Source organism: Bradyrhizobium sp. UNPF46 (assembly GCF_006658625.1).
GTDB lineage: Bacteria > Pseudomonadota > Alphaproteobacteria > Rhizobiales > Xanthobacteraceae > Bradyrhizobium > Bradyrhizobium nitroreducens.
In genome coordinates, this window is record NZ_LFJB01000007.1 from 56449 (window position 1) to 113050 (window position 56602).

Genomic DNA, 56602 nt, shown 5'->3' on the forward strand with positions numbered 1-56602 from the left:
CACGCCCTTGGCGTCCGTGATGCCCCAGCCGCAGGGCAGCGACCCGAGACCGTCGGCCTTGACGTCGTCGCCGGTCAGGACCGCGATGACGCCGGACGAGGCCAGCGCCGCGCTCTTGTCGATGCCGCGCAGCACCGCGTGACCATGCGGCGAGCGCACGAACACGCCCGCCGTCATGCCCGGACGCTTGATGTCGGAGACGTAATTGCCGCGGCCGGTGAGGAAGCGCTGGTCTTCCTTGCGCTTCGGTGCAGCGCCGATTCCGATGACTTCACCCATGGTCACTCTCCCTTGGCGGCGTTCATGGCGGCAGCGCCTGATATCACCGAGATGACGATGTTCTGGTAGCCGGTGCAGCGGCAGATGTTGCCTTCGAGGCCGTGGCGGACGTCCGCCTCGGTCAGATCAGGCTTCTCGGTGGCGAGCGCCACCGCGGTCATCAGCATCCCGGGCGTGCAGAAGCCGCATTGCAGGCCGTGATGCTCGCGAAACGCCTCCTGCATCGGATGCATCCGGTTCGAGCCGGGCGCGCCTTGCAGGCCTTCGATGGTCAAAAGCGTCGCGCCGTCGAGCGCGGGGGCGAGCAGCGTGCAGCTCTTCACGGGAATGCCGTCGAGATGCACGACGCAGGCACCGCACTGGCTGGTGTCGCAGCCGATATGGGTGCCGGTGAGATTGAGTTGCTCGCGCAGGAGGTCAGCCACGAGCGTGGCCGGCTCGACATCGACGGTGGTGGGTCGGCCGTTGAGGGTGAAGGATATCTGCAAGGTCATGCTCCTGCGCGACGGGTCTTTAGGCGAGTGGCAAAGCGCTGCCGGTGGCCCATGTGGCCATCACGACATCGCCGACGGTGAAGGGATCCGCGAAGAAGGTCTTCTCCGGCACGTAGGCGACGAACTCGTCGTCGGGCACGGTGTCGAGCATGACCTTGACGAAATAACCCTGGTATTCGATCGCGAGGACGCGGCTCGGCAGGGACGTGGTGCAGCCCGGCGGCAGCTCCCTGCCCGGCCGGACCAGCGCGACGTCGTCGCGACGCACGGCGATGTCGACCCTGTCGCCGACGCTCACGGTGGAGCGCGCCTGCAAGGGCACCTCGATACCGGAGGGGGCAGCCTGCGCGAGCACGAAGCTTGCGCCGTTGACCTTTTCCACACGGCCCGACAGCACGTTCTGGCCGCCCATGAATTCGGCGACGTAACGATCATGCGGATGGGCGTAGACGTCGCGGGCCGGACCGGCCTGCTTGATCTTGCCCTGCTCCATCACCACGACGAGATCGGCGAGCGCAATCGCCTCGAGCTGGGTGTGAGTGACATGGATGAACGTGATGCCGAGCTCCTGCTGCATCCGCCTGAGCTCCTGGCGCATCTGGACGCGGAGCTGCTCGTCGAGCGCGGACAGCGGCTCATCGAGCAGCAGCACGCGCGGCTCGGTGATCGCGGCGCGCGCCAGCGCCACCCGCTGCTGCTGGCCGCCGGAGAGCTGGGCCGGAAGACGGTCGGCGAACTGCGTCAGCCGCACTTTCTCGATCATGGCGTCTGCAGCGCGCAGGCGATCGGCCTTGGACTGCCCCCGCACGCGCAGGGCAAAGGCGATGTTCTCGCGTACGGTCAAATGCGGAAACAGCGCGTAGGACTGGAACATCATCGCAGTGCGGCGCTGCACCGGCGCGAGCCCGACGACATTCTGGCCGCCGATCACGATCTCGCCTGCCGTGGGGTCCTCGTGCCCCGCGATCATGCGCAGGATCGTGGTCTTGCCGCAGCCGGAGGGGCCGATGAAGCAGCAATAGGCGCCGTCCGCGATCCTAAGGTTGACGCCGTCAACCACATTGGTGACGCCGTCAAAGCTCTTGCAGACGCCTGCCAGCTCGATATCGCCGCGATCTTTCTTCATGCCTGAATCAACCCTTGGCCCGGCTGCCACGCTTCTTCTGAAGCAACACGATGGTGCCGAGGCTCGCACCGATGACGATGAAGGAGACGATGGTGGTCACGGTGCCGAGCGCGTAGAGCGAGGGCGAGGTGACGTTCAGCGTCATGCTCCAGATCTCCAGCGGCAGTGTGTTCAGCGAGCCCGCGGTCTGGAGACTGCGCGCGAACTCGTCGTAGGACAGCGTGAAGCCGAACAGCGCGACCGCGACGAGGCCGGGCGCCAGCACCGGGATCATCACCAGCCGGATCGACTGCCAGCGGCTGGCGCCGAGATCATAGGCGGCCTCCTCCCAGACATGGTTGAAGCGCGACATCACCGCGAACATCACCAGCACGCCGAACGGCAGGGTCCAGGAGAGCTGCGCTCCCAGCGCCGAGGTGTACCAGGCCGCGTCGAGCCCGAGCGCCTGGAACAGCAGACCGGTGCCGAGGCCAAGCACGAGGCCGGGCGCCACGAGACTGCCGATCATCATGTAGAACACGAACGTGTCGCCGCGGAAGCGGCGGCGGAAGCCGAGCCCGGCGAGGAACGAGACCACCACCGTGATGATGGTGACGATGACGGCGAGCTTGATCGAGCGGTCGAACGAGCCCTTGACGTCGCCGGTCCGCGCCTGGGTGAAGAGATCGACGAACCAATGCAGCGAATGGCCCTTCATCGGAAACACGAGGCCGCCGCGGATGTCCTGGAACGACAGGATGTAGATGCAGAACATCGGACCGTAGAGCGCGATCACATAGACAGCGAACAGGGTCGCCAGCACGTAGAACGTCCAGGGCCGACCACCCTTGCTCGGCGCGATCGCCTTGGTGGTCGCGGGCGCGATCGGCTCGGACGTCTCGGTTTCGGGCATGTCGGCAAGCACCGCGCTCATCGCGTGATCTCCTGCCTGATGTCGACGGTGCGCAGGATCAGCGAGATGATAGCGACCAGCACCAGGGTCAGCAGCACGGCGGAGGCCGCAGCCGTTGGATATTGCAGCACGCCGACATCCTCGTAGAACGCGCTGACGACGGAGGCCGAGCCGCCGCCGGACATCACCTTCACCACGAAGAAATCGCCCATCACGATCGACACCACGAAGATGGTGCCGAGCGCGATGCCGCTCTTGGACATCGGCACCACGATCAGGCGCATGATGTCGAAGCGGCTGGCGCCGGCGTCGATCGCGGCCTCGATCAGCTTCTTGTCGATCCGCGCCATGGAATTGAAGATCGGCACGATCATGAAGATCGTGAGCTGGTGGACATAGGCGATGACGACCGCGAGGTCGGAGAACAGCAGCACTTCCAGCGGCTGACGGATCACGCCGGTCGCCAGCAGCGCCTGGTTGATCAGGCCCTCCTTGCCGAGCAGCGGGATCCAGGAAATCATCCGGATGATGTTCGAGGTCCAGAACGGCACCGTGCAGAGCAGGAACAGGCCGATCGCCAGCAGCTGGTTGCGGACGTGAAACACCAGGAAATAGGCGACGAAGAAACCGATGATCAGCGTGAAGGCCCAGGTCAGCACGGTGAACTTGATCGTCGCCAGGTACAGCTTCAACGTCAGCGCCGAATGCAGCACCTCGAAATAGCTTGCGAGCGTGAAGCCCGGCGTCAGCCCACCGAAGCCGTCGGTCGCAAAGAAGCTCGCGGCCAGCACGACCAGGATCGGCGCCACGAAGAACGGCACGAGCACCAGCACCAGCGGCGACACATAGAGCCACCCGGCGAGATTTGCGCGTGACGGATTTTGACTGGGCTGCATATCGGCGAGTGCCTTGAAGTCGGTCTCGTCGCGCCGGCGCGTCGCCGTGCCGGCGCATCGTTCAGGTCAGGGAAGCAGGTTTCAGGCCACCTTGAAGTCGTTCCAGCGCTTGTTCATGTAGGCCGCCTCGTCCATCAGCGTGTTCCAGCACGAGATGTTCTTGACGCGGTCGAGGAACGAGCCGCCGTCACGCTTGGTGCCGGCCTTCTCCATCGGCACGCCGTAGGGATCGTTGATCACCTCCGGCGCCGGCTGGCCCTCGTACCAGAACGCCCATTCGGCCGGCGTGAGGAATTTCTTCGCGGTCGAGGGCACCGGGCTGTAATAGCCGTAGCGCGCGACGAAGCCGCCCTGCCAGCCCGACAGATACCAGTTGAGATATTCATAGGCGGCATCGAGCTTCTTGCCGGAGAGATGCTTCATCAGGCCCATGCCGTTGCACCAGCCGCGATAGCCTTCCTTGCCGTTCTTGACGTTCACAGGCGCGTAGACACAGGGGATCTCCTTGACGCGAACGGCGGCGACCGCCGGCGACCACATCGACTGGATCACCACCTCGCCCGCCGCCATCAGCTGCACCGACTGGTCGAAAGTGGTCCAGGTCGCTCGGAACTGTCCCTGCTTCTTCAGCTCGATCAGCTTGTTGCAGGTGAAGTCGATCTCCTCCTTGGTCATGTTGCCCTTGTTGCCGTACTTGATGAGCCCGGCGCTTTCGAAGCAGAGCGCGGCATCCATGATGCCGATCGCGGGCACGTCGAGGATCGCGGCCTTGCCCTTGAACTTGGGATCGATCAGGTCCTTCCACTCGGTGACTTCGTGGCCGACCAGGTCGGGGCGATAGCCGATGGAGTCGGCGTTGTAGACCTGCGGCAGGAAGGTCGCCCACTCGGTGACGCCGTCGTGCAGATCGGTGGAGTCGGGTTTGGAGATGTACATGGCCTCATAGGGCGAGATGCCCTGGCGCGGGATCTTGTGGCCGTCGATCTCGCCCTTGGTGAAGATCGGCAGGATGTTGTCGAACTCCTTGATCTTCTTGACCTCGATGCCCTGGATCACAGAGCGCTTGGCGGCCAGCTTGGCCTGCCAGCCCTCGAGGTCGGCGATGTCGACCGTATTAGGCTGGCTTATGAAGCGGTTGATGGCGGCTGAGGTGTCGAGGTTCTGCATCGTCACCTTGAAGCCGAGGTCCTTGGCGGCCTGGTCGCCGATCGCCTTCACCACGGAATAGGACACGCCGACATGACGCAGCTCGATGTCCTTGATCTCCTGCGCCCAGATGGTCGGGAATCCGCGGATCGCGTCCGACCCCGCGGCTGCGCCCGCAATTGCGGCCGCCCCCTTCAACAGCGTGCGCCGGCTCAGCTTTTTCGCGCGCCTCGCATTCGCTTCCGCCGGATCGGAAGTGAATGTCCCCTTACCTCTGTCAGACATGGCAACCCTCATTGGTTACGATGAACGCTTGCCGATCGGCATTGACCGGCTGCGGATGTAATCAGTTGCGCGCGAGGCTAGGGGCAGGATTTTGCGAAGTAAAATTGGAAGTAAAAATTTGCGACATAAGCGCCATTAATGGCTCAAATCTCTGCACTTCCGCGCAGCACGCGGCTCAGGAAGGCGGCACGGCATATGGGCCGAACGCGATGGAGAGGAGCTTCTCCGAACTTTCGTTTGGCGAATTGTTCGAGGTCTGCCCCACCTTTCGTCAAAGCTCCTCATACTGCATCGAGCCGAACAGATTGCCCGCGGCGTCCATGATCAAACCGGCAATTGGCGTGGCTCCGTTCGTGCTGTTCAACGACGTCAACACCGTCGGCATGCCGCTATAGATGCTAACGCTCCTGACGATTTCGAAGACAGCGCCGTAACCGTCCGCTCCTCCATTTTCAGTCGCTCTCGCGGATTCGACAGGCGATAGCGACCGGGCATCGATGCAGCGCCGACAAAATGACGTTCGGCAGCCCGAAGTGGCCGCCATTACCCCGGCGCCTAACCAGCACAAGTTGACACCGCAAGGCCGTCGCGAACGCCGGCATCCGTGACCAGGCCGACGATGCCCTTGGCGACGCAAGCCGTCGCCGGCATCTCGCCGGAGCCACCCTGCTCGGGATGATCGCCCCGAGCGACCCAAGGGATGCCCGATCGCGCGCCTGCTCGCATTCTTGCCCATTTGACCCTCGTAGAGTCCTTGGATAGGTTTGGCTGCAACCTCCGATGTCCCCCCGAGAGAGCCACGACCAAGGTGAGCGCATTCGTCTCTGCGAACAGCAAGGCCGCCGATCCCGCATCACCAATCGGTTCCAGCTTTCGACGCTTCACCGTTGGATTCGTTGCATTCCTAGCTGTCCCTCCGCTCGCCCTCTGCGCGCTCGTCGTTTTGGTCGATCCCTACTATTTGTTCGGAACCCCTGACATTGCGGGGATCAATGTGGTGCGGCCGCGCTACGAAAATCACGACCCCGTCGTGAAGCCGTATCAGGTGCGCCGCATCAAGCCGGACGCAGTGGTCTTGGGCAGCTCCCGCGCCGAGGTCGCGCTCGATCCGCAGCATCCCGGATGGAACGGCAAGAATGTCTTCAACTTCGGCCTGCCTTCGGCCACCAGCTACGAGGTCATGCTGGCGTTTCTCCACGCACAATCAGTGGCACCGCTTAAGCAAGCGGTGGTGGGCCTGGATTTCTTTGGATTCAATATCTTCTTTCCGCGCGACCAGGCTTACCTGGAGGGTCGATTCTCCGGCGACGGGGTTCGGGCCTTCGCCGATTTTCTGACAGCCGAGCCTGCAAAGCGCCGGACGGACGGCGCCACCGAACCGCCCGCATCCGTTGCCACGCCTGTCCCCGGGGACGTCGCCCGCGCGGAAGCGGCCGCGGGTCCTGCCGGGATGTTGGAGGGCAGTCCGCCTGCCGACTGGAACGAAGCGCTCTATCTTCGACTCTATCCGGATGTCGCTGCCGAGGTCCGGCGAGGCACCTTCGTCAGCGGCTATCATCACTATCTTGCTGCCGGACGCGCCGAGGGTCGGCAGACCGGAGTGCCGCCGCCCGGCTGGAATGAGGCGCGGTATCTTCGAATCTATCCCGATGTCGCCGCCGAGGTTCGGCGCGGCACTTTTGTCGGCGGCTATCACCACTATCTTGTCGCCGGGCGCGCCGAAGGCCGACAGGATGGCACCCCGCCTCCCGACTGGAACGAAGAACTCTATCTGCGCGTCAATCCCGACGTGAGAGCGGAGGTCGCTCGCGGCACCTTCGTCAACGGTTATCACCACTATCTCGCCGCCGGCAAAGCGGAGCATCGCGAGGGCGGCTTCATACCGAAAGCCTGGAACGACAGGCGATATCTACAGGTCAACCGCGACGTCGAGTATCAGATCTCGCAAGGTTCTTTTCTGAACGGCTATCACCACTATCTGGCGGCCGGGCGTGCGGAAAAGCGGATGGGCGGCTTCCTGCCCGACGGCTGGAACGAAGCCGGCTATCTGTCCAGAAATCCCGATGCACGCGTCCGGTTGGCGCTTGGCGAATACGGCGACGGCTATTCGCACTACGCGGCCGTCGGCCAGAAGCAGGGACTGATGGGGGGACTTCCTGCTGCCGATTATTCGGACGTACTTCTGTCGCGTTGGCCAGCGCTCGGAAAGGCGGCGTTTCAGGTCGGAGAGCTATTCCGCCTGGTTTTTTCGACCACGGCCGTACACGACGCGATCGCAACACTTCGCGGGCAATCGGAGCCGGTGTCGTTCAACAGCCGCGGCATGCGCGTTTGGGACTGGCAAGACGACAAGATTCGCACGAACGGCGGAAACGGCAGGGCCTTCCGCAACAACCTCCTGAGCTGGCGGTGGTACATCTGGCTCATGCCGCCGCGATACATGTATTGCTTCAGCAATCCCGACTGCTGTATTCGGCCTTCACGTACTACACCGGCTTCAAGGTCAATTCGGGCGAATACAAGCTGATGGGCCTTGCCCCCTATGGCGAGCCGAAATACGCGCAGCGCATTCTCGATTCGCTGATCGATCTCAAGGCGGACGGCTCGTTTCGTCTCGACATGTCGTATTTCGATTATTGCACCGGGCTGACGATGACCAACGACCGCTTCGCCAGGCTGTTTGGCCAGCCGGTGCGCAGCCCGGACCAACTGCTCACGCCTTTCCACATGGATATCGCGGCCTCCATCCAGGCTGTCCTCGAGGAGGCGGTGCTTCGTTTGACCCGCAGCCTTGCGGTTCAGACGGGTGCGCGCAATCTGTGCCTTGCGGGCGGCGTCGCGCTCAATTGCGTCGCCAACGGCAAGGTGTTGCAGGACGGCAAATTCAATTCGATCTGGATTCAGCCGGCCGCCGGCGACGCCGGCGGTGCGGTCGGGGCTGCATTCGCGGCCTACCATCAGTTCAGACAGCAACCGCGCCAAGCCGTGGCTGGCGACGGCATGTCCGGCGCGTTTCTGGGACCAGAATTCCCGCAAGAGGCGATCGAGCAGCGACTGTGCGCCGCCGGCGCTCGCTTCGATGTCCTCGACGAAGACGCAATGATCGAGACGACGGCGGCGGCCCTTGCCGACCAGCTCGCGATCGGCTGGTTTCAGGGAAGGATGGAGTTCGGCCCGCGCTCCCTCGGCGCACGTTCGATTCTGGGCGATCCCCGCTCGCCGGCCATGCAGAAGAATCTCAATCTCAAGGTGAAGTTTCGCGAGAGCTTCCGCCCCTTCGCTCCGGCGGTTACGCGGGAGGACGTTGCGGACTGGTTCGAGCTCGATGGCGACAGTCCATACATGCTCCTGGTCGCCGGCGTCAGGAGCGATCGGCGTCACATGATGAGCGCGGACGAGCAGGCCTTGTTCGGCATCGACAAGCTCAACGTCGTGCGCTCGACGATCCCCGCGGTGACGCATATCGACTATTCCGCCCGTGTCCAGACGGTGAGCGCCGACACCAATCCGCGCTTCCATCGTCTGCTGTCGCGTTTCAAGGCGCTCACGGGCTGCCCGGTGCTGGTCAACACCAGCTTCAACGTTCGCGGCGAGCCGATCGTCTGCACGCCGGAGGATGCCTTCCGCTGTTTCATGGGCAACGAGCTCGACGTGCTGGTGGTCGGCAACTGCATCCTGAGAAAAGAGCAGCAGGATCCCGCACTCAAGCGCGACTACAGTTCGGCCTTCACGCTCGACTGAGCTTGCCCCATGCGGCGCTGCGCCAGCGATGCGGCAAGCCGCACGCACGTCCTGGCATCAGGCGGGTTGCCTATGGCAGATTGTCGCGCAGAAAAATGTCGATGCGGATGCGCTCCTGGTCCGGGCTGATGGGCTCGCCCGAGCAATGCGCCAGCAGGACGCGCGCCGCGGAACGCGCTTCATGGCCGGCATCCTGGTTGATGATCGCATCGAGCGTGCCGCGGACCAGGAAACGCCGCGTGTGCTGGGTCAGCTCATGGGTGATCCAGACCACCTCGCGTGCGCGGCCCGACGCCTCGAGCGCATCGGCGATGCCGCGGTTCCCGGCACCGCAACAATAGATGCCGCGGAGATCGGCGTGGCGCGCGAGCAGCGCCGCCGTCAGCTCCCGCGTGCGGTCGCTGTCGTCGCGCCCCTCGAGGACCGGGAGCGTGCGCAGCTTCGGGTACTCGCTGGAGAGGATCTGGTGGAAGCCGTACTGCCGCTCGGTGTGGTCGCGCAGCGACAGCGATCCCGCGATCACGGCGACCGTGCCCTCGCTGCCGGTGAGGAAACGTCCCATCAGCGTCGCCGCAGTCCGGCCCGCGGCCGGATTGTCTATTCCGACGTAATGGAGACGGCGCGCGCTCGGCGCGTCCGAGACCAGGGTGACCACCGCGACCCCGCGCGAGGCGAGCTCGTCGATCGCGGCGCGCACCCTGGGATGATCGAGTGCGATGACGGCGACGCCCTGATAGGCCGGCGACAGAGTCTCCAGCGCGCCGGCGAGCACGTCCGGATCGAACACGTCGACATGAAGAATGTCGATGAAGCCGCGCTGGCCGGCGAGCCACTCCGCGGTGCGCTGGACCTGCTCGGTCAGGTTGGTCATGAAGCTGTTGCTGCCGCTCGGCAGCACGAACGCGAAGCGAAAACTCTGCCCGCGCGCAAGCCGCGCCGCCGCGACGTCAGCACGATAGCCGAGCTTTGCCACCGCGGCTTCGACACGGGCGACGGTCTTGGCGCGCACACCGTCGCGCCGGTTGACGACCCGGTCCACGGTCGCAAGCGACACCCCCGCGGCCCGCGCGACATCCTCGAGCGTGGCGCGAACGACCGGCTGGGCCGCGCCGGCTGTCATTCGCGCGCCGCCCACAGCATGCCGCGGGTCATCAGCGTCCGGATCTCGGGCACATCGAACTCGTAGGCGCGGTGGCCGAGCGAGGAATAGAATACCCTGCCCTCACCGTAACGCTTCTTCCACACCACGGGCATGACCACGCCCTCGATCCAGGACGCGTGCTCGCCGGTGAAGGTCGTCGTCGCCAACACCTCGTTGGCGGGGTCGACATGCATATAGTATTGCTCGGAACGATGCTCGAAACTCTTGAGACCCTTCATGATGGGGTCATCGGGCTTCGTCAAGTCGACCTTGTAATCGATGATGTTGCCGGGATGGGCAACCCACTGCCCGCCGCACAGGAACTGGTAGTCGACCGAATCGCGGAACGCGTCGCACATCCCGCCGTGATGGCCGGCGAGCCCGACCCCGCTGCGGACCGCCGCACAGAGATTGAGCGCCTCTGCCTTCTCGATCTTCGACATGGTGTAGATCGGGATGATCAGCGACAGATCGTGGATCGCCGGATCGGCGAACGCGGCCGTCGTGGTCTCGATCCGGACCTCGAAGCCCTCGGCCTTCAACCAGCCGCGGATCATCGACGCACAGAGATCAGGATCGTGACCCGGCCAGCCGCCCCAAACAATCATTGCCTTGCGCATGGTCCCTCCCTCAGTCGATCTGTCCGGTTTCGCACCCCGTGGGCAGCATTGCCGGCCGCTCGACGCGGCTCTCGATTCTGACGCGCCGCCCTTCGTCGGCCGAGGTCTGGAACGCCTCCATCACCTCCAGGACATGGAACGCCAGCGCGCCGCTGGCGCGATGCGGCCGGTTGGCCAGGATCGCAGAAGCCATGTCGGCAACGCCGATGGAACGGAACTCGCCCTCGACGTGACCGTGCGTGAGCGGCACCGCCTCCCACTCGCCGCCGGTCTTGGCGACCTGCACCTCGCCGCCGAAGCGGTTCGGGTCCGGCACCAGCATGCTGCCCTTGTCGCCATAGATCTCGATCGGCGCGTGCCGGTGCTTCGGCACGTCAAAGCTCATCGTGATCGAGACCACCGCCCCGTTTTCGAATTCGAGGGTGCCCGCGACATGGGTCGAGACTTCGACGGGGATCAGTGAGCCGTTCATCGGCTGGCTGGTCACCAGGCGCTCCGATTTCGGCCGAGCGGTCGAGCCCATCACGCTCGCGACCGGGCCGAGCAGTTGCACGAGATCGGTGATGTAGTACGGCCCCATGTCGAGCATCGGCCCGCCGCCGCGCAAGTAATAGAAGCCCGGCGCCGGGTGCCAGCGCTCGTGGCCGGGGCAGCCGAAGAAGGCGCTGCCCGCCACCGGCGTGCCGATCGCGCCGTCGTCGATCAGCTTGCGGGCAGTCTGGTGCCCGCCGCCGAGGAACGTGTCGGGCGCGCAGCCGACGCGCAGGTTCTTCTGTGCGGCGAGATCGATCACCTTGCGGGCTTCCGCGACGTCGATGCCGAGCGGCTTTTCGGAATGGACATGCTTCCCGGCGTTCAGCACCGCGAGACTGACGTCGGTGTGGGCCAGAGGCACCGTGAGATTGACGACGATCTCCACATCATCGCGCTTGAGCAGCTGATCCACCCGCATCGCCGGCAGCCCGAAAGCCGCGCCCTGGCGCTCGGCGACGTCGCTGCGCATGTCAGCGAGCGCCCTGACCTCCATGACAGGGAAGCGTTGCGCCGCCTTGAGGTAGGCGGTGCTGATGACACCGCAGCCGATGATTCCGATACCCACTTTTCTCATTGTGATCTCCGTAAGGGTCCGCTCATCCCTTGACCGCGCCTGCGGTAAGACCGGCGACGATATGCTTCTGGGCCAGAAGGAAGAGAATGATCGTCGGCAGGATGGTCAGCGTGATGAAAGCCAGGATCAGGTGCCATTCGGACGAGTATTCGCCCTGATACACCATGATGCCGAGCGGCCAGGGATAGAGCGCATCGGTGTTGAGCATCACCAGCGGCAACAGATAGGCGTTCCAGCTGTTGACGAAAGTGATGGTCCCGACGGTCGCCAGGATCGGCCGCGACAGCGGCAGCGTCACGTAGCGGAAGAACTTGATGTAGCTGCAGCCGTCCACGAGGGCCGCCTCGAGCAGTTCATACGGAATGTCCTTGAAGAAGCGCCGCAGCAGCAGCACGCTCATCGCGAGGCTGAAGGCCACCTGCGGCAGCGCCACGCCGAAATAGGTATCCAGCAGCCCGAGATCGCGCACCTTGATGAAGAGCGGCAGCACCGCGGTCGCGGCAGGAAACAGCAGGCCGAGCGTCAAATAGCTGAGCAGCATCGAGCTGCCGTAGAACCTGACATGAGCGAAGGCGAACGCCGCCATCGAGGCCACGATCAGGGTCAACGTCACCGCCAGCGTCGAGATCGCCAGCGAGTTGCGCAACAGCTGCCAGTAGCGCGCGGAGAACAGGATATCCGCGTAATTCTGCCACTCCCAGTGCTGCGGCAGGCCGAACGGGTTGACGCGCAACTCTCCGAGCGATTTGAAGCCGCCGAGCACGGTCGCCAGCAGCGGCACGAGCACGAAGACGGCGACGGCCGCGAGGAACAGCGCCTTGAACAGGGCCGCCGGATCGAACGGAGCGCGGGAGGTCCCGGTGCTACTCATCGCGCATGAACCATCGCTTGTAGGTGAAGGCAAAGGTCACGCAGATCATGAACAGAATGACGCCGATGGCGCTGCCATAGCCGACCCGCATCCGGGAGATGCCGTTGTTGTAGAGGAAGCTCACCATCGTGTTGGAGGAATCCGCAGGTCCTCCGCGCGTCAACGGCATCACCAGGTCGAACAGCTGCAGCGAGCCGACGATGGCGAAGAACACGGAGAGACGGATGGTCGGATAGAGCAAGGGGACGACGACGTGACGCAGGGTCTGTGTCCGCGTCGCACCGTCGATGCGGGCGGCTTCGACCAGGCTCTTGTCGAGGCTCTGCAGGGCCGCGATGAACAGCATCATGTGGAAGCCGAAATATTTCCAGACGATGACGATCAGCACCGCCAGCATCGCCGTGTCGGTCGAGGCCAGCAGATGCGGCGGCTCGGCGCCGAAGGTGCGCCAGATCGAAGCGACCAGACCATAGTCGCCGTCATAGACGAACGAGAAGATCAGCCCGGTCGCGATCTCGGCCAGGATATAAGGCATGAAGAACAGCATCCGCAGCGCCACTGCACCACGAAAGCGTTCCGCGAGCATCAGTGCCAGGGCGAGCGCAAGCGGCAGCTGGATCGCAAGCGAAACTGCGATGATCAGGCCGTTGTTGCGCAAGGCGAGCCAGAATGCGCGCGTTTCCAGCACGAAACGGTAATTGTCCAGGCCGATCCAGTTGGTCGGCTTGCCGAAGCCGTTCCAGTTGAAGGCCGAGTACCAGGCGGCTTCGCCGATCGGCACCACCACGAACAGCGTGAACAACAGCAGTGCCGGCGGCAGGAACAGGATCAGGACCGTGAAGCGTCCGTCCCACCGCGGGCCCCGGACCGCGGCCTGCGAGGGCGTCTCGCCGGCAACGTCGATCGCCGACACCATCGCGATCCGCCGCCCCACCGTCAGTTACCCTGCTTCCACGCCGCTTCAATCGCCTTTGCCGCGTCCTGAGGGTTCATGCTGCCGCCGGCGATCTCGGCGGTCACGTCGTTGACGACGCGGCCGACCGAGGGCCCGAGGCTCTGATCATAGAAGTTCTGGTGATAGTTCGATTTCGCCAGATTGGCCGCGATCAGCTTCATGAAGGAATTGTTGAGGCCGGCATCCGCCCCCTGCACCACCGGGATGATGAAATTGCCGGCGGCAAGGCGCGTCTGCACATCCTTGGAGACGAAGTATTTCAGGAAATCGACGGCCTCCTTCGGCGAGCCCTTGGTGATCAGCCAGCCGGTGATGCCGCCGAGCGTATCCGTCGGCGCGCCCTTGCCGCCCGGCACGACCGGGAAGTCGAACCAGCAGATCTTGTCTTCGCTCAATCCGACCTTGTCGGCGGCGAGCGCGCGCTGCAAATGATAGACGGTGCTGATGGCGAGCGTCATCGCCGCCTTGCCGTCGCCGAAATAGCCGACAGCCTGCGGATTCTTGAAACCGAGGAAGCCGTTCTGGAACGGCTGGAGATCAACGAGCTGCTTGAAGAGCTCGCCGGATTTCTGGAAGGTCTCGCCGGCGAAGCCACCATTCTCGCCGCGCAGCGCCGCGTCGAACGCGCCCTTGCCGCCGATACGCACGGCAAGATGCGTCCAGTAGAAATGCAGCGGCCATTTGTCGGCGCCGCCGACCACGATCGGCGTCACGCCGGCTCCCTTCAGCGTCTTCACTGCGGTGAGCAGATCGTCCCAGCTCTTGATCGCGGCGGGATCGACCTTCGCCTTGGCCATCAGCTCCCTGTTGCAGAGGAAGCCGACCTGAGACAGCGCGGTCGGCAGGCCGTAGACCTTGCCATTGCTGGTGAAGGCCGCGAGTGCCGCCGGCGTCAGGCTGTCGCCATAGCCCTTCACCTGATCGGTGATGTCGTCGAGCACGCCGGCCTCGATCTGCGTCTTCAGAACGCCGCCGGCCCAGCTGTAGATGATGTTCGGCCGATCCTTGGACTGCAGGATGGTCGGCAGCTTGGCCTTGTAGGCCTCGTTCTCGAGGAACTGCATCTCGACCTTCACGCCGGGATGCGACGCCTCATAGCTGCGCGCGACCTCCTCCCAGATCTTCACCTGGGCCGGGTTGGCCTCGATGTGGAGCCATTTCACGGTGGTGTCGGCAGCGGCCCAATTGGCCCCGAGCAGGCATGCGGCAACGGCGAGTCCCAGCTTCCCGAGCAGCCTCATCACATTCCTCCCAACCGGCTTCTATTCTTTGCCTGCAATCCTGCCTTCAATTTTTGAGGTACGCAACTAAAATTCTGATCTATGACCCTCACGTCGGAAATGACTAAGCTTTGCGAAGAAAACGGACGGCGCTTCGCACCGCCCGCAAGCAAATCGAGACAAGCAAGTCGAGAGGTGTCCATGGCTGCCCTTTATTCTGACCTCGCCGGCAAGGTCGTTCTCGTCACCGGTGGCGCATCGGGCATTGGTGCTGCGATCGTGCGGCGCTTCGCGCAGCAGAAGAGCAAGGTCGTGTTCTTCGACATCAAGGCCGACGAAGGCCAGCGCCTTGCACGCGAATTGTCGGATCAGGGGCTCGGCGCACATTTCCAGCGCGTCGACCTCACCGACATCGCAGCCCTGCGCGCCGGCATCGCACTGGCGCGCGAGGCGCACGGCGCGATCAACATCCTCGTCAACAATGCCGCGCATGACGAACGGCACGCGACCGAGGAGATGACGCCGGAATATTGGGACGACCGCATCGCGGTGAACCTGAAGCACCAGTTCTTCGCCGCGCAAGCCGTCTTGCCCGACATGAAGGCGGCCAATGCCGGCGCGATCGTCAATTTCGGCTCCGTGTCGTGGATCGCCGGGCAAGGTGGCATGGCCGCCTACACCGCCAGCAAATCGGGCGTGATCGGCCTCACGCGTTCCCTGGCGCGCGACTACGGCCCCTACAATATCCGCGTGAACGCAATCGCGCCGGGCTGGATCATGACCGAACGCCAGCTCGAGAAATGGATGACGCCGCAGGGCGAGGTGGAGTTGATGCAGCGGCAATGCCTGAAGCGCAAGCTCGTCCCCGACGAGGTCGCGAAATTCACCGTCTTTCTCGCCTCCGACGAAGCCTCGGCCTGCACGGCCCAACACTACATCGTCGATGGCGGCTGGGTGTGACATCTGATCCCGCGCCTGCTGCACCGCGAAACCACTTGCGCCGCAACATTCAAAAATGAGACTGCCCGTCAAGCCGGACGAGGCGTCCACGCGTGCACCGCATCCGACTTCGGCTAGCTTCCCTGCAAAGCCGCAGCCCGTTCGAGAGCCAGCGGCATCGCGCCAGTTTTGGCGCGGCAACAATCGACGACAGAGGGAGGAGCACAATGTCGAAATGCAGTATCGGACTGCTCGCGCTGAGCAGCCTGTTTCTTTCAAGCGCCGCGATCGCCCAGGAAAAGATCAAGGTGGGCGTGACCGCGACGCTCGAAGGCACCTACACCGTTCTCGGCGAGGACGGCATGCGCGGCCACCAGACCGCGCTCAACGTGCTCGGCAAGAAGGTCGGCGACAAGGAGCTCGAATTCATCGTCGCCTCGACCGACGCGACGCCGGATTCGGCGGTGCGCGCGGTACGCAAGCTGATCGAGCAGGACAAGGTGCAGATCCTGCTGTCACCGCTCTCCGGCGACGAAGGCATCGCGGTGAAGAACTTCGCCAAGACCCATCCCGAGCTGACCTTCATCAATGCGGCTTCCGGCGCGCAGGAAACCACCTATGTCGATCCTGCCCCGAACTTCTTCCGCTACAACATGGACGGCGCGCAGTGGCAGGTCGGCCTCGGCAAATACGCCTATGACGAGAAGAAGTATCGCAAGATCGCGACCGTCGGCGAGGACTATTCGTTCATCTACACACAGGTGTTCGGTCTCGTGCTCGAATTCTGCGGCGCCGGCGGACAGGTCACCAACCGGCAATGGGTGCCGCTCGGCACCAAGGATTTCGCCTCGGTGATCGCCGCGCTGCCCGACGACGTCGATGCGATCTATCTCGGCCTCGGCGGCGCGGATGCCGTCAACTTCCTCAACCAGTATCAGCAGGCGGGCGGCAAGGCGCATCTGATGGGCGGTTCCATCATGATCGACCAGACCATCCTGTCGTCCAAGGGCAACGCCAAGAACGCCCTGATCGGCACCATCGCGGCGAGCGGCCAGGCTGACACCTGGGAGGACCCGGGCTGGCAGAAATTCGTGAAGGCCTATCAGGACGCCTTCCCGCCCAACAAGCGCTTTCCGAGCCCGTCACTGCTCGCCACCAACTACTATGATTCAACCATGGCGCTGATCCTCGCACTGCGTGAGGTCAACGGCGATCTCAGCGACAACCAGTCGAAATTCAAGGCCGCGCTGGCGAAGATCGAGCTCGATGCGCCCAACGGCAAGATCAAGCTCGACTCCAACCGCCAGGCGATTGGAACCAACTTCGTCACCGAGGTCGTCGACGACGGCAAGGGCGCGCTGTTCAGCAAGGTCGTGAAGGTGATCCCGAACGTCAACCAGACGCTCGGCTACGATCCGGCGGTTTTCGCGAAGATCGGGCTGCCGAGCCGAACCGTTCCGGAATGTAAGAAGTACTGACGCATCACGGCTGCAAACACGCAACCGGGGAGCGACTTGCTGACGCGGTCGCTCTCCGCTCTTGCAATCTCGCCGGCGTTGTTGAACGCTGGGCGAAAAGACAAGAACATTCGGGAGGGGAAGGCATGAGCCGTGCGCTCGCCGTCTTCCACGGCCGGTTCGGTCGGGCGACGGTTTATCAGTTGAACCGCCCTTTCAATATCCACGCCCATCGTGAAGGTCATCTGATCTTCCATGTCGGCGGCATGCCGGCATGCATCGACGTCTCCGAGGGGCATTACGATCTCACCGGGACGTCCGTCGTCGCGGTCAATCCCTGGGAGCCGCACAATTTCCTGCCTGCCGATCTGGACGGCGGCGCGATCTTCTTCGTGCTCTACGTCAACGCCGAATGGTTCGCACCCGATGCATCGGGCACCCACCGGCTGCGTTTCGGCCGCACCCAGTTCAAGCGCACGCCGGCACTCGACAAGCACATCAGGCGGACCGCCGCGCTCGTGTGCGGCGCACCCTCGCTCTCCAGCCTCGATTCCGAGCTGCGGAGACTGATCGATATCTGTTACGACGAAAGCTGGCAGCAGGCCGAGATCGCGCGCGATCCACGCGCAAACGGCTCCGTCACCGATTTTCGCGTGCGCAAATGCATCAAGATGATGTCGGAAAGTCCCGGTGCCGAGATCGAGCTCGACACCATCGCACGGGAATCCGGCCTGTCGCGGCCGCATTTCTACCGGCTGTTCCGCGTCCAGACCGGCGTTACGCCGAATCTCTATCTGAACACGCTGATCATGGAACAGGCGCTCGAAGCGCTGGTGGCCAGCGAGACGCCGATCGCCGATATCGGCTTCGATCTCGGCTTCTCCTCGCAGAGCGGTTTCACCCGCTTCTTCGCCGCCAATGTGGGGATGGCCCCGACCGATTATCGTCGAGCGGCCAAGATTTTGCGCGCCTGAGCGCGGGCCACGAAAAGATACTCACGATCAAACGTCGCCCCCGCCGCCCGGCTAGGATGCCGGCAACGCGATCCTGAGATGATCGCGACGACGGGAGCGCACGTTCATGGCTAGGCGAGCAGCCGGTACAAGGCTGTCTGACCTGCATTCGATCGACCTTGGGCACGTGGCATGGCCGGGAAGGCGGCGCGCATGAGCCGCTTTGTCGAACGCCATCCGGCCTGGGCGCTGATTGCCATCATTGCCATTGCCGTCGCGCTCTGGCTGATCTTCGCGGTCTGGCCGCCGGGCCTCGAGGAAGCCATCGGCCGCAAGCGCGTGTTCCTCAACGCCGTGTTCAACGGCATCACGCTCGGAGGCCTGTACTTCCTCGTCGCCAGCGGCTTCACGCTGATCTTCGGCCTGATGCGCAACGTCAACCTCGCGCACGGCTCGCTCTATCTGTTCGGCGGCTATGTCGGCTATGCCATCAGCACAGCGACCGGCTCCTGGCTCCTCAGCTTCATCGTCGCCTTCATCCTTACCGCCCTGGTGGGCGTCCTGCTCCAGGTGATCGTGTTCCACCGGATGGAGGGACAGGATCTCAGGCAGACCATGGTGACGATCGGGCTGTCGATCGTGTTCGCCGATCTGATGCTGTGGGCCTGCGGCGGCGATTTCTACCAGGTTCAGACCCCGAACTGGCTGATCGGCCCCGTGGAGCTGCCGCTGATCACGGCGGTGAAATCCTCGGGCGAGCCGGTCTATCTCAGATATCCCATGGTACGGCTGGTGATCTTCGCCGCGTCCGTGGTCATCGGCGTGTCGATGTGGCTCGCGCTCAATCGTACCCGCATCGGCATGATCATTCGCGCCGGCGTCGACGATCGCGATATCCTCGCCGCGACCGGCGTGCGCATCCAGCTCGTCTTCGTCGCCGTGTTCGCATTCGGCGCCGGACTTGCGGGCATCGCCGGCGTCGTCGGCGGCACCTTCCAATCCCTGTCGCCCGGCGAAGACATCCGCTTCCTGCTCGCCTCCCTCGTCGTCGTGATCGTGGGCGGCATGGGCTCGATCCCCGGTGCGGCGCTCGGCGCGCTGATCATCGGCCTCGCCGAGCAGCTCGGCTCGGTCTACATCCCGACCTATGCCATCGTCGTGACCTTCCTGATCATGGTGCTGGTGCTGGCGATCCGGCCGCAAGGCCTGCTGGCGAGGCGCTGACATGTCGCTCGCCCACGATGCCCGCGTCGCCGTTCGTCCCGCCGCTGTGACGCAGCGCCCCGCGCGGACATGGCCGGAGATCAACAACCCCGCCGCCTGGATCGTAGCAGTCATTCTCGTGGTGATGCCGCTGATCGCGAGCGGCTTCTTCCTGATCGAGATCTTCGCGACCACGCTGATCCTCGGCATCATGGCACTGAGCCTGATGTTCCTCGCCGGCTATGGCGGCATGGTCAGCCTGATGCAGCTCACCATCGCGGGCTTCTCGGCCTACATGGTCGCCGTGTTCGGTATCAGCGGCAACGCCAATATCAGCCTGGGCTGGCCATGGTGGCTCGCGGTCCCCATGGCGCTGGCGCTGGCGACCGCGTTCGGCACGCTCGGCGGCGCCCTCGCGGTGCGCACCGAAGGCATCTACACCATCATGATCACGCTCGCGATTGGCGCTGCCTTCTACTATTTCACAAATCAGAACTGGGCGATCTTCAACGGCCATACCGGCATCAACACCGTGGCCACGCCGCACTTCTGGGGCGTGAACTGGCGCGCCGACATCCCCTTCTACTATGTCGTGCTCGCGGTCGCGGCGCTCTGCTATTTCGCAGTCGAGTATATCTCGCGCGCGCCCTTCGGCCTTGCCCTCCAGGGCGTTCGCGACAATCCGCGCCGCATGGCCGCGCTCGGCTTCAACGTCAATGCGCACCGCGTCGCCGCTTATGCCTTTGCGTCCTTCATCGCCGCGCTTGCCGGCGTGCTCCAGGTCTGGAACTACCGCCAGATCTCGCCGGGCTCGGTCAGCGTCGGCGCCTGCATCGACGTGCTGATCATTGCCGTGGTCGGCGGCATCACGCGTCCGATCGGTCCCTTCATCGGCGCGCTGATCTTCGTGCTGCTGCGCACCTTTGCGCTCGATTTCCTGGTCAGGCTCGGCCTCGACGGCAACCGCTTCCGCCTGCTGATCGGGCTCGGCTTCCTCGCCATCGTGTTCTGGTCCTCGGACGGCGTCATCGGCCTGTGGCAGCGCTGGCGTCAGAGCCAGCGTTCCCGCGACGATCGCCAGGGCGGAGGACGCGGCCATGGATAGCGTCGCGCAACGCCTCTCGGCCGTCGGCGCCGGCGCCGCGCTGGAACTGCGCGGCGTGACGAGGCTGTTCGGCGCGCTCGCGGCGCTGACCGACGTCACCATCACCGTGCGCCCCGGCGAGCGCCGCGCCGTGCTCGGCTCCAACGGCGCCGGCAAGACCACGCTGTTCAACTGCATCACCGGAGATTTCGCGCCCTCCTCCGGCACCATCCGCTTCTTCGGCGAGGACGTCACGCACTTCCCGCCCTATGAACGCATCCGCCGCGGGTTGCGCCGGACCTACCAGATCTCGGCGCTGTTCCCCGGCCTCACCGTGCAGGACAACGTCTATCTCGCCTGCCGCGGCGTCTCGCGCGGGCGCTTCTCGTTCCTGCGACCGGGACAGAACGATGCCTTGATGCATGCGGCCGACAACCTCGTCCAGGCCGTGCATCTGTCCGCCGTGAAGGACCAGCGCGTCGCCGAGCTCGCGCACGGCCAGCAGCGCCAGCTCGAGATCGCGCTGGCGCTCGCCGGCGCCCCACGCTTCGTCCTGTTCGACGAGCCGGCCGCGGGCCTGTCGCCGACCGAACGCGCCGAGCTGATCGAGATCCTGACCTCGCTGCCGGCACATATCGGCTACATCATCATCGAGCACGACATGGACGTGGCGCTGCGCGTCGTCGAGAGCGTCACGATGATGCACAACGGACGTGTCTTCAAGGAAGGCCTGCCGCAGGAGATCGAGTCCGATCCTGAAGTGCAGGAACTTTATCTCGGAGGCGGCCATGAATGAGGCCCGCCGCTCCGCCGCCGCGCTCGAGGTCCGCGGCCTCGACGTCTATTACGGCCATTCCCACGCGCTGCAGGGCGTCGATCTCACGCTGGAGAGCGGCGTGTTCTCCGTGGTCGGCCGCAACGGCATGGGCAAGACCACGCTGTGCAAGGCGATCATGGGCCTCGTGACCGTGAGTGGCGGATCGATCCGGGTCCGCGGCGAGGACGTCACGCGGCGGCCGCCGGCCCAGATTGCGCGGCTCGGCGTCGGCTATGTGCCGCAGGGCCGTCGGCTCTGGCGCTCGCTCAGCGTCGACGAGCATTTGCGGCTTGCCGGCGGCATGCGCCCCGGCGCCTGGACGGTCGAGCGCATCTACGACACCTTTCCCCGCCTCGCCGAGCGCAAGGACCATGGCGGCGGCCAGCTCTCCGGCGGCGAGCAGCAGATGCTGGCGATCTCGCGTGCGCTGCTCACCAATCCGCATCTGTTGATCATGGACGAGCCGACCGAGGGACTTGCGCCCGTCATCGTGGCGCAAGTCGAGGAGATGCTGCTGCGGCTCGGCGAGGACGAGGACATGTCCGTGCTCGTGATCGAGCAGAACATCGGTGTCGCCACCGCGATCTCGCGCAACGTCGCGATCATGGTGAACGGCCGCATCAACCGCATCATCGACTCCGCGCGCCTCGCCGCCGACCGCGACCTGCAGCAGCGCCTGCTCGGCGTCGGGCTTCACGCCGAGCTCGAGCCGGATCTCGACGTCGCCGAGGCCGGTGCCGAGGCAAAGCCGGCGCCGGCACCGCGCCGCGACGGGCCGATCCGCATTTACGTCTCCAACCCGACGATCCCGACCCGGTGGTCGCAACCGGTGCCGATCGCCCGCATCGAGGCGGCCGCGCGCACGCTCTCGACCCAAGTCGCACGGCTCGACGAGACGGCCCGGCGCAAGCGCGAGCCGGTGGCGGCGCAGACCGCCGGCCCTCCCGTCGTGCTTGTCGTCGGCACGCTCGACACCAAGGGGGTCGAGCTGCGCTACATCCGCGACATCATCGCGGAAAGCGGCCTGCGTACCCGGCTGGTCGACGTCTCGACCAGCGGTCGACATTCGTCCTGCGACGTCTCGGCGCAGGAGATCGCGCTGAACCACGGCCGCGGCGGTCCTGCCGTGTTCGGCTCCGACCGCGGTGCTGCCGTGACGGCGATGGCCGATGCCTTCGCCAGCTGGCTGCGGCGCCAGGGCAATGTTGCCGGCGTGATCTCGGCGGGCGGCTCGGGCGCCGCGTCGCTGGTTGCCCCCGGCATGCGTGCGCTGCCCGTCGGCGTGCCCAAGCTGATCATTTCCTCCGTCGCCTCCGGTGACGTCGGTCCCTATGTCGGTCCGGCCGACATCACGATGATGTACTCCGTCACCGACGTGCAGGGGCTGAACTCGATCTCGCGCGCGGTGCTGGCCAACGGTGCCAACGCGCTCGCCGGCATGGTCAGGGCGCGGCTCGAAGGACGCGAGGCAAAAGAGCGTGCCGTCGGCGCCGGCCTGCCCTCGGTCGGCATCACCATGTTCGGCGTCACCACGCCCGCCGTGCAGAAGATCGCCGCCGACCTGCGCGACGATTTCGAATGCCTGGTCTTCCACGCCACCGGCGTCGGCGGCCGTTCCATGGAAAAACTCGTCGAGTCCGGCCAGCTCGCCGGTGCCATCGACCTCACCACCACCGAGGTCTGTGATCTTCTGATGGGCGGCGTGTTCCCGGCGACGGAGGACCGCTTCGGTGCGATCATCCGCACGCGCATTCCCTATGTCGGCTCCGTCGGCGCCCTCGACATGGTCAATTTCGGCGCGCCCGAGACCATTCCCGAGCGCTACCGCGGCCGCAAGTTCCACGTCCACAATCCGCAGGTGACGTTGATGCGGACAACCGTGGAAGAGAACGAGCGCATGGGCCGCTGGATTGGCGAGCGGCTCAACCAGATGGATGGCCCGGTGCGCTTCTTCCTGCCCGAGGGCGGCGTCTCCGCACTCGATGCCCGCGGCCAGCCGTTCTGGGATCCGGACGCCGACGCCGCGCTGTTCCGCACGCTGGAGCGCACCGTGCGGCAGACCGGCAACCGTCAGCTCATCCGCACGCCGAAGAACATCAACGATCCCGACTTCGCCGCCGCCATCGTCAGTGCATTCCGAACCCTGTTCGGCCGCACGGCTACGCGGCGGAGACAAGCGAGGTGACCGATGGCCAGGTTTGAACGCGCAGCCCTCCTGAAGAAGTTCCGCGACATGGCGCGGCGTGGCGAGCCGATCGTCGGCGGCGGCGCCGGCACGGGCCTGTCGGCCAAATGCGAGGAGGCCGGCGGCGTCGATCTCATCGTGATCTACAATTCCGGTCGCTATCGGATGGCCGGCCGCGGCTCGCTCGCGGGCCTGATGGCTTACGGCGATGCCAACGCCATCGTGCTCGACATGGCGAATGAGGTGCTGCCTGTGGTCACCAGGACGCCGGTGCTCGCGGGCGTCAACGGCACCGATCCGTTTCGCGACATGGACGTGTTTCTCGACCAGCTGAAGGCGCTTGGTTTCGCGGGCGTGCAGAACTTTCCGACCGTCGGGCTGATCGACGGCACCTTCCGCGCCAATCTCGAAGAGACCGGCATGTCCTATGCGCTCGAGATCGACATGATCGCGAGAGCGCACGACAAGGACATGCTGACGACGCCCTACGTGTTCAGCGAGAAGGAGGCGGCCGCGATGGCGATCGCCGGCGCCGACATCATCGTCTGCCACATGGGGTTGACGACCGGCGGCTCGATTGGCGCGCAGACCGCGCCGAAGCTGAAGGACTGCCCTGCCCGGATCGAGACCTGGGCTTCGGCGGCGCTCAGCGTCAATCCCGACATCCTGGTGCTGGCCCACGGCGGCCCGATCGCCGATCCCGCCGACGCCGATTTCATCATGAAGAATACCCGCCATTGCCACGGCTTCTACGGGGCGTCCTCGATGGAGCGGCTTCCCGTGGAGCGGGCGCTGACGGAGCAGGTACGTCAATTCAAGGCGATCGGCGCGCGCTAACGCCTGATAGGTTCGAGGGAGGGAAAGATGTCAGGGATGCTGGTCGGTGAATTGATCCTCTGGCTGATCGTCGCGATCGTCGTGATCGTCGTCGGCGTCTACATCGTGAACTGGCTCTATCATCGCTCCTCCAAGGAGACCTCGTTCGTCCGGACCGGCTTCCTCGGCGAGCGCGTGGTGATCAATGGCGGCGCCTTCGTGCTGCCGTTCATTCACGATTACACCCCGGTCAACATGAACGTGCAGCCGATGGGAATCGTGCGATCGCGGCAGGACGCGGTGATCACCCGCGACCGCATGCGCGTCGACATCGAGGCCGACTTCTATGTCCGGGTCCAGGCCACCCGCGAAGCCGTTTCCATCGCCGCCGCCACCCTCGGCCGCCGCACCATGGAGCCGGAAAAGCTTCACGCCCTGCTCGCCGGCAAGTTCATATCCGCCATCCGTTCGGTCGCGTCCGAAATGACCCTGGAGGAGATGCATGAGCGGCGCGGCGACTATGTCGCGCGCGTCAAGACCAATGCGGCCGAAGCCCTCGCCCAGAACGGCCTCGAGCTGGAATCGGTCGCCATCACCGATCTCGACCAGACCGACCTCGAGTTCTTCAACCCCTCGAACCGGTTCGACGCCGAGGGCCTGACCAACCTGATGGAGGACATCGAGGCGAGACGCAAGCTGCGCAACGACATCGAGCAGGACTCGATGATCAAGATCCGCACCCGCAACCTGGAGGCCGAGCGGCAGGCGCTCGAGATCGAGCGCGAGAGCGAGACCGCGCGCCTGGAACAGGAACGCGACATCGAGATGCGCCGCGCCCTGCAGCGTACGGAAGTCGCCCGCGAGCGCGCACTGCGCGAGACCGAGGCCGAGCAGGCGCAGATCTCCGCGCGCGAGACCATCGAGCGGGCCCGCATCGCCAATGACCAGGCGATCGCGGAGGCCCGCATCGCCTCCGAGCGCGAGACCCGCCAGAAGGAGATCGAGCGGACCCGCACCATCGAGGAGAAGGAACTGCTGGCGCGCGAGGAGATCGAGAAGACAAGGATCGCCAACCAGCGCTCGATCGACACCACGCGGATCGCGTCCGAACGCGAAGTGCGCCAGCGCGAGATCGAGCGGATGCGTACCGTCGAGGAAGCCGAGATCGCCGCGCGCGAAGCGATCGAGAAAGCGAGGATCCAGCAGGACCGCGCCGTCACCGACGCCCGCATCGCCAACGAGGAGGAGACGCGCCGCCGCGAGATCGAGCGCACCCGCGCCGTCGACGAGGCCGAGATCGCCGCCCGCGAGGCCACCGAAAAGGCCCGCATCGCCCAGACGCTGATCGTCAATGTCGAACGCATCTCCTCCGACGAGCGCACCCGCGCGCTGGAGATCCAGCAGGTCCGCACCATCCAGGAGGCCGAGATCGAGGCCCAGCGCGCGGTCGAGGCCGCCCGCATCGCCCGCGAGCGAACGCTCGCCGCCGAGCGCATCGCCGCCGAGCAGAACACGCGGCAGCTTGAGATCGAGCGCAATCAGGCGCTCGACGTCGCTGGCATCACCGCGCGCGAGGCCACGGAGGCCAGCCGGATCGCCCAGGAGGAGCGCGTGCGCTCGCTGGAGATCGCCCGCAACCGCGCCGTCGAGGAAGCCGACATCGCTTCCCGCGAGGCGATCGAAGCGGCCCGTATCGCCCAGGAGAAGGCGGTTGCGGCCGAGCGTATCCAGGCCGAGCGCGATACGCGTTCGCTCGAAATCGAGCGCACCGGCGTGCTGGAGGCGGCCGAGCTGAAGCGGCGCGACGCCATCGAGCGCCAGCGCATCACGGTCGATCTGGCGCTCGAGGCCGAGCGCATCAATTCCTCCAAGAAGCGCGAAGTGCTCAACATCGAGCAGAAGAAGGCGATCGAGATCGCCGACGAGGACCGCGTCATCGCGCTGTCGACCAAGAAGTCCGAGCGGATCGATGCCGACCGCCAGGTCCGGCAGGCCGAGATCGTCGCGCGCAAGGAGGTCGAGACCACGGACGTCTCGCGCGAGCAGGCGCTGGAAGCCGCCCGGATCGAGCGGCGGCGCGCCATCGAGCAGCTCGAGGTCGCACGCGTACAATCGTTGCAGGAGGCCGAGATCGCCTCCCGCGAGGAGGTCGAGCGCGCCCGCATCGCCTCCGACCGCGGCCTGGACGAGGCCCGCATCGGCCGCGAGCGGGAGCTGCGCAAGCTCGAAGTCAACCGCGAGAAGGAGGTCGAGACCGTCCTGATGGAGAAGGCCATCGCGATCCACACGAAATCCCTGGAAGAGTCCGCCGCCAAGGCGTCGGCCGAGGAAGCGCGGATGCGCGCGACCGAAGCGACCGAGCGCGTCATCACCGCGCGCGAGAGCGAGATCGCCAAGCGGCGCAAGACGGTGGAAATCTTGATCGCCGAGAAACAGGCCGAGGAGACCCGCATTGCTGCCGAAGCCGAGCGCGTGCGCGCCGCCGTCGAGGCCGAGGCACAGCGGATGCTGAACGAGGCCGAGAACGTGCTGACCGACCAGGCGCGCTACTCGCTGTTCCGCCGCAAGCTGCTCGACCGGATCGAGGGCATCGTGCGCGAGAGCGTCAAGCCGATGGAGAAGATCGAGGGCATCCGCATCCTCCAGGTCGACGGCCTCAACGGCAATGGGAATAGTGGCAATGGCGGACGCAGCGCCACCGACGAGGTGATCGACTCGGCCCTGCGCTACCGCGTTCAGGCGCCGCTGATCGACTCCATTCTGGCCGACATCGGCGTCGAGGGCGGCAGTCTCTCCAAGATGCCGGGCCTGATCCGCGAGGCCCGCGACATGCAGGGCATCAAGGAGTCCGCGCGCAAGAGCGGCGGAGGTGGCGGCGACAAGCCGGCTCCCTCGGCCGAGGGTGGCGAACCTCCGGCCGAACGTGGGCCGAGGAAGAAGAGCTGAGGTCGCGCCATGGCCCGCGTCTATGTCTCAACCGTCGTCAATGCCCGCAACGACCGCGTCTGGGCGCGGGTGCGCGATTTCAACGGCCTGCCAAACTGGCACCCGGCGATCGCTGAAAGCCGGATCGAGGGCGGGGAGCCCTCGGACAAGATCGGCTGTGTCAGGGATTTCCGCCTGCGTAACGGCGACCGCATCCGCGAGAAGCTCTTGGGCCTCTCCGACTACGACATGTTCTGCACCTATTCGATCCTGGAGTCCCCGATGGGCGTCGAGAACTATGTCGCAACCCTGCGGCTGACTCCCGTCACCGACGGCGACCAGACTTTTGTGGAATGGACCGCCGAATTCGACTGCGCACCCGAAAGGGAGACCGAGCTCGTGAACAACATCGGCGGCGGCGTGTTCCAGGGCGGGTTCGATGCCCTCAAACGCGTGTTCGGAGGTTGATGTGATCCGATCCATATCGATCAAGGCACATTGCGCTCCCTCGCCCCGCTTGCGGGGTCGCGACGAGCTGCACTCGCGCTGCGAGGGTTGGGGTGAGGGGGATTCTCTCCGGGGACGGCGGCAATTGGACTCGCCGAGACTCCCCCTCACCCGCGCCTTCGGCGCGACCTCTCCCCGCAAGCGGGGCGAGGTAAACGACACCGAACCGTGCCGCCGGGTGGAGACCTAGCCGTGCCGCATATCGTCAAGAGCACGATCCTGGACGCACCGACCGATGCGGTGTGGCACGTGCTGCGCGATTTCAACGGGCATGATCGCTGGCATCCAGCTGTTGCGACCTCCTCGATCGAGCGCGCGCAGTCTTCCGACAAGATCGGCTGTGTCAGGCGGTTCAGGTTGAAGGACGGTGCAGAGCTGCGCGAGCAATTGCTGGCGCTGTCCGACCTGGAACAGTCCTTCAGCTATTGCCTGCTCGATACGCCGGTGCCGATGTTCAACTACGTCGCCCATGTCCGGCTGCTGCCGGTCACGGACGGCGACCGCACCTTCTGGCACTGGGAATCCCGCTTCACCACGAAGCCTGAGGATAGCGACCGCATTACCCACATGGTCGCCGAAGACATCTATCAGGCCGGTTTCGAGGCGATCCGTCGACATCTGAAGGAGGCGGCATAGTCATGGCCGTGACAGTGAAGACCTTTGCAAGCGCAAGCGAGGCGGCCGGGGTGCTATCCTCGGACCGCAGCGCGCGCTATCTCGGCGGCGGCACGCTGGTGATGCGGGCGCTGAACGAGGGCGACGTCTCGATCTCGACGGTCGTTCGCGCCAGCGACCAGGCGCTGACCCGGATCGACGCTTCGGGGCCTCGCATCACGCTCGGCGCCGGCGTCACCTTCGCACGCGTTCTAGCCGAACGGGACCTCGCCTTCCTGCATGCCCCTGCCCGTTCGATCGGCGGTCCCGCCGTGCGCAACATGGGCACGGTCGGCGGCAACCTGTTCGCGCCCAGCCCCTATGGCGATTTCACCGTGGCGCTGCTGGCGCTCGACGCCACCGTCGCCGTTGCGGGCGGCTTTGGTTCACGCGACATCCCGATCGAGGAGTTCCTGCAGGCGCGCGAACGTCAGGCCGGAACACTCGTGCTGTCGGTGTCCTGCACCCGGCCGGCAAACAGCGACGCATTCCGCTATCGCAAGATCGCGCGGATCAAGCCGAAGGGCGGTTCTGTGATCACCCTTGCCGCGCATCTGCCGATCAGCGGCGGCCGGATCGCGGGCGCCCGCATCGCGCTGGGCTCGATGGCCCCGACCCAGATCCGCGCCCGCGCCGCCGAGCGTGCGCTGGAGGGCCGCTCGCTGGACGCCGCAACCATTGCGGCCGCCGCATCCGCGGCGACCGAGGGAACATCGCCATCCGACAACGCGCTCGGCAGCGCCTGGTATCGCCGTGAGATCGTCGGCGTCCATCTGCGGCGCCTGCTGTCGGGACAGGAATAGAGCCCATGTCCAAGGTACCCCTGCAATTCCGCCACAACGGCCGCGACGTCGCGATCTTCGTCGACGGCGGCACCAATCTGCTGGTCGCGCTGCGCGAGCTGATCGGCGACATGACGCCGAAATTCGGCTGCGGCCAGGGCGGCTGCGGCACCTGCAGTGTGCTCGTTGACGGCGAGCTCCACCTCTCCTGCCTGACATTGGCGGAGACTGTCGCCGGCCGCTCCGTCGAGACGCTCGACGGCATGAAGCAGGGCCCGAGCCTGCACCCTCTGCAGCGCGCCTTCGCCGACAATTTTGCCGCCCAGTGCGGCTATTGCACACCGGGCATGCTGATGGCCGCCAAGGCGCTGCTCGACCGCAATCCCTCGCCGAGCCGCGACGAGGTCATTGAGGCGATCTCCGGCAACATCTGCCGCTGCACCGGCTACGAGCCGATCATCAATGCCATCCTGGCCGCAGCGAGCGGCCGGGTCAGCGCCTGAGGTCAACCATGCTGGAACTTCGTAAGGACATTTTCGCCGACGAGCGCGACGACAACCTCAAGGAGATCGGCAAGGGTACACAGCGCCAGGACATGCTCGGCCATGTCACGGGCACCTCGAGCTACTTCAACGACCACAAGCTGCAAGGCATGCTGCACCTGAAGGTTGTTCGCTCGACCCAGGCGCATGCGAAGATCCGCCGCATCGATACCACGGACGCAGAGCGCTCGGCCGGCGTGCGCCGGATCATTCGCGGCACCGACGTGCCGGTCAACCTCAACACGCTGCTCAGCCTGATCAATTTCGGCAAGGACGACGAGCCGTCGCTGGCCGTGGACAAGGTCCGCTACAAGGGCGAGCCGATCCTCGCCATCGTCGCCGACAGCGAGCGCGAGGCCTTCGAGGCCATCGCGAAGGTCAAGGTCGACTACGAGCCGCTCCCGGCCGTGTTCGACGTCGAGGATGCGCTCAAGCCCGGCGCGCCCGTGGTCAACGAGACCTATCCGAAGAACGCCTTCATCTATCACGACGTCTACGATCACCAGCGCCTGCGCTTCGGCGACGCCGATGCCGCGCTCGCGAGCGCCGATCACGTCCTCGAGCAGCGATACCAGATGTCGCCGATCGAGCATGCGCCGACCGAGACCAACGGGGCCATTGCAGCGCCCGACACCAACGGCCGCTACGTCGTCTACACCTCGACCCAGGCGCTGTTCTTCTCGGTCGACACCTGCGCCAAGATTCTGGACGTGCCCTCGAACACCTTCCACTTCATCGGCGGTACCGTCGGCGGCGGCTTCGGCGGCAAGGTGGACACGCTGACCGAGCCACTCGCAATCCTCGGCGCGATGCTGACCGGGCGCCCCGTCCGCTACGTGTTCGGGCGCGAGGAGGAAATGCAGTACGGCCCGCCGCGTGGTGCCGAGCGCATCTACATCAAGGACGGCGTGATGCGCGATGGCCGCATCGTCGCACGCAAGATCCGCGCTCTCTTCGACAGCGGCGCCTATACGCGGCTGTCGAGCTATGCCGCGGTGAAGTGCGCCGCGCATCTGCCGGGCCCCTACACCATCCCGAACGTCTATGGTGACGTCTATTGCGTCTTCACCAATCGCACGCCTGCGACCGCCATGCGTGGCTTCGGCGTCACGGCGATGGACTTTGCCATCGAGTGCCAGATGGACAAGCTGGCCAACCTCGTCGGCATGGACCCGATGGAGTTTCGGATTCTGAACGCCTATCGCGACGGCGACATGAAGGCGCACCGGCGCGAGGCCAAGAACACCGCGCTGATCGAGTGCGTCCAGGTCGCGGCCGAGAAGGCCAAATGGCCGATCCGCGAGGAGTTCAAGCGGGCGTCCTCGCGCAAGGACGGCGGCGGCAGCCGTGCGGCCATCCCGCCGACGCCGACGGATTCTTCGCGCACGAGGCCAGCCGCGCCGGTCCAGCAGCGCACCAGTTACGACCGGCTTCCGCCCACCGTCACCCGTGAACCGCCGCGCGATCCGCCGCCACCCGCGCCGCCGCCTCCCCCACCACGCCCGGCCGCGCCGTCCCACGGCGCGACGCGGTTCTCCTCCGTGTTCGGGACGAGGAGGCGCTGACATGACCAGGCACCGCGGACGCGGCATGGCGTCGATCAATTATCCCATCGGTATGAATCTCGGCGGCGATCCGAGCCAGGCCCTGGTTCACTCCAATCCGAGCGGCAAGTTCACCGTGGCCTTGTCGTCGATCGACCTCGGCCAGGGCATGAAATCGGTGACGCGGCAGATCTGCGCCGAGACGCTGGGTGTGCCGGTCGAGGACGTCTATGTCGACACGGCGGATTCCGACACCGGCCCGCATTGCATGGGCTCGTTCGCCTCGCGCGGCACCCACCGCGTCGGCAACGCCGTGATGGCCGCCGCGCGAGAGGCCCGCGGCGTGATGATGGAAGCGGCGGCCGAGGAGCTTGAGGTCAACGCCGCCGATCTCGAAACCGACGGCCGGGGCAATATCCACGTCAAGGGCGCGCCGCACCGTTCGATCTCGACCAAGGATGTCGCGATTGCCGCGCAGTTCAAGCAGGGCAAGACCATCTCGGGCCGCGGCATCTTTCTCGTTCCCCTCTCCAACGTCGATCCGGAGACCGGCGAGATGTCGCCGGCAACCTGCTATGCCCATGCCTGCCTCGTCGCCGAGGTCGAGGTCGACGACGAGACCGGCGAGGTCGCGATGGTCCGCATGGATTCCGCCTATGAGCTCGGCCGCGCGCTCAACCCGCGGCTGGTCGAGCAGCAGCTGGTCGGCGGCGCCTGGATGGGCGTCAGCCACGCGCTCTACGAGACGCCGGAGCCCTATTATCCCGATCCCGTGCACGGCCCGCGCGACTTCGTCGAATACCTCATGCCCGGCCCCGGCGACATCTGTCCGCACGATATTGCCGTGCTCGAACGGCCCGCTCCTGACGGCCCCTTCGGCGCCAAGGGTCCCGGGGAGATGTGCGCCAACCCGGTGCTGCCGGCCGTTGCGAATGCAATCTTCAACGCCGTTGGCGTCCGCATCGACGAACTGCCGATCACGCCCGAAAAGGTGTTGCGCGCGATCAAGGCCCAGGGCGGCGCACGGCCGCAGGCACGGCGCTAGAGGATCAACCGTGGCGGTTCGCAGCAACATCGTCGGCATCGACAGCCCGGAGGCTCTGGAGAAGGCGCTGCGCGCCGCCTATTACCTTGCCGACGAGGGCCTAGCGACCGCTGCCTATCTCGGCCTCGCACTCGGCAAGCCCCTGCTGCTGGAGGGCGCGCCCGGCGTCGGCAAGACGGAGGCCGCCAAGGCCATTGCCGCCGTGCTCGGCCGGCGCCTGATCCGCCTGCAATGCTACGAGGGGATAGATGCCTCTGCAGCACTGTATGAGTGGAACTACCCGCGCCAGATGCTGGCGATCCGCCAGGCCGGTGACGAGAGCATCGACATCTATGGCGAGACCTTCCTGATCGAGCGGCCGATGCTGGCCGCGCTCCGCGCGCCCGATTCCGCCGTGCTCCTGATCGACGAGATCGACCGCGCCGATCAGGAGTTCGAGGCCTTCCTGCTCGAATTCCTCTCCGACTTCCAGATCTCGATTCCCGAGCGCGGCACGGTGCGCGCGGCCGAACGCCCCGTGGTCGTGCTGACATCGAACCGGACACGCGATCTGCACGAAGCCTTGCGCCGCCGCTGCGTCTATCACTGGATCGACTATCCGAGCGCCGAGCGCGAGGCGCGGATCATCATGATGCGCGCCTCCAGTGTCGCCGAGGCCACGGCCCGCGCCGTCGTCGCGGCCGTCGAGAAGCTGCGGCGCGAACCGCTGAGCAAGGCGCCAGGCATTGCCGAGGCCGTCGACTGGGCCGAGGCCGCGACGCTGCTGCACAAAGGCGGCGCGCGCTGGCCGGATGCGTTCAAGCGCTCGATCGGCGTGGCGCTGAAGGACGAAGAGGATCTGCACTTCATCTCGCCGCGGCTCGATGCCATGCTCGCGGAGGCGGCGGCATGACCATCGAGCCGCAGCTCCCGCGCGCCGCACGCATCTTCGTTGCCTTCGTGCCCTTGCTGCGCGCGAACGGCTTTGCCGTGGCCCCGGAGCAAACCACGACGTTCCTGGCTGCGATCGAGCTGCTCGGCCCGCGCAGCATCGAGCATGTCAGGCAGGCCGCGCTGGCGACGCTGGCTCCGCCGCCCGAGCGCCGCGCCACCTTCGACCGGTTGTTCGACCTTCATTTTCGCGGCAGCGAGGCGATCGAGCGTACCGAAGATGGAGAGGACGACGAGACGGTCCGCCTGCAGGAGGAAGGCCGCGGCGACGAGGAGCCCCTGCTCTCCGACGACGCCAACGAGTCCGGCCTGACCGCGACGCGCGCCGAGGCGCTGGTCGAGCGCCGCTTCGGGCAGATCTCCACGACCGATGCGCTACGCCGCCTGACGCGCGAGGCGCCGCGGCGCCTGCCGCGGCGGCGTGGACATCGCCGCATGCGCGCCCGCCGCGGGCCGTTTGCCGATCTGCGCCGCACCTTGCGCGACTCCGTCCGCAGCGACGGCGAGATCCTGCGGCTCGGCCACATGAAGCGGCGCCAGCGCCCGCGCAAGATGCTGCTGCTGATCGACGTCTCCGGCTCGATGAAGAGCCGCACCGAGGAGAACATGAGGCTCGCGCATGCGCTGGTGCAGGCGGCCCCCAACGTCGAGGTGTTCACCTTCGGCACGCGGCTGACCCGCATCACGCGTCCGCTGCGCCTGAAGCGCCGCGAGCAGGCCATGAACGCCGCCGCGCATCTGGTCAGCGACTGGGACGGCGGCACCCGCATCGGCGACGCGCTGCAGGCCTTTCTCGCCGTGCCCCGCTTCGGCGGCTATGCCCGCGGCGCCGCCGTGGTGATCGTCTCGGACGGACTGGAGCGCGGCGAGACCGACGCACTTCGCGACGCCGTCGCGAGATTGTCGCGGCGGGCCTGGCGCCTGAGCTGGCTGACGCCGCTGGCGACGAGACCCGGATTCCGCCCGCAGACCGAGGCGCTCGTCGCCATCGAGCGCTTCGTCGATGACCTCGTGGATGGCGGTTCGAGCGCGTCGATCGTCGCTCATATTCTGGCGTTGGGACGAAGGAGAGCGGCGTGACCGACATCGTCGACGGCCATCATCACATCTGGCGGCAGGCCGACCTGCCCTGGCTGACCGGTCCCATGCAGCCCCGCATCTTCGGCCCGTATGAGCCGATCCGGCGCGACTATCCGCTTCGCGAATATCTCGATGACCTCAAGGGCACCGGCGTCACCCGCTCGGTCTACGTGCAGACTAACTGGGCCAACGACCGCTTCGAGGACGAGGCGGCCTGGGTGCAACAGACAGCGAGCGAGCACGGCTGGCCGCACGCGATCGTCGCCTATGCCAATTTCGCCGTCGACGACGTCCGCCCGCAGCTCGATCGGCTGAAGCGCCATTCCCTGGTGCGCGGCGTGCGCATGCAGCTGCACTGGCACGAGAACCCGCTGTATCGCTTCGCCGCCCGCCCGGACCTCTGCGCCGATCCAACGATCCGCCGCAACGTCGCGCGTCTCGCCGGCTATGGCTGGAGCTTCGACCTGCAGGTGTTCACGCCGCAGATGCCGGACGCCGCAGCGCTTGCCGAAGCCTGCCCCGACGTGACCTTCATCCTCCAGCATGCCGGCATGCTGGAGGATCTCTCGCCTTCCGGCCGCGCGGCCTGGCGCGGCGGGATGGCCCGGCTTGCCGCCTGTCCGAACGTCGTCTCGAAATTGTCGGGGCTCGGCACCTTCATCCATCGCAACGATCCCGCGCACATCGCCGCCGTGCTCACCGATACCGTCGCGATCTTCGGCGCCGAGCGCTGCCTGTTCGGCTCCAATTTTCCGATCGAGAAATTGTGGACCAGCTATCGCGAGCTCGTCGGCGCCTTTCGCGCGGCTGCCGCGCCGTTCAGTGCGGAGCAGCAGGACGCCATCTTCAGGACGACGGCGACGCGCGTCTATCGGCTTTGACAGACAAGAAAACGGATGAGGGAGGGAAACGAATGGCGCTGGAGATCAAGATCCTGGACTACGGCGATATCGAGCTGGAATCGAGCTTTCTGGTGCTCGGCCGCGACTGTGGCCGTACCCGCCGCGTCCTCACCCTCGGCTTTTTGATCCTCGGGGGGAAATATCCGGTCGTGGTCGACACCGGCTACCGCTCCAACCAGATCATGGAAACGCTGGGCATGCGGGGCTTGCAATACCACGAGAACATGATCGAGAACCAGCTCGCGCGCCACGGCGTGCGCATGGGCGACGTCCGCTTCGTCTGCCACACCCATCTGCACATCGACCATGCCGGCAAGGACGATCTGTTCCCGATGAACACGACCGTCGTGCTCAACCGCAAGGAACTCGAATATTCCGTCTCCGGCCTGATGCATCCGCAATATCCCGCCCCCGACATCAAGCACCTGATCGACCGCTTGCACACCAAGAGTGCGCTGCGCTTCCTGGACCTCGAGATCACCGGTCCGATCGAGCTGATGCCCGGCGTCTACTGCGACGCCGCCAATGCACACACCGAGGGCTCGATGAACGTCATCGTCGAGACGGCCGATGGCATCGCGACCATCTGCGGCGACGTGATCTACGATTTCAACGACCAGATCGTGACGCCCTTCAACGAGATCCATGATTGGGAGCCGCGCACGACGGGCAACCACGGCACCAGCAAGCGGGCGGAGAAGGCCTCGATCAAGAAGCTCCTCAGCAATTCGCGCTATCTGCTGCCGGTGCATGATCGCCCCGCCAAGATCGAAGGCGGCAACGTCGTCGGACGCCTGCACGATCAGGTCCCCGGCCCGATCGTGCAATCGCTGCCCGCGCGCAACTGGTTCCCGGCATAGTCTGACGTGAGGATCGACCGATGACGCACGTCACCTTGCGAAGCGAATTCGAAACTTTGATCGACCCCTATGCGCCGGTCGCGCAGGTCGGCACCGGCTTCGACTTCACGGAGGGGCCGATCTGGCATCCGGTCGATCACTATCTCTTGTTCTCGGACATGCCGGGCGACGTCCGCCGGCGCTGGGACGCGCGGCGGGGCGTGGCCGAGGTCAAGCGTCCCTCCAACAAATGCAACGGCATGACCTATGATGCCGAGCTCAATTTGATCGTCTGCGAGCACGCGACATCGCAGCTGATCCGCGAACGGCCGGACGGGCGGCGCGAGGTGCTGGCCTCTCATTACCAGGGCCAGGAGCTGAACAGCCCGAACGACGTTTGCGTGCACTCCTCCGGCGCGATCTATTTTTCGGACCCATGGTATGGCCGCATGCCGGTCTACGGCGTCGAGAGGCCGCGCCAACTCGGCTTCCAGGGCGTCTATCGCGTCGTGCCCGGCGGCGAGCCGAAGCTCGTGGTCGAGCGCAATCTGTTCGACCAGCCGAACGGGCTGTGCTTCTCGCCGGACGAGACGCTGCTCTATGTCAACGACACCGTGCAGGCGCTGATACGCGTCTTCGACGTCAATGCCGACGGCTCGCTGTCGAATGCGCGGGTGTTCGCAAGCGGCATCCGCTCCGAGCTCGAGGCCGGTCTGCCCGACGGCATGAAATGCGACCAGCATGGCAATGTCTGGGTCACCGCGCCCGGCGGCGTCTGGGTCTACTCGCCGCGCGGCGAGGTGCTCGGCAAGGTCCGGGTGCCCGAGATGGTCGCCAACCTCGCCTGGGGCGGACCGGATTTCCGCACGCTGTATCTGACGTCAACGCATTCCGTCTACGCCATTCCGACCAAGGTCGGCCCGCGGCATGAGCCCTATATGGCTGGCCGGCGAAGCGGCGGCGGCCAGGCGGCAAGCGCCTCGCCGGCGGCGCCTATCCTCGCCGACGGCGAGATGCGGCTGGACCCGCAGCGCTGCGCCATGATCATCCAGGACCTGCAGAACGACGTCATCATGGACGGCGGCGCCTTCGCCGAATCCGGTGCACCCGGCCACGCGAAGCAACAGCATGTCGTCGAGAATGTCCGGCGCCTGGCAGAGACCGCGCGGGCCCGTGGCGTCGTCATCATCCACGTCTGGTTCGTCGTCGAGCCCGGCGCGCCCGGCGTGACGCTGAACGCACCACTGTTCGAGGGCCTCGTCGACAGCAAGGCGATGGTGCGCGGAAGCTGGGGAGCGGCGCCGGTCTCCGGCCTGGAGCCACGGCCCGGTGACTTCGTCGTCGAGAAGATGCGCATGAGCGCCTGGGAAGGCACCCGGCTGGAGACCATCCTCAAAGCGACCGGCCGCGACATGATCATCAACACCGGCGCCTGGACCAACATGTCGGTCGAGCACACGGCGCGCACCGGCGCCGACAAGGGCTATTTCATGATCGTGCCCGAGGATTGCTGCTCGACCATGAATGACGATTGGCACAACGCCTCGATCAATTTCGCCATGCAGAACGTTGCCGTGGTGACCAGGGCCGATGCCGTGATCAGAGCATTGGGATGAGCCGTGGCGAAGCTCCTGCATTTGTCCTGCTCGCCCCGTGCCGAGTCCGAGTCGAACGCCGGCGCACGCGTGTTTCTCGAGAGCTTCCGCAGGGCCCGGCCGAATTGGGACGTCGATATCGTCGACATCTGGCGCGAGCGCATGCCGGAATTCACCGGCCCTCTCATCGAGGCCAAATATGCGCGCATGAAGGCTCAGGCCTTCACCGCGGCGCAACGTGACAGCTTTGCGGAAGCCGAGCGAATGGCCGTGCGTTTTGCGTTGGCCGATCGGGTGCTGATCTCCACGCCGATGTGGAATTTTGGCATTCCCTACAAGCTGAAGCAGTGGTTCGACATCATCGTCCAGCCCGGGCTCACGTTTCGGTTCGATCCATCGCTGGGCTATCTCCCGCTGCTGAAGGATCGGCCGACGCTCGTCATTCTCGCCAGCGGCAGCGATTTCTCCACCGGCATGAATCGCGGACGCATCGACATGGCGACGCCCTACCTACGGGAAATCCTGCGCTTCGTCGGCATCAGCAATGTCAGCTTCGTGCCCGTCGGCCCGACCACGGGGCCGCAACAGCCGATCGAGGCTGCGCGTGAGAGGGCCCATCATCGCCTCGCTGCAATGGCCACGACCTTCTGAAGCTGGAATCGATCTGGGATCCAAGTCAGCGCGACTCCGACCGCCATGCCGGCGGGATCGACGATCAGCATGGATACGCTGCCATGTCACTCCTGGAGCGCCTCCTCGCGCCGGGCGCGGATCGTGGGCAGCATGATCAGGAGGATCGCGACGGCGGCGGCGGCCAGGAGGCCGGCCGAGATCGGCGACGTCAGCAGCGCGGTGGCGTCGCCCCGCGACAGCACCATGGCGCGGCGGAAATTCTCCTCGATCGCCGGGCCGAGTACCAGGCCCAGCAGCAGCGGCGCCGCCGGCAGTTGCAGCTTGATCAGCACATAGCCGAACACGCAGAACACCGCCGCCTCATAGACCTCGAACGTTCCGCTGTTGATGGAATAGACGCCGATCGAGCAGAACACCATGATCGCCGGGAACAGATAGCGATAGGGAATGGTGAGCAGCTTGACCCAGAGGCCGACCAGCGGAAGATTGAGGATCAGCAGCATGAGATTGCCGACCCACATCGAGGCAATCAGGCCCCAAAACAGGGTCGGGTTCTTCGTCATCACCTCGGGGCCCGGATGGATGTTGTGGATGTTCATGGCCCCGACCATCAGGGCCATCACGACGTTGGAGGGAACGCCGAGGGTCAGCAGCGGGATGAACGAGGTCTGCGCACCGGCGTTGTTCGCGGACTCCGGGCCGGCGACGCCCTCGATGGCGCCCTTGCCGAACTGCTCGGGGTGCCGCGAAAGCTTCTTCTCCAGCGTATAGGACGCAAAGGACGACAGCACCGCCCCGCCCCCGGGCAGCACGCCCAGCAGCGTGCCGAGCGCCGTGCCGCGCAGCATCGCCGGCACCATGCGCCGGAAATCGTCACGGGTCGGAAACAGATTGGTGATCTTCTGGGTGACCAGTGACAGTTTGTCGTCCTGCTCGAGATTCTTGACGATCTCGGCAAAGCCGAAGATGCCCATCGCCAGCGGCACGAAATCTAGCCCGTCGAACAGCTGGGGAATGCCGAAGGCAAAGCGCTGGCTGCCGCTGTTCAAATCGGTGCCGACGAGGCTCAAGAGCATGCCGAGCACGACCATGCCGATGCCCTCGATGAACGGACCGCTCGATAGCACCGAGGCCAGGATCAGGCCGAGGATCATCAGCGCGAAGAATTCCTTGGGGCCGAACAGCAGCGCGGTTGCGGTCAGCGGCCCCGCGAGCGCCGCCAAGGCGAGCGTCGCGACGCATCCAGCGAAGAAGGAGCCGATGGCGGCGGTGGCAAGCGCCACCCCGGCGCGGCCCTGCTTCGCCATCTGGTAGCCGTCGATCGTGGTCACGACGGACGAGGACTCACCAGGGAGATTGACCACGATGGCCGTGGTCGAACCGCCATATTGTGCGCCGTAATAGATGCCGGCGAGCATGATCAGTGCGGCGTCCGGCTGCAGCGCATAGGTGATCGGCAGCAGCATCGCGATGGTCGCGAGCGGACCGAGGCCTGGAAGCACGCCGATCAGGGTACCGAGCAGGCAGCCGAAGAAGGCGTAGAGCAGATTGGCGGGCTGGGCCGCCGTGGCAAAGCCGACCGCCAGATTATGAAAGAGATCCATCGACCGGCCCGATCAGGTGAGAAGGGACGGCCAGACGGGCAATGGCAGCCCGAGACCGTAGACGAAGACGGCAAGGCAAAGCACGATCAGCACAGCGGCGTTGGTCAGCGCTCCGATCCAGGTGAATTCGGAACTCGCCCTGCTCGACACCACGATCAGCACGAACAGCGCGCCGACGAGGCCGAGCGGAAACAAGAGGGCCCCGAACAGGATCACCGAACCGGTGATCCAGGCGAGCCCCTTGAGGTCCCATTTGCGTAGCGTCTGCCGGTCCGCGGCCGGCTTCAGCGCGCCGAACATCACGACAAGTCCGATGGCGGCGAGCACGATCGCGAGCAGGCGCGGGAAATAGCCCGGCCCCATCTTCGCCGCCGTGCCTGCCGGATATTGCAGCGCGGTTGCGAAGAAGAAGACCGCAAAGGCAAGGAACAGGACGCCGGACGCAAAGGCCCTGTGATTGCGGATTGCCAATCCCTTCATTCCCGTCCTCCGTTCTCATCCGAGCCGGCCTTCGCGGAGCGCTCCTCGAGGGCCTCCATCAGGACCGGCACGCCGATCGCGCAGGCGTGCACGCCGAGATGCGCCGTCATCTGGAGAACCTGGCGGATCTCGCGCTGGTCGATCCCGAGCCGCAAGGCCCGCCTGATCTGCAGCCGCAGCCCTTGCGGATTGAGCGCGGTGAAGCAGGCATTCAAGGCGAGCGAGATCAGGCATTGCGAGCGCTGGTCGAGACCGTCGCCCGCGCCCCGGTCCGCGAGAAGATCGAGCAGGACGGCGAGATAGCCGGGATCGGAACGCAGCCATTGCTCGCAGAAATCCGGCCAGTCGCCGAACTGCGCAACGTAGACATCGCGCAACGCCTGCTGCTGTTTCGTAAGCTCGACGCGATCGGCCTGAATTCCGGCGCTCGCCAGTTCCTCAGTGAGGATGCCAATGCCGACGTTGCAGCCGTCCAGCCCTTGAACCGTGGCGAGGCGAAAGACGTCGATGATCTCCCGCGCCGTGGCGCCTTCCTGCAGCGCGAGGCGAAGGTGCAGCGCGAGGCCGGAGCGGAACAGATGCGTCGACGAGCCGTCGAGCGCGACGTAGATCAGCTCGCACATCTTGCGAGACAGCGGCCCCTTCTCTGCGGCATAGCCCCCATACCTGCCGTAGGCCTGAAGAAACTCGGGATCAAAACGCAACAGGCCTTCTGTCCAAGGCCGCCAATAGCCGCGCGCCCTGACATAGGCCTCTTTCAGCGCCTGCTGTTCCGGCGTCAGATCGGACATCACGATGATCCCATCAGGCAATGTTGGTCAAGGTAATGCCGCCATCGACGGTGAGCACCTGCGCTGAGATGAAGCCGGCCTCGTCGCCGGCGAGGAAGCAGATCGCCTTGGCGATGTCGTCGACCGTGCCGAGCCGGCCGAGCGGCGTTCGCGCCACACGGCGTGCGTCGAGCTCGGCATTGCGGTTGCGCATGGTTCCCTCGGTCGGGATAGCCGAGGGCGCCACCGCATTGACGCGGATGTTGCGCGCGCCAAGCTCGGCCGCGGCCGCGCGCGTGATGCCCATGACGCCGGCCTTGATGCCGCTGTAGACGATGCTGTTCTTGGCCGAGATCAGGCCTGCGACCGAGGCGACGTTGACGATGGCGCCGCCGCGCTCCGCATCCATGACCTCCGCGGCCGCCTGGATTCCCCAGATGATCGCCTTGAAGCCGATGTTGAGCATGCGATCGACGGTTTCCGGCGCAATGTCCGGAACGGATTGATAGCGGACCCAGGCCGCGTTGTTGACGAGGATGTCGAAACGCTTCTGTTGCTGCGCCAATGCCAGCACGGCCTGCCGCATGCCGTCGCGGCTTGAGACGTCCTGCGTGACGGCCACCGCATTGCCGCCTGCGGCCTCGATGGCGGCCACGGTGCTCTCGACGAATTCCGGCTTCAGGTCGTTGACGCCGACGATCGCGCCACGGGCGGCGAGCTTGAGCGCGGTCGCGCGGCCGATGCCGTTTCCGGCGCCGGTGACGAGCGCGACGCGGCCCGCGAGCGTCTGATCCCTGATTTCGGTCATGGCAATCTCCTTCAAGCTCTTGTCCTTCAAGCCCCTGCCTCGGCGAACGGAGCAACTTCCGATACGTAACGGCGGCCGAACGCATTGATCAGGCCGCTGGCATCACCCTGGGCCTGCAGCGTGCGGATGCGGCGCAGATGGCGATGCACCGGCACGTCCCACGTAAATCCCATGCCGCCATGGATCTGCAGCGCGCCCTCGCCGATCGAGCTGCCATAAGTCACGGCTGCCAGGAACGCAGCATCGCGCTGCACCGGACCGCCCCCCTCGGACAGGCTGCGCGTGATCGCATGGCGGATGCTCTCGAGTCCGAGCTTCTGACGCGCCAGCGCATGGCGGATGGCCTGGTTGTAGGACAGCGCGTGACCGAACTGGCGGCGTGTCGATGCGTGTTCCTGCGCGAGCGCCAGGCACGCTTCGGCCGATCCCAGGATCGCCGCGGCGCGCAGCACGTTGGCGTCCGAATTGAGCAGATCCCACGTGCCCGCGGGCAGGATCGAGCCGATGGAAACCTCGACCTTCTCCAGCCGCACCGTATGCTCCGGCACCGTCAGATCGAGGCCGGCGGCCTCCTCCACCACCACACCGTCGGCATCGGTCGGGACCAGCGCCGCGGCGCCGCCGCTCATTCGCACCAGGATGTAATCGGCGCTCGCTGCGCAGGGCGCGCGTGCCACCATGCCGTTCAGCACCAGCAGCCCGCCTTCGCGCGCGGCGAGAGCCTCGCCCTGCCAGGCGATCGTCGCCAATGTCTTGCCGGACACGATCGCGGCGGCCAGCCGCGTCAGCGACGACTGGAGCGACCGGGCGACGAGGACGGTCTCCAGAAGCGGAAAGGTGAGCAATCCGGAATGGGCAGCCGCGATCACCGGCACCGCGAAGCCGAGCGGCAGGGCCAGTCCCCCCACCTGCTCATCCGCGATGACGCCGAGCAGTCCGTCGCCTGCGAGATTGTGCGCCTGCTCGCGCACGTCCAGGCCCGCACATGCGGTGACTGCGCGCGCCGCGGTTGCCGCGAACTCGTCGGGCTGAAGTCCTTCGGCCATGCTCATCTTCGTCCTCTTCGAAACCCTTCAATCGTTCACTAGGCGAGATATCCGCCGTCGACCGGCAGGATGGCGCCGTTGACATAGGACGCCATCGCAGACGCCAGAAAGACCACCGGGCCCGCGATCTCGTCCGGCTGTCCCACCCGCTTCATCGGCGTGCGCGCCATCAGGCCGTTGAGCCGCGCCGGATTGTCGCGCGTGGTCTCGCTCATCTCGGTCGCGATGATGCCGGGCGCGACGGCGTTGACCCGGATGCCATCAGGCGCGAGATCTCTGGCGAGTGCCTGCGTGAACAGCCTTACCGCCCCCTTGGACGGCGAATAGCCGAGCGCACCGTTCATGCCGCCAAAGGCCGCGACGGAGGCAACGTTGATGATGCATCCGCGCGTCTTGCGCAGCGCCGGAATGAAGGCGTGAACCACGTTGAAGGTGCCATTGACGTTGACGTCGAAGACCTGGCGCCAGTTCTCGTGCGCGCGCGGGCTGTCGATCGGCTCACGGATGATGATCCCCGCATTGTTGACGACGACGTCGGCGGGACCGATCTCCTCGTCCACCCGCGTCGCCATCTGCCTGCACGCCGCGGCATCAGTCACGTCGAGCGCATAGGCGATTGCCTCCTTGCCTGCCTCCCTGATCTCGCGCGCTGCGGCGTCTGCCCGGTCCTGCCGCAGATCGGCCACGACGACCTTCGCCCCGGCAGCGGCAACGCCCAGGGCGATGGCACGGCCGATGCCCTGTCCGGCGCCCGTCACGACGACGAGGCGATTCCCGAGCAAGCCCGCTGGAGGGCTCTGGCCGTCGGACACCATCACTTGCCTCGCGACAGCTGGAGAATACGGTCGGCGATGATGCCGAGCTGAATCTCGGTCGTGCCGGCATAGATCGTCTCGGCCCGGGCCTGGAGATAGATGGCTTCGAAGCGCCGCCGCGCCACCTTGATCGCCGGGTTCTGCGGTAGCGACGCTTGTGAGAGCAGCTCGAGGGCAAGTGCCGCAAAGCGCTGGTGCGACTCGCTCCAATGGAGTTTTGCGAGACTGCCGCGTGCGCCGATCTTGTCGCCGTTAACCAGCGCCTCGACCGCGGTCTCGACATGCGCCTTCAGCACCTCGATCTCGACCGCAACCTCGCCGAGCCTGACCGCGTAGTGCCGGTCCGCGACCATCGCCGACAGCGCCGGGTCCGCCTTGCAGGCCGAGATCAGATGGCGCAGCTCGTTCTCGAACCGCCAGGCGCGATACATACGGTTGGTCGCCCGCTCGATCTCCAGCACGCGGATGGCCGCGGCCCAGCCCTCGTCGGGCGCGCCGATCGCATCTTGCTGCGCGACCTCGACCTCGTCGAAGAATACCTCGCAGAAGCTCTCGCGGCCGTCGATCGATTTGATGGTGCGCACGCGCACGCCCTTGGCGTCGAGCGGCACCGCGAACATCGCAAGGCCGCGATGGCGATCCTCCAGCGTCCCGGTGCGGGCGAGCACGAGACAGCGTTGCGACCGGTAGGCGCCGCTGGTCCAGATTTTTTGGCCGTTGATCCGCCAACCGCCATCGCCACGTATGGCGCGGGTGCGGAGCCCGGCGAGATCGGAGCCGGCTTCGGGCTCGGAAAAGCCCTGACACCAGATGTTGCGCATCTCGAGGATCGCCGGCAGGAAGCGCCGCTTCTGCTCCTCCGTGCCGACGGCCAGAATGATCGGACCGGCGAGCTCCTTGCCGATCGAGTTGACGCTCTCCGGCATCGCAAGCCGGCCGATCTCCTGATTGGCGATCAGATGTTCGCGCAAGGAGCGGCCGTGCCCGCCATAGGCCTGCGGCCAGGTGATGCCGGTGAGACCGGCGCGGTACATCGCCGCCTCCCAGGCAATGGACTGCTGGAGCGTGGGCGGCGCGAAGGCGGCGCTGTCACTGCGGAAGCCGGCGGGCAGATTGGCGTGAAGCCAGCGATGCATCGCATCGCGATAGGCCCCGCCGGTCAGGTTCTCGCTTGCGGTGGATTGCGCCGATACCGCTTCAACTACACTCATCGCCTGCTTCCCGCTATCGCCATATGCGCCGCCATGTCCTGCCGGGTTCGTCCACGCGTCACTGCGACTTGAGAAGATCGCAGGCGCTCTCCGAGGCCGGCCGCCACGCATCATCGGGCGCGATCGTGCCGGTGATCTCGTAATAGTCGTAGGTGTACTTGGATTCCGCCGGCGTCTTGATCCGCGCGACGTAGAGCGGGCGCATGACCTGGCCATCGGCCCGGATGCTGACGTTCTTCATCTCGAAATCGTTGATCGGCGTATTCTTCATCTGCCGCATCACGGCATCACCGTCGTCGGAACCGGCCGCGGCCACCGCCTTCAGGTAATGCGTGATGGCGCTGTAGGTGGCCGACTTGCCCTCGTTGAGCAGCTGACCATTGGTCGCCTCGGCATAACGTTTGGCGAAGGCACGGCTCTCCGGCGTCACGTCCCAGTAGAACGGCGTCGTCAGCCGCACGTTCTGCAGATCCTTGAGGCCGATCCCGTGGGTCTGGCTGATCATGAGGCCGAGCGGGACGAGCAGTTGCGACTTGGTCAGCCCGAACTCCTGCGCCTGCTTGATCGCATTGGCGAAGTCCGCGCCCGAATTGGCGAGCGCGATCGCCTTGGCGCCGCTGGCCTGGGCCGTCAGCAGGAACGAGGAGAGATCCGACGCATTCAGCGGATGCAGCACCGAGCCCACCACCTTGCCGCCGCCGGCCTCGATGAACTTCGTCGCATCCGCCTGCCAGGCCTTGCCGAAGGCGTAGTCGACCGTCAGGAAGAACCAGCTGTCGACGCCCTGCGCGAGCAGCGCTTTCACCGTGGCCTTCGGCTGGGCATAGGTGTCGACCACCCATTGCGTGGTCATCGGCGAGCATTTGTCGTTGGTGAAGAACGAGCCCGCCGTGCCGGCCAGCATGTAGGGCTTCTTGCGGTTCTTCATGATGTCCTGCACGGCCAGCGCGATCGACGAGGCCGAGCAGCCGACGATGGCATCGACCCCTTCATTGTCGACCCAGCGCATCGCGATGGCGACGCCGACATCGGGCTTGTTCTGGTCGTCGGCGATCACGAGCTCGATCTTCTTGCCGCCAACCGTTCCTCCGAAATCGGCGATCGCGAGCTTGGCGGCCGCGACCGAGCCGAGGCCGCAATTGTCGGCATAGGGACCATTCTGGTCGTTCATGATCCCGATCTTGATCACGTCGCCCGAGATGCCCTGCGCCCGCGAGGGCGTATACGTCAGCAGCAGGGCCATCATGCCGACCGCCGCCATCGCAAATCTCATCATGTTATCCTCCTGCTTCTTCGCGCTTCCTCTGGGCCGCTTCTGCGGCCTCTCGTGATTGCGTTCAATGACCTCTAACCGGCGGCCCACCGCGCGGGATCAGCAGTGCGTCGAGCGCCACGGCTCCCTCGCCGCTCGCGCGGAGCAGCAGCGGGTTGACGTCGATCTCCGCAATGGTCTCGGCATGGGCAGCGGCAAAGCGCGACAATGCGGCGACGGCACGGGCTGCGGCCTCGAGGTCGGCGCGCGGCCGCCCCCGCGCACCGTCGAGCACCGCGAAGGCCTTCAGCGATCTCAGCATCGCCATCGCCTGCGTCTCGCTGACCGGCGCCATCTGCACGGCGGAGTCCTGAAGGATCTCCGCGAAGATGCCGCCGAGGCCGACCATCACCACCGGTCCGAACACCGGATCGATGCGGCTGCCGAGGATCAGCTCGGCAACGCCCTTGGCCATCGGCGCGACGATCACGCCGTCGATCGCCGCATTGGGGGCCCTGGTGGCGACGCGGTCCCGCATCCGGGCATAGGCGCGCCGGACATCGGCTTCCGAGCCGACGCCCACGACAACGCCGCCGACCTCCGTCTTGTGCGGCAGATCGGGCGAAGCGATCTTCAGCACCACGGGATAGCCGATCTCGCCGGCGGCACGTATGGCGGCGTCCGCGTCGTGCACGAGGCGCTCGGGGAGCACTGGCACCCCTGCGTCAGCAAGCGCGCGCTTGGCGCCGAGTTCATGACGGAAGGCGTCGGCTGCGAGTGGCGCCGCCCGCACGACGGCCTCGGGCTTGTCCTGTGGACGCTGCGCCGCGGCCTGTAACCGCACCAGCGCGGCGACGGTCGCGCAGCAACCATCGAAGCTTGCGATCGTCGGAAAGCCCAGCGCGTGCAGCTCGGTCAGCGCATCATCAGGGCCATCGACGCACAGGACGATGGGACGCGCGGGAAACTGCGCGCGCATGTTGCGCAGCGTTTCCATGTAGATCGAGCGCAGGCGCGGCAGATGCAGCGAGAACGGCAGCGGCAGGATCACCGTGTCGGCCCGCTCGTCCGCCACGACGGCGGTCATGATCTTCCCCAGCAGATCCGGGCGGCTCGACATCTGCGCGGTGGCGTCGACCGGGTTACGAGCCGAGGCAAACGGCACCAGCTCCAGAATTTTCCGCTGCGTCTCCTCACCGAGCTCGGGCAACGTCAGCCCGACCGATTGCGCGGCGTCCGCGAGCAGCACGCCGAAGCCGCCCGACGCGGTGAGGATGGCGATGCCCGGCCCCTTGGGCAACCGGTCCGGCAGCAGGATCGATGCGGCGTGACCGAGATCGATCAGCTCGTCGATGCTGCGCACACGCACCGCGCCGCAACGGGCAAACAGCGCGTCGAAGACGGCATCCGATCCCGCCATGGCTCCGGTGTGCGAGGCTGCGGCAGCCTGACCGGCCGCGGACGTCCCGATCTTCATGGCGATGACGGGCTTGCCTGCGTCGCGCGCCTCCTCCAGCGCGGAGATCAGGCGGCCGGCGTCACGGCAGGCTTCGAGACAGCACAGGATCACCTTGGTGGCGGGATCACGCGCCATCCAGGCGATGCCGTCGGCGATGTCGATGTCACACTCGTTGCCCGTGGTGATGAAACGGCTGACACCGACGCCGCGCTCGCTGGCAAGGCGCATGGTGTAGCTGCCGAGATTGCCGCTCTGCGAGACGATGCCGAGCGAGCCGGCGGCCGGCATGCCATGCTCGAGCACGATCGAGAACGTCGCAATGCTCTTCTCGGCGACGCTGACCGCGCCGAGGCAGTTCGGCCCCAGCAGGCGCATGCCGCTGCTCCGCGCGGCAACGCGCAGCCGCTCCTGCATGGTGCGCCCCTGCTCGCCGAGCTCGGCAAAGCCCGAGGAGAACACGACGACGCTGCGAACGCCACGGGCGGCGCATTGCTCCACGGCCTCGCCCGCGCGCTCCGCGTCGACCGCGATGATGGCAAGGTCCGGCGCCTCCGGCACCTCGGCGACGGAGCCATAGGCCTGCAGCCCCTGCACCATCGCGGCCTTGGGATTGACCGGATAGATCCGGCCCGCATAGCCGTGGCGGCGCAACAGATCGACCGGCCGGCCGCCGATCTTGGTCGCCTCCTGCGAAGCGCCGATGATCGCGATCGAGCGCGGCGACATCAGCGCGTCGAGACCCTCTCCCGGCCGCATCTCAGCGTCCCTTGAACACCGGCGCGCGCTTCTCCAGGAACGCCATCCGCGCCTCCTTGGCGTCCTCCGTCTTGGACAGCGCCATGGTGATGTTCTGCTCGAACCGGTAGGCATCGCGCGGCGGCATCAGCTCGACCATGTTCGCCGCGTTCTTGGCGTACTCCATCGCGATCGGGCTCTTCGAGGCGATCTCGCGCGCCAGCTTCATCGCTTCGGGGATCAGGTTCTCCCTGGTGGTGCAGGCCTCGATGATGCCGAGACGGTAGAGCTCGGCGGCCGGCACGCGGTAGCCGGTGAAGAACATGCGGCGCATCAGGGAGCGGCCGAACAGCGTGTTCAGCATCGCCGCACCACCGGCGAGCCCGACATTGATCTCGGGCATGCCGAACACGGCCTCCTCGCTGGCGTAGAAGATGTCGCAGGACGCCATCAGGCCGACACCGGCGCCAAGCGCGACACCGTTGATCGCGGCGATGACCGGCTTCGAACATTCGCGAATGCAATTGCCGGTCTCACGCGTGATGCGGTTGTGGCTGTGGAACGCGCCGATCTTGGCCGGGTCCGGCCGGTCCTTCAGATCCGCGCCGCTGCAGAACACCTTCCCCGCGCCGGTCAGGATCGCGACCCTGACGTCAGTGCGCTCGGAAATCTCGTCGAACACGGCGACGATGCGGTCGCGCATGGCGCGATCGAGCGCGTTCACCGGAGGCCGGTTCAGCGTCACCAGCGCGATGTTGTCGGACACTTCGAGGGTGACGATATCTCCTGACATGGGCTTCCTCCTGGGCTTCTGCTTGTCTTGCTTGTTGCCGTATCGCTACTACTGACCGATCGGTCAGCTTTCTGTGCTGATAACACCAAGCACGATGACTTGCAATATCCTGCCAACATCCCATTGACTGACCGATCGGTCGGTATCTACATTCGACGCAAGCAAGAACGACCTTGAGGAGGACTCCCATGCCCAGGATCAGCCGACGCCAGGCGACAGCTCTGATCGCCGGTGCCCTCGCCGCCCCGCTCGGTGCGCCCGCGATCGTCAGAGCGCGCGCATCGCAGATCTTCATCATCGTGCCCTATGCGCCCGGCGGCTCGATCGACAGCCTGATGCGCTCGATCGCCAAGGCCATGGCGGAAACCCTGGACCAGCCGGTGCTGGTGGACAACAAGCCCGGAGCCAACGGCATCGTCGGATCGCAATATGTGGCGCGCGCGCCGAAGGACGGATCGGTGCTGCTCGCCGGCGGCACCGGCCCGATCTCGCTGAATGTGCTGCTGCGCAAGAGCCTGCCCTACAAGCTGGAGGACTTCGCCTCCGTCGCCATGCTCTGCAACGGGCCGCTGTCGCTCACCGTGAACGCGCGCACGCCGGCCACCGACGTCAAGAGCTTCGTCACCTACGCCAAGGGACGCGACAAGCCGCTGTTCTACGCCACGCTCGGTCCGGGCAGCGTCACCCATCTGTTCGGAATCATGATGGGCAAGTCGATGGGGTTTGCGGTCACCGAGGTCGCCTATCGCAACAATCCCGCCTCCATCATGGAGACGCTGTCGGGAGAATGCGACCTCAATTTCGCAACGCCCGCCGCCGTGATCGAGCATGCGCGCAGCGGTCAGCTTCGCATCCTCGCCCTCTCCGCGGAAAGACGCATGGCGAGCTTCCCCGACATCCCGACGCTGGCCGAATCCGGCTATCCCAACCTCACGGCATCGTTCTGGACCGCGCTTCACGCCCCCGCAGGCACGCCGAGCGACGTCATCGCACGGCTGAACGCGGCCGCGAACGCCGCGATGCAGAAGCCGGAGATCGCCAAGCAGCTCGATACCGACGGACTGATGGTCGATACCGGTGCGCCGGAACGGCTCGACGCCCAGTTGAGCAAGGACGCGGCGCTGTGGGGGCCGGTGATCAAGGCGCAGAACATCGTTCTGGAATGAGGTGCGGCCGCCGACCGCCGGTCAGCGCGACTTGCGCCGGCCTGTCTTGGACGGCTCCGCCGACGGCAGCGCGACAAGCTCGCCGCTTCGCAGGCCGTTGAAGATCATGTCGAAGAAGATCTCCGCGATCTGCTCGGGGGTCGCGGATTTGTTGGGATTGTACCAGCGATGCATCCAGTTGAGCGAGGACAGGATGAGCCGCCCGGTCATGGGGACATCGACCTTGCGGATCTCGCCGGCGTCGATCGCCTCCTGGATCAGGCCGCGCAGGAAGTTCTCGAAGCGGTCGCGGCGCGTCAACCGTTCCTTGTGCCGGCTTCGGTCGGGATCATTCCAGAAGGCGGTGGTGGATGCGATCCAGGCCCAGCGGTAGCGGCGGAAATACTCTGCCGTAGCAACCATGAACGCGCGGATCTTCTGCGAGGGTGGCCCGTCTGGAATGCGGTCACGCACGAACAGATAGAGCTCGAGCGTGGAGCCGACCGCGACGCGCGCGTAGATCTCGTCCTTGTTGGAGAAGTGATGATAGAGCAGCGATTTGGAGATGCCGCAGGCGAGCGCGATGTCGCGCATCGAGGTGCCCTCGAAACCTTTGCTGGCGAACAGCCGCCCGGCCTCGGCCAGGATCTGCAGCACGCGGTCCGAGGCCTCGGCCTGGTTCGCAACGCCATCCTTCATCGTTGACAGTTCGGTCATGAACTCCGCAATCCATTGGTCGGCCCGAGGATCTTTGGAATGAAACTAGGTTTTCACCGACCGATCGGTCAAGCCCGACGATTGCAACGCGAGGAACCATGAGCGAGATCCGAATCAGGCGCATCGGCGCGACCAGGGATCGGCTCGGCGAGAGCCCGGTGTGGGACGAGCGCCGGCAGCACCTTGTCTGGATCGACGCACTCGCCGGAACGATCCATAGGCTGGATCCCCTCACCGGCGTGGTCGAGCAGTTCAGCGTCCCCGCACCGATCGGCTCCCTGGCACTGCGGAGCGACGGCGGGGTCGTCCTGGCGCTGCGCAACGGATTTGCGCATTACGATTTCGATCGGCGCCTCCTGACGGAGGGCCCGTCGATCGGGCTCGACCATCCGAATGTGCGGCTGAACGACGGCAAGGCCGATCCTCACGGCCGTTTCCTCGCAGGCACGATGCACGGCGACCGCGCTCCGGACGAAACACCGCTGGGCGGTCTCTATCGGCTGGACGCCTCGGGTGCGTTGGAATTGCTGGAGACCGACCTCGCCGTAAGCAACGGGCCGTGCTTCAGCCCGGACGGCCGCACCTTCTACCTCGCTGACAGCGCAAGACGGATCATCTGGGCCTATGACTACGGTCCGGAGGGGCCCCTCGCGAACAAGCGCGTCTTCGTCGAGACCGATGCGCTAGGGTCAGGTTGCGACGGTGCAACGATCGACTCTGACGGCCATCTCTGGTCGGTGCTCGTGCGCATCGGCAAGATCGCGCGATTTGCGCCTGACGGGACGATGGTGCGGACCATCGACATGCCGATCCGTCACCCCACCAGCGTAAGCTTCAGCGGCCCCGATCTCGACGTTCTCCACGTGACCTCGATCTCGCGCAGCCACGCACTCGGCGATGATCATCCCGATGCCGGCGGCTTGTTCGCCGTCGAAGGCCTCGGCGTTCGCGGGCTGCCGGCACTACGGTTCGCGCCGGACTGACTTGCATCTATTGCGCGGATCTCTTGACCTGCTTCGGCACGTGTTCCGCCATGTAGTCCACGAAGACCCTGATCTTCTCCGGCAAATAGCTGCTCTGGAGGAACGCCGCATAGATCCCTTCGTCGAAGGTTGAATTCGTCACCCGGAAGCCCGGCAGCAAGCGGACGAGGCGCCTGTTCTTCAACTCATCTGCCACGGTGTAGTCGTCGAGCAGAGCGATGCCGTGGCCTGCGATGGCGAGATCGGACAGCACCACACCGTTGTTACTGCCAAAGGACGAGGGCACGACGATCTCGCGCAGCCGGTTCCGGCGCATGAACTTCCAGACCACGTCCTCCGGACCCATCCAGTAGGTCAGGCAATTGTGACGCGTGATGTCCTCCGGCTCGCGCAGCTTCGGCATCCGGCTGACGTAGTCCGGTGACGCCACCAGAATCCGCTCGCTCCTCAGCAGTCTTCGCTGCATGAGGCCGGGGTCCGTCGGCGCCTGGATCTGGAAGTCGATGTCGAACTCGTCTTCGCGCAGCTGAGGCCGTCGCTCCGACAGGCGCAGCTCCACCTTCAGCTCCGGATAGAGCTTCTGGAAGCCGGGGATCAGCGGCGTGAGCACCTTGATGCCGAACAGCGTCCGCGAGTGCACGCGCAGCGTTCCGCGCGGCGCCGTCTGCAGCGCGAGCGCGGCGGCTTCGGCATCCTCGATGCCGTGCAGCACCTGCTCGGTGCGCTGAAAGAAGATCTTGCCGGCATCGGTCAGGCCGAGATGACGCGTGCTGCGGTTCAGGAGCTGAACGCCGAGCTGCGCCTCGAGCTCGCCGATGTAGCGCGACACCGAGGCCGGCGAGAGGCCGACGCGGCGCCCGGCTGCCGAAAAACTGCCCTCGCGGACGGAGCTGACGAACAATTCCATGGCCTGGAGGCGATTCATCGATCTTTTCAGATTTTGCAAAAGACATGCTCAGATTACGCCAATTGTTCGAAAATGCTCAAGCCCATATCGTCATGAGAACGCGTCGCGACAGCGACCGCTGCGGATCGCAACAGCGACCGCGATATGGTGGGAGGACGCAACCGATGGAATTCGGCGTATTCATTCTGGCGCAGCAGCGCGGCTATCATCAGAGCTCGCAGCAGGTCATCAACAACGCCGTCGAGCAGACGGTCGCCGCCGAGCAGGCCGGTTTCGATACCGCCTGGTACGCCGAGCACCATTTCAACAATTACAGCTTGTGCCCCTCGCCGCTGATGATGGTCGCTCACTGCGCCGGCCTGACCAAGCGCATCCGGCTCGGCTCGGCGGTCTGCGTACTGCCGCTGTATCATCCGGCGCGCCTGCTCGGCGAGATCGGTTTTGCCGACACGGTCTCGAACGGGCGCCTCGATCTCGGCATCGGCTCCGGCTATCAGAAGTTCGAGTTCGACCGCTTCGGCGTCGACCTCGACCATTCGCATGCGCTGTTCGCCGAATTCTACGACGTGCTCCACGCCGGCATGAAGGAGCGCATCTTCTCCTATTCCGGCGAGCACCTGAGGATGCCGCCGACCGCGATCGCGGTGCGCACCGTGCAGACGCCGATGCCGCCGATCTGGGTCACCTCCGGCCACGGCGAGACGCTCGGCCGCGCCATTCGCGACAACCACAATCTGTTCGTCACCGCGCTGCTGAATGGCCTCGACGCCATCAAGGCCCTGCGCGAGCGCCTCGAAGGAATTGCGGCCCAGGAAGGCCGCTCCATCGACGGCACCCGCTTCGGCTTCCTGCGCTGCGCCTATGCCAGCGACAATGACAGCGAGATCCAATCCTATCTGGACAATGCCCGCTTCCAGCGCCGGCTGTCCGAAAGCCTGAAGTTCCGCCGCGCCCAGAGCGATGACGGCTACCTGATCAAGGAGGAAGCGGGACCGAACGACATGAGCCTGGAGACGATGCGAAGCAATCTGCCCGTCGGCAGCGTCAACCAGGTGATCGACCGCATGCTGGAGGAGATCAGCATCCTCAGGCCGACGCACATCGCGCTGCAGACCCAGCTCGGCGATTTCGATCAGCGCACGATGCTGCGCCAGATCGAGCTGTGGGGCAGCAGGATCATTCCCGCGATCCGGAAGGAACTGACATCGGGCCGCGGCAAGGTCGCGGGCGAGGCGGTCTCGGCGTAGGCGCAACCGGCGAGAAGCGCGGTTCGGAGGTCCGTCATGGGATGTCAGATGCCTCAAATGCCCGATGTCCGCTCGGTCGAAGCCGCGGAGTTCCGCCTGGCCATGCGCAACCTCGCGAGCGGCGTCGCCATCGTGGCGACGGGGACGGACACGACACGGCGCGGGCTGACGGTCAGCTCCGTCACCTCGCTGTGCCTGGACCCGCCGAGCCTGCTCGTCGGCGTCAATTCCAGCTCCGAGACCCATGGCGCCATCCTCGCCAACGGCCGCTTCGGGGTCAGCCTCCTCGGCGCCGGGCAGGAGGATCTGGCGTTGCGCTTTGCCGGCAGCGTCAAGGGCGTCGAGCGCTTCGCAACGGCGCAATGGCAGCAAGGCACGCTCGACGTTCCGCTCCTCGAGCGGGCGATCGGTGCCTTGGAATGCGTCCTGCATCATCATCAGACGGTCGGCACGCATGGTCTCTTCATCGGCAGGATCGTGGCGACGCGAGGCGGTCACGGCGATCCGCTCGTCAATTTTCAGGGTGCTCTGCACGCGCTGCCGCGCGGCTAGCTGGATTTGCCGGGCGGGATCCGGCAATACCGTCTTTGTCGACGGGGATCGCAACAGGAGCGACACCATGATCATCGAATGCTTCGACGGAGGTGTCGTCCGGCTTTCCGAACCATCCGACTTTCGCAGGTTCAAGCTGGTGATGCATGCAGAGACACCACTCGATCCCCAGGCATGGAAGGGAATCACGCTGCTCGGCGATCGCGATGCGCTCGTCTCGATTGACCTGGTCCCCTCGCTGCAGGGCCGACCTGATCATGCCAGCTGGCGTCTGGGCTATGATGACATGCTGGCCAAGGCCCGCGAGCACGGCTGGATCGACGTCGACAGAAACGCCATTCGCGCTCATATCGAAAGACCGGCCTAGATCGTCCGTTTTTCGAGCGGCCTCAGGCGGCTTGTCGGCCGCGGTCTCGGCACTCTAGATCAGCGGAGCGCCCTGCCGCAGATTCATGTGCCGGTTGACGTCCTTGTAGAGAAGGTAGCGAAACCGGCCGGGACCTCCCGCGTAGCACGCCTGCGGGCAGAAGGCGCGCAGCCACATATAGTCTCCGGCCTCGACCTCCACCCAGTCGCGGTTGAGACGGTAGACCGCCTTGCCTTCGAGCACGTAGAGCCCGTGCTCCATGACGTGCGTCTCCATAAAGGGGATCGTCGCGCCCGGCTCGAACGTCACGATGTTGACATGCATGTCATGGCGCATGTCGGCGGGGTCGATGAAACGCGTGGTCGCCCATCTCCCCTCCGTGCCCGGCATCGATACGGGCTCGACCGAGTCCGCGTTGGTCACGATCACCTCGGGCTCGGCCAACCCCGGCACGCGCTGGTACAGTTTGCGGATCCAGTGAACCTGCGCAGGGCCCGAGCCGCGATTATGAAGGCTCCAGGCGCAGCCGGGCGGCACATAGGCGAAACTGCCGGGCCTCAGCTCACGCTCTCCATCTGCCAGCTTGAGAACGAGCTTGCCGCCCACCACGAACAGTGCTCCTTGGGCGTCCCGGTCCGGCTCGGGACTGTCACTTCCCCCGGCCGGCGCGATCTCCATGAGGTAATGGGAGAACGTCTCGGCGAAGCCGGAGAGCGGTCGCGCCAGGACCCAGACGCGCGTGCCATCCCAGTGCGGCAGGTAGCTGGTGACGATATCGCTTTGAACGCCGCTGGGGATGACGGCGTAGGCGTTGGTGAAGACCGCGCGGCCGCTCAGCAGATCCGTCTGCGGCGGAAGGCCACCCTGCGGTACGTGATAGGTTTGCGACGACATCATCAAGCCTCGTGAAGGTTACCCGCGCGATGCGACCGAGCTGAGATCGAGCTGCATCTCCTCGCTCAGCCAATATTCTTCGAGATTGTCGCCGTCTCCCTTGCGGTCGACGACGAGGAACGAACTGGCGTCCTTGAGGACCAGCAGCGGATGGTGCCAGCAATTGCGGGCATAGTTCACACCCTGGTGGCCCTTTGCCGCGAACGCCCGATAGCTCGAGAACACGAGCGGGTCCGCGCAGACGACGACCAGCCAATCTGCTCCGTTCAAGGGCATGAACATCTGGCTTCCCAGCGGATGGCGTTCCATCAGGCGAATCGCGATCGGCGCCGGCCGCACCGAGGCGACGAACCAGCTGATATTGACCTGCCCGCCTTCCGCGGCGACGTCGATATTGGCGAGCCCATTGAACCGCTCGGCGTAGCCCTGGTTGATCGACAGGGGCGTCATCCCCCTGGTTTCGACGACATCCCCGAACGGCGCGAACGCCTCTTTCGTCAACGGCTCGATCGAGAGTGTCCCCATTGCCAAACTCAAGGTCTTTCTGCGTTCAGAGCGTCTGCAGACCCGCCACGGGCGCATCGGCATCGACGGGATCGGCCCGCAGACTT

Annotated in this window: 55 protein-coding genes and 1 pseudogene (2 of these 56 running past the window's edge); 29 read left to right on the forward strand and 27 right to left on the reverse strand. The window is 65.6% G+C overall.

Translation table 11 applies throughout. From position 1 onward, the window contains the following. From UNPF46_RS04150 to UNPF46_RS04175, 6 genes are all read right to left on the reverse strand, one after another. Positions 1–279: the 5' portion of a xanthine dehydrogenase family protein molybdopterin-binding subunit gene (locus UNPF46_RS04150; RefSeq protein ID WP_142249137.1), read on the reverse strand. Its footprint begins 2109 nt before the window's first position; 279 of the gene's 2388 nt are visible here — the first part of the coding sequence; it begins with the start codon at positions 277–279; the stop codon falls past the left edge of the window. Between the two features lie 2 nt (positions 280–281). Beyond that, positions 282–773, reverse strand: coding sequence for a (2Fe-2S)-binding protein (locus UNPF46_RS04155; RefSeq protein WP_174719214.1), 492 nt, complete (start codon positions 771–773; stop codon positions 282–284). A 19-nt stretch (positions 774–792) separates the two neighbouring features. After that, positions 793–1899 carry an ABC transporter ATP-binding protein gene (locus UNPF46_RS04160; RefSeq protein ID WP_142249138.1) on the reverse strand — a complete coding sequence of 369 codons (1107 nt, stop codon included), beginning with the start codon at positions 1897–1899 and terminating at the stop codon, positions 793–795. 7 nt (positions 1900–1906) lie between these two features. Then, positions 1907–2812, reverse strand: coding sequence for an ABC transporter permease (locus tag UNPF46_RS04165; protein WP_142249139.1), 906 nt, complete (start codon positions 2810–2812; stop codon positions 1907–1909). After that, entirely contained in the window at positions 2809–3687 is an 879-nt protein-coding gene (locus UNPF46_RS04170) for an ABC transporter permease (RefSeq protein WP_100180328.1), read from the reverse strand. The genes UNPF46_RS04165 and UNPF46_RS04170 overlap by 4 nt, the downstream gene beginning before the upstream one ends. Positions 3688–3768: 81 nt before the next feature. Continuing rightward, positions 3769–5118, reverse strand: a complete 1350-nt coding sequence (locus tag UNPF46_RS04175) for an ABC transporter substrate-binding protein (RefSeq protein ID WP_142249140.1) — start codon at positions 5116–5118, stop codon at positions 3769–3771. 104 nt (positions 5119–5222) lie between these two features. Between UNPF46_RS04175 and UNPF46_RS04180 the strand changes: the two genes are divergently transcribed. From UNPF46_RS04180 to UNPF46_RS04195, 3 genes and pseudogenes are all read left to right on the forward strand, one after another. Beyond that, complete coding sequence (locus UNPF46_RS04180) at positions 5223–5513, forward strand: hypothetical protein (RefSeq protein ID WP_142249141.1); 291 nt, start codon at positions 5223–5225, stop codon at positions 5511–5513. Between the two features lie 413 nt (positions 5514–5926). Beyond that, the gene (locus UNPF46_RS38105; RefSeq protein ID WP_210248324.1) at positions 5927–7645 is read left to right on the forward strand and encodes a hypothetical protein; all 1719 of its coding nucleotides are present in this window, start codon (positions 5927–5929) and stop codon (positions 7643–7645) included. After that, positions 7582–8859: pseudogene (locus UNPF46_RS04195) on the forward strand (carbamoyltransferase family protein); the annotation flags it as partial. The gene UNPF46_RS38105 and the pseudogene UNPF46_RS04195, both read left to right, overlap by 64 nt. Positions 8860–8929: 70 nt before the next feature. Here UNPF46_RS04195 and UNPF46_RS04200 read toward each other — a convergent pair. The 6 genes from UNPF46_RS04200 to UNPF46_RS04225 are packed head-to-tail and all read right to left on the reverse strand — an operon-like array spanning position 8930 to position 14795. Then, on the reverse strand, positions 8930–9979 hold the full coding sequence (locus tag UNPF46_RS04200; protein ID WP_142249143.1) for a LacI family DNA-binding transcriptional regulator: 1050 nt from the start codon (positions 9977–9979) through the stop codon (positions 8930–8932). Continuing rightward, entirely contained in the window at positions 9976–10620 is a 645-nt protein-coding gene (locus UNPF46_RS04205) for a ThuA domain-containing protein (protein ID WP_142249144.1), read from the reverse strand. Before UNPF46_RS04205 ends, UNPF46_RS04200 begins: the two co-directional genes overlap by 4 nt. A gap of 10 nt (positions 10621–10630) precedes the next feature. Next, entirely contained in the window at positions 10631–11728 is a 1098-nt protein-coding gene (locus tag UNPF46_RS04210) for a Gfo/Idh/MocA family protein (protein WP_142249145.1), read from the reverse strand. Positions 11729–11750: 22 nt separating this feature from the next. Further along, positions 11751–12599, reverse strand: a complete 849-nt coding sequence (locus tag UNPF46_RS04215) for a carbohydrate ABC transporter permease (RefSeq protein ID WP_100180321.1) — start codon at positions 12597–12599, stop codon at positions 11751–11753. Beyond that, positions 12592–13533: a carbohydrate ABC transporter permease gene (locus UNPF46_RS04220; RefSeq protein ID WP_142249146.1), complete on the reverse strand. Its 942-nt coding sequence runs from the start codon at positions 13531–13533 to the stop codon at positions 12592–12594. The genes UNPF46_RS04215 and UNPF46_RS04220 overlap by 8 nt, the downstream gene beginning before the upstream one ends. Before the next feature lie 2 nt (positions 13534–13535). Continuing rightward, positions 13536–14795 carry an extracellular solute-binding protein gene (locus UNPF46_RS04225; protein WP_100180319.1) on the reverse strand — a complete coding sequence of 420 codons (1260 nt, stop codon included), beginning with the start codon at positions 14793–14795 and terminating at the stop codon, positions 13536–13538. A gap of 180 nt (positions 14796–14975) precedes the next feature. On the opposite strand from UNPF46_RS04225, the gene UNPF46_RS04230 reads away from it, so the two are divergent. From UNPF46_RS04230 to UNPF46_RS04330, 21 genes are all read left to right on the forward strand, one after another. Next, the gene (locus UNPF46_RS04230) at positions 14976–15734 is read left to right on the forward strand and encodes an SDR family NAD(P)-dependent oxidoreductase (protein WP_100180318.1); all 759 of its coding nucleotides are present in this window, start codon (positions 14976–14978) and stop codon (positions 15732–15734) included. A 206-nt stretch (positions 15735–15940) separates the two neighbouring features. Beyond that, on the forward strand, positions 15941–17191 hold the full coding sequence (locus UNPF46_RS04235; protein WP_142249147.1) for an ABC transporter substrate-binding protein: 1251 nt from the start codon (positions 15941–15943) through the stop codon (positions 17189–17191). Positions 17192–17316: 125 nt separating this feature from the next. Continuing rightward, the gene (locus UNPF46_RS04240) at positions 17317–18144 is read left to right on the forward strand and encodes a helix-turn-helix transcriptional regulator (RefSeq protein WP_100180316.1); all 828 of its coding nucleotides are present in this window, start codon (positions 17317–17319) and stop codon (positions 18142–18144) included. 192 nt (positions 18145–18336) lie between these two features. Beyond that, positions 18337–19347 carry a branched-chain amino acid ABC transporter permease gene (locus UNPF46_RS04245; protein WP_100181514.1) on the forward strand — a complete coding sequence of 337 codons (1011 nt, stop codon included), beginning with the start codon at positions 18337–18339 and terminating at the stop codon, positions 19345–19347. Position 19348: 1 nt separating this feature from the next. Beyond that, a complete protein-coding gene (locus UNPF46_RS04250; RefSeq protein ID WP_100180315.1) occupies positions 19349–20431 on the forward strand; it encodes a branched-chain amino acid ABC transporter permease in 1083 nt (360 codons plus the stop codon). Beyond that, entirely contained in the window at positions 20424–21206 is a 783-nt protein-coding gene (locus UNPF46_RS04255; protein ID WP_100180314.1) for an ABC transporter ATP-binding protein, read from the forward strand. The genes UNPF46_RS04250 and UNPF46_RS04255 overlap by 8 nt, the downstream gene beginning before the upstream one ends. Beyond that, on the forward strand, positions 21199–23412 hold the full coding sequence (locus UNPF46_RS04260) for an ABC transporter permease (protein WP_142249148.1): 2214 nt from the start codon (positions 21199–21201) through the stop codon (positions 23410–23412). Before UNPF46_RS04255 ends, UNPF46_RS04260 begins: the two co-directional genes overlap by 8 nt. Positions 23413–23415: 3 nt before the next feature. Continuing rightward, complete coding sequence (locus UNPF46_RS04265) at positions 23416–24249, forward strand: phosphoenolpyruvate hydrolase family protein (protein WP_100180312.1); 834 nt, start codon at positions 23416–23418, stop codon at positions 24247–24249. Between the two features lie 27 nt (positions 24250–24276). Further along, on the forward strand, positions 24277–27174 hold the full coding sequence (locus UNPF46_RS04270; RefSeq protein ID WP_142249149.1) for a flotillin family protein: 2898 nt from the start codon (positions 24277–24279) through the stop codon (positions 27172–27174). Between the two features lie 9 nt (positions 27175–27183). After that, complete coding sequence (locus UNPF46_RS04275) at positions 27184–27621, forward strand: SRPBCC family protein (protein ID WP_097659057.1); 438 nt, start codon at positions 27184–27186, stop codon at positions 27619–27621. Between the two features lie 231 nt (positions 27622–27852). Next, positions 27853–28296, forward strand: a complete 444-nt coding sequence (locus tag UNPF46_RS04280; protein ID WP_142249150.1) for an SRPBCC family protein — start codon at positions 27853–27855, stop codon at positions 28294–28296. Positions 28297–28298: 2 nt separating this feature from the next. Continuing rightward, positions 28299–29117, forward strand: a complete 819-nt coding sequence (locus UNPF46_RS04285; RefSeq protein WP_142249151.1) for an FAD binding domain-containing protein — start codon at positions 28299–28301, stop codon at positions 29115–29117. Between the two features lie 5 nt (positions 29118–29122). Further along, positions 29123–29599, forward strand: a complete 477-nt coding sequence (locus UNPF46_RS04290; protein WP_142249152.1) for a (2Fe-2S)-binding protein — start codon at positions 29123–29125, stop codon at positions 29597–29599. 8 nt (positions 29600–29607) lie between these two features. Next, positions 29608–31203 (forward strand): xanthine dehydrogenase family protein molybdopterin-binding subunit, encoded by a 1596-nt coding sequence (locus tag UNPF46_RS04295; protein ID WP_142249153.1) that lies wholly within the window; start codon positions 29608–29610, stop codon positions 31201–31203. A 1-nt stretch (position 31204) separates the two neighbouring features. Next, positions 31205–32227, forward strand: a complete 1023-nt coding sequence (locus UNPF46_RS04300; protein ID WP_100180306.1) for a xanthine dehydrogenase family protein molybdopterin-binding subunit — start codon at positions 31205–31207, stop codon at positions 32225–32227. 10 nt (positions 32228–32237) lie between these two features. Beyond that, positions 32238–33119 (forward strand): AAA family ATPase, encoded by an 882-nt coding sequence (locus tag UNPF46_RS04305; protein ID WP_142249154.1) that lies wholly within the window; start codon positions 32238–32240, stop codon positions 33117–33119. Then, positions 33116–34237 carry a vWA domain-containing protein gene (locus UNPF46_RS04310; protein ID WP_142249155.1) on the forward strand — a complete coding sequence of 374 codons (1122 nt, stop codon included), beginning with the start codon at positions 33116–33118 and terminating at the stop codon, positions 34235–34237. The genes UNPF46_RS04305 and UNPF46_RS04310 overlap by 4 nt, the downstream gene beginning before the upstream one ends. Beyond that, positions 34234–35118, forward strand: a complete 885-nt coding sequence (locus UNPF46_RS04315; RefSeq protein ID WP_142249156.1) for an amidohydrolase family protein — start codon at positions 34234–34236, stop codon at positions 35116–35118. Before UNPF46_RS04310 ends, UNPF46_RS04315 begins: the two co-directional genes overlap by 4 nt. 32 nt (positions 35119–35150) lie before the next feature. Next, the gene (locus tag UNPF46_RS04320; RefSeq protein ID WP_018318076.1) at positions 35151–35999 is read left to right on the forward strand and encodes an N-acyl homoserine lactonase family protein; all 849 of its coding nucleotides are present in this window, start codon (positions 35151–35153) and stop codon (positions 35997–35999) included. Positions 36000–36019: 20 nt separating this feature from the next. Further along, positions 36020–37594: an isochorismatase family protein gene (locus UNPF46_RS04325; protein WP_142249157.1), complete on the forward strand. Its 1575-nt coding sequence runs from the start codon at positions 36020–36022 to the stop codon at positions 37592–37594. 3 nt (positions 37595–37597) lie between these two features. After that, entirely contained in the window at positions 37598–38224 is a 627-nt protein-coding gene (locus UNPF46_RS04330; protein WP_100180301.1) for an FMN-dependent NADH-azoreductase, read from the forward strand. Positions 38225–38310: 86 nt separating this feature from the next. On the opposite strand, the gene UNPF46_RS04335 is transcribed toward UNPF46_RS04330, so the two are convergent. The 10 genes from UNPF46_RS04335 to UNPF46_RS04380 all read right to left on the reverse strand — a co-directional run bounded on the left by UNPF46_RS04335 (position 38311) and on the right by UNPF46_RS04380 (position 49179). Then, the gene (locus UNPF46_RS04335) at positions 38311–39810 is read right to left on the reverse strand and encodes a tripartite tricarboxylate transporter permease (RefSeq protein WP_100180300.1); all 1500 of its coding nucleotides are present in this window, start codon (positions 39808–39810) and stop codon (positions 38311–38313) included. A 12-nt stretch (positions 39811–39822) separates the two neighbouring features. Further along, complete coding sequence (locus UNPF46_RS04340) at positions 39823–40290, reverse strand: tripartite tricarboxylate transporter TctB family protein (RefSeq protein WP_142249158.1); 468 nt, start codon at positions 40288–40290, stop codon at positions 39823–39825. Then, positions 40287–41081 carry a carboxymuconolactone decarboxylase family protein gene (locus tag UNPF46_RS04345; RefSeq protein ID WP_142249159.1) on the reverse strand — a complete coding sequence of 265 codons (795 nt, stop codon included), beginning with the start codon at positions 41079–41081 and terminating at the stop codon, positions 40287–40289. Before UNPF46_RS04345 ends, UNPF46_RS04340 begins: the two co-directional genes overlap by 4 nt. 13 nt (positions 41082–41094) lie before the next feature. Continuing rightward, a complete protein-coding gene (locus UNPF46_RS04350) occupies positions 41095–41868 on the reverse strand; it encodes an SDR family NAD(P)-dependent oxidoreductase (protein ID WP_100181513.1) in 774 nt (257 codons plus the stop codon). A 26-nt stretch (positions 41869–41894) separates the two neighbouring features. After that, positions 41895–42920 (reverse strand): acyl-CoA dehydrogenase family protein, encoded by a 1026-nt coding sequence (locus UNPF46_RS04355; RefSeq protein WP_142249160.1) that lies wholly within the window; start codon positions 42918–42920, stop codon positions 41895–41897. A 32-nt stretch (positions 42921–42952) separates the two neighbouring features. Then, positions 42953–43729 (reverse strand): SDR family NAD(P)-dependent oxidoreductase, encoded by a 777-nt coding sequence (locus UNPF46_RS04360; protein WP_181769768.1) that lies wholly within the window; start codon positions 43727–43729, stop codon positions 42953–42955. Beyond that, positions 43729–44940 carry an acyl-CoA dehydrogenase gene (locus UNPF46_RS04365; protein WP_142249161.1) on the reverse strand — a complete coding sequence of 404 codons (1212 nt, stop codon included), beginning with the start codon at positions 44938–44940 and terminating at the stop codon, positions 43729–43731. The genes UNPF46_RS04360 and UNPF46_RS04365 overlap by 1 nt, the downstream gene beginning before the upstream one ends. Positions 44941–44998: 58 nt before the next feature. Next, positions 44999–46216 carry an ABC transporter substrate-binding protein gene (locus UNPF46_RS04370; protein ID WP_142249162.1) on the reverse strand — a complete coding sequence of 406 codons (1218 nt, stop codon included), beginning with the start codon at positions 46214–46216 and terminating at the stop codon, positions 44999–45001. Between the two features lie 61 nt (positions 46217–46277). Continuing rightward, positions 46278–48407, reverse strand: coding sequence for an acetate--CoA ligase family protein (locus UNPF46_RS04375; protein ID WP_142249163.1), 2130 nt, complete (start codon positions 48405–48407; stop codon positions 46278–46280). 1 nt (position 48408) lies between these two features. After that, on the reverse strand, positions 48409–49179 hold the full coding sequence (locus UNPF46_RS04380; protein WP_142249164.1) for an enoyl-CoA hydratase/isomerase family protein: 771 nt from the start codon (positions 49177–49179) through the stop codon (positions 48409–48411). Between the two features lie 188 nt (positions 49180–49367). Here UNPF46_RS04380 and UNPF46_RS04385 point away from each other — a divergent pair, with 188 nt between their 5' ends. Beyond that, complete coding sequence (locus UNPF46_RS04385) at positions 49368–50345, forward strand: tripartite tricarboxylate transporter substrate binding protein (protein ID WP_181769769.1); 978 nt, start codon at positions 49368–49370, stop codon at positions 50343–50345. 21 nt (positions 50346–50366) lie between these two features. Here the strand turns inward: UNPF46_RS04385 and UNPF46_RS04390 are convergent, their stop codons facing one another. Continuing rightward, complete coding sequence (locus tag UNPF46_RS04390) at positions 50367–51041, reverse strand: TetR/AcrR family transcriptional regulator (protein ID WP_142249166.1); 675 nt, start codon at positions 51039–51041, stop codon at positions 50367–50369. Positions 51042–51139: 98 nt separating this feature from the next. Between UNPF46_RS04390 and UNPF46_RS04395 the strand changes: the two genes are divergently transcribed. Continuing rightward, on the forward strand, positions 51140–52024 hold the full coding sequence (locus UNPF46_RS04395) for an SMP-30/gluconolactonase/LRE family protein (RefSeq protein ID WP_142249167.1): 885 nt from the start codon (positions 51140–51142) through the stop codon (positions 52022–52024). A gap of 7 nt (positions 52025–52031) precedes the next feature. Here the strand turns inward: UNPF46_RS04395 and UNPF46_RS04400 are convergent, their stop codons facing one another. Continuing rightward, positions 52032–52949: a LysR family transcriptional regulator gene (locus UNPF46_RS04400; RefSeq protein WP_100180290.1), complete on the reverse strand. Its 918-nt coding sequence runs from the start codon at positions 52947–52949 to the stop codon at positions 52032–52034. 146 nt (positions 52950–53095) lie between these two features. Between UNPF46_RS04400 and UNPF46_RS04405 the strand changes: the two genes are divergently transcribed. The 3 genes from UNPF46_RS04405 to UNPF46_RS04415 all read left to right on the forward strand — a co-directional run bounded on the left by UNPF46_RS04405 (position 53096) and on the right by UNPF46_RS04415 (position 55097). Then, positions 53096–54178, forward strand: coding sequence for an LLM class flavin-dependent oxidoreductase (locus UNPF46_RS04405; protein WP_100180289.1), 1083 nt, complete (start codon positions 53096–53098; stop codon positions 54176–54178). A 48-nt stretch (positions 54179–54226) separates the two neighbouring features. After that, positions 54227–54730, forward strand: coding sequence for a flavin reductase family protein (locus UNPF46_RS04410; protein WP_246668591.1), 504 nt, complete (start codon positions 54227–54229; stop codon positions 54728–54730). A gap of 67 nt (positions 54731–54797) precedes the next feature. Next, entirely contained in the window at positions 54798–55097 is a 300-nt protein-coding gene (locus UNPF46_RS04415; RefSeq protein WP_142249168.1) for a hypothetical protein, read from the forward strand. Between the two features lie 54 nt (positions 55098–55151). Here UNPF46_RS04415 and UNPF46_RS04420 read toward each other — a convergent pair whose 3' ends face one another. The 3 genes in view from UNPF46_RS04420 to dctA are tightly spaced (at most 25 nt apart) and all read right to left on the reverse strand, a layout consistent with a single transcriptional unit that may run on beyond the window. Then, the gene (locus UNPF46_RS04420) at positions 55152–55991 is read right to left on the reverse strand and encodes a bifunctional allantoicase/(S)-ureidoglycine aminohydrolase (RefSeq protein WP_100181510.1); all 840 of its coding nucleotides are present in this window, start codon (positions 55989–55991) and stop codon (positions 55152–55154) included. An 18-nt stretch (positions 55992–56009) separates the two neighbouring features. Beyond that, positions 56010–56516, reverse strand: a complete 507-nt coding sequence (locus UNPF46_RS04425) for an ureidoglycolate lyase (protein WP_142249177.1) — start codon at positions 56514–56516, stop codon at positions 56010–56012. A 25-nt stretch (positions 56517–56541) separates the two neighbouring features. Continuing rightward, on the reverse strand, positions 56542–56602 hold the end of the coding sequence (gene dctA, locus UNPF46_RS04430) for a C4-dicarboxylate transporter DctA (protein ID WP_100180285.1). 1274 nt of this gene lie beyond the right edge of the window; only the last 61 of its 1335 coding nucleotides appear in the window; its start codon lies off the right edge, out of view; the stop codon is at positions 56542–56544.

Coding starts and splice junctions, on each gene's coding strand:
- UNPF46_RS04345 (WP_142249159.1), bottom strand. CDS start 41,081: ATGTCCGATCTGACGCCGGAACAGCAGGCGCTGAAAGAGGCCTATGTC.
- UNPF46_RS04215 (WP_100180321.1), bottom strand. CDS start 12,599: ATGAGTAGCACCGGGACCTCCCGCGCTCCGTTCGATCCGGCGGCCCTG.
- UNPF46_RS04355 (WP_142249160.1), bottom strand. CDS start 42,920: ATGAGCATGGCCGAAGGACTTCAGCCCGACGAGTTCGCGGCAACCGCG.
- UNPF46_RS04420 (WP_100181510.1), bottom strand. CDS start 55,991: ATGTCGTCGCAAACCTATCACGTACCGCAGGGTGGCCTTCCGCCGCAG.
- UNPF46_RS04390 (WP_142249166.1), bottom strand. CDS start 51,041: ATGACCGAACTGTCAACGATGAAGGATGGCGTTGCGAACCAGGCCGAG.
- UNPF46_RS04370 (WP_142249162.1), bottom strand. CDS start 46,216: ATGATGAGATTTGCGATGGCGGCGGTCGGCATGATGGCCCTGCTGCTG.
- UNPF46_RS04405 (WP_100180289.1), top strand. CDS start 53,096: ATGGAATTCGGCGTATTCATTCTGGCGCAGCAGCGCGGCTATCATCAG.
- UNPF46_RS04225 (WP_100180319.1), bottom strand. CDS start 14,795: ATGAGGCTGCTCGGGAAGCTGGGACTCGCCGTTGCCGCATGCCTGCTC.
- UNPF46_RS04240 (WP_100180316.1), top strand. CDS start 17,317: ATGAGCCGTGCGCTCGCCGTCTTCCACGGCCGGTTCGGTCGGGCGACG.
- UNPF46_RS04325 (WP_142249157.1), top strand. CDS start 36,020: ATGACGCACGTCACCTTGCGAAGCGAATTCGAAACTTTGATCGACCCC.
- UNPF46_RS04265 (WP_100180312.1), top strand. CDS start 23,416: ATGGCCAGGTTTGAACGCGCAGCCCTCCTGAAGAAGTTCCGCGACATG.
- UNPF46_RS04350 (WP_100181513.1), bottom strand. CDS start 41,868: ATGACCGAAATCAGGGATCAGACGCTCGCGGGCCGCGTCGCGCTCGTC.
- UNPF46_RS04270 (WP_142249149.1), top strand. CDS start 24,277: ATGTCAGGGATGCTGGTCGGTGAATTGATCCTCTGGCTGATCGTCGCG.
- UNPF46_RS04300 (WP_100180306.1), top strand. CDS start 31,205: ATGACCAGGCACCGCGGACGCGGCATGGCGTCGATCAATTATCCCATC.
- UNPF46_RS04255 (WP_100180314.1), top strand. CDS start 20,424: ATGGATAGCGTCGCGCAACGCCTCTCGGCCGTCGGCGCCGGCGCCGCG.
- UNPF46_RS04170 (WP_100180328.1), bottom strand. CDS start 3,687: ATGCAGCCCAGTCAAAATCCGTCACGCGCAAATCTCGCCGGGTGGCTC.
- UNPF46_RS04375 (WP_142249163.1), bottom strand. CDS start 48,407: ATGCGGCCGGGAGAGGGTCTCGACGCGCTGATGTCGCCGCGCTCGATC.
- UNPF46_RS04200 (WP_142249143.1), bottom strand. CDS start 9,979: ATGACAGCCGGCGCGGCCCAGCCGGTCGTTCGCGCCACGCTCGAGGAT.
- UNPF46_RS04340 (WP_142249158.1), bottom strand. CDS start 40,290: ATGAAGGGATTGGCAATCCGCAATCACAGGGCCTTTGCGTCCGGCGTC.
- UNPF46_RS04415 (WP_142249168.1), top strand. CDS start 54,798: ATGATCATCGAATGCTTCGACGGAGGTGTCGTCCGGCTTTCCGAACCA.
- UNPF46_RS04285 (WP_142249151.1), top strand. CDS start 28,299: ATGGCCGTGACAGTGAAGACCTTTGCAAGCGCAAGCGAGGCGGCCGGG.
- UNPF46_RS04320 (WP_018318076.1), top strand. CDS start 35,151: ATGGCGCTGGAGATCAAGATCCTGGACTACGGCGATATCGAGCTGGAA.
- UNPF46_RS04395 (WP_142249167.1), top strand. CDS start 51,140: ATGAGCGAGATCCGAATCAGGCGCATCGGCGCGACCAGGGATCGGCTC.
- UNPF46_RS04425 (WP_142249177.1), bottom strand. CDS start 56,516: ATGGGGACACTCTCGATCGAGCCGTTGACGAAAGAGGCGTTCGCGCCG.
- UNPF46_RS04155 (WP_174719214.1), bottom strand. CDS start 773: ATGACCTTGCAGATATCCTTCACCCTCAACGGCCGACCCACCACCGTC.
- UNPF46_RS04335 (WP_100180300.1), bottom strand. CDS start 39,810: ATGGATCTCTTTCATAATCTGGCGGTCGGCTTTGCCACGGCGGCCCAG.
- UNPF46_RS04400 (WP_100180290.1), bottom strand. CDS start 52,949: ATGAATCGCCTCCAGGCCATGGAATTGTTCGTCAGCTCCGTCCGCGAG.
- UNPF46_RS04365 (WP_142249161.1), bottom strand. CDS start 44,940: ATGAGTGTAGTTGAAGCGGTATCGGCGCAATCCACCGCAAGCGAGAAC.
- UNPF46_RS04360 (WP_181769768.1), bottom strand. CDS start 43,729: ATGGTGTCCGACGGCCAGAGCCCTCCAGCGGGCTTGCTCGGGAATCGC.
- UNPF46_RS04210 (WP_142249145.1), bottom strand. CDS start 11,728: ATGAGAAAAGTGGGTATCGGAATCATCGGCTGCGGTGTCATCAGCACC.
- UNPF46_RS04260 (WP_142249148.1), top strand. CDS start 21,199: ATGAATGAGGCCCGCCGCTCCGCCGCCGCGCTCGAGGTCCGCGGCCTC.
- UNPF46_RS04290 (WP_142249152.1), top strand. CDS start 29,123: ATGTCCAAGGTACCCCTGCAATTCCGCCACAACGGCCGCGACGTCGCG.
- UNPF46_RS04410 (WP_246668591.1), top strand. CDS start 54,227: ATGCCTCAAATGCCCGATGTCCGCTCGGTCGAAGCCGCGGAGTTCCGC.
- UNPF46_RS04275 (WP_097659057.1), top strand. CDS start 27,184: ATGGCCCGCGTCTATGTCTCAACCGTCGTCAATGCCCGCAACGACCGC.
- UNPF46_RS04295 (WP_142249153.1), top strand. CDS start 29,608: ATGCTGGAACTTCGTAAGGACATTTTCGCCGACGAGCGCGACGACAAC.
- UNPF46_RS04380 (WP_142249164.1), bottom strand. CDS start 49,179: ATGTCAGGAGATATCGTCACCCTCGAAGTGTCCGACAACATCGCGCTG.
- UNPF46_RS04175 (WP_142249140.1), bottom strand. CDS start 5,118: ATGTCTGACAGAGGTAAGGGGACATTCACTTCCGATCCGGCGGAAGCG.
- UNPF46_RS04230 (WP_100180318.1), top strand. CDS start 14,976: ATGGCTGCCCTTTATTCTGACCTCGCCGGCAAGGTCGTTCTCGTCACC.
- UNPF46_RS04245 (WP_100181514.1), top strand. CDS start 18,337: ATGAGCCGCTTTGTCGAACGCCATCCGGCCTGGGCGCTGATTGCCATC.
- UNPF46_RS04310 (WP_142249155.1), top strand. CDS start 33,116: ATGACCATCGAGCCGCAGCTCCCGCGCGCCGCACGCATCTTCGTTGCC.
- UNPF46_RS04205 (WP_142249144.1), bottom strand. CDS start 10,620: ATGCGCAAGGCAATGATTGTTTGGGGCGGCTGGCCGGGTCACGATCCT.
- UNPF46_RS04165 (WP_142249139.1), bottom strand. CDS start 2,812: ATGAGCGCGGTGCTTGCCGACATGCCCGAAACCGAGACGTCCGAGCCG.
- UNPF46_RS04250 (WP_100180315.1), top strand. CDS start 19,349: ATGTCGCTCGCCCACGATGCCCGCGTCGCCGTTCGTCCCGCCGCTGTG.
- UNPF46_RS04160 (WP_142249138.1), bottom strand. CDS start 1,899: ATGAAGAAAGATCGCGGCGATATCGAGCTGGCAGGCGTCTGCAAGAGC.
- UNPF46_RS04385 (WP_181769769.1), top strand. CDS start 49,368: ATGCCCAGGATCAGCCGACGCCAGGCGACAGCTCTGATCGCCGGTGCC.
- UNPF46_RS04235 (WP_142249147.1), top strand. CDS start 15,941: ATGTCGAAATGCAGTATCGGACTGCTCGCGCTGAGCAGCCTGTTTCTT.